Source organism: Stenotrophomonas rhizophila (assembly GCF_007667275.1).
Taxonomy (GTDB): domain Bacteria; phylum Pseudomonadota; class Gammaproteobacteria; order Xanthomonadales; family Xanthomonadaceae; genus Stenotrophomonas; species Stenotrophomonas maltophilia_AE.
The window spans coordinates 170,391-228,061 of record NZ_VDQT01000001.1; the positions used below are offsets into that span (position 1 = coordinate 170,391).

Sequence of the window (57,671 nt, forward strand, 5' to 3'; positions counted from 1 at the left end):
CGCCTTACATCACGTACCTGCGCGAGCAGGTGCTGCCGTTCGTGGCCGGCCGCTACCGTACCGACGAAAGCCAACGCCTGCTGCTGGGACACTCCTACGGCGCGCTGTTGGGCACCCAGATCCTGTTTACCGACCCGGGCCTGTTTGCCGGCTACATCCTCGGCAGCCCCTCGTACTGGTACGACAAGCATGTGATGGAGCGTTTCGAGCGGGACCATGCCAGCGCCCACGACGACCTGCCTGCGTCGGTGTACATGTATGTAGGCGAGCGGGAAACCCCGGCCTTCGGCAACGATGCCGACATGGTGGCCGACGCACGGCGGATGGACGCCGCCCTGCGTGCGCACCGCTATCCATCGCTGCGCCTGCAGCTTGACGTGCTGAATGATGAAGATCATCTCAGCGTCGCCCCGCGCGGGCTGACGAAGGGCTTGAAGTACCTGCTGGCCGCCGACGCGGCGAAGTGAGAAGGCCGGAGGCGGGATGGGAATGAACAGTTCAGCTTGAAGCGCGAAAGATTGGCACTCGGCCGCCACTCACGCAGGGATCACGCGGTGATAATGATCCCATCACCGCTGCAACGATGGATTGATGGATCGATACCGCCAGATCGTGGACCTGTCCGAGGACTGCATCAAAGAGCTGGACCTGGACGGGGTCGTAGTCGCCATCAATGACAATGGTCTGAAGCTGTTCCGGGCCACGCAGCCTGAAGACATGCTGGGCAGGGACTGGAAGGCAATGTGGCCGCCGCTCGCGCAGCCGCTGGTCGAGCAGGCGTTGGCCGCCGCGGTGCGGGGCGGCAAGGTGGAATTCGAAGCCTCCGCGCTGGATGGCAAGGGAATGCTGCGCGACTGGCGCGTGCGGGTGGCCGCGCTGCGGGATGGCGGCAGCATCGTGGGCGTACTGGCGGTCAGTTCCGATGTGACCGCGCGTAATGCCGCGCTCGCCGCCGCCGATGTGCTGGGCGCCGCGTTCGACGCCAAGGCCGATGAGGCGGGTGCGTTGCTCGCCAGTGCGGCGAGTCGCGAGGCAAACCTGATCGAGACACTGCGCAGGAGCCAGTCGCGCCTGTTGGCCACCAACCTGGCGTACCAGGAGCTGGAGGTGCGGCATTTCCAGGTCGCCCAAGGCCGTGACTTCGCGGTAGCGGCGCAGCGCGCTGCGGAGATGATCGCCGACCACGCCCAGAAGGGCGAAGCGGTGGGTCAGTTGCTGGCCGGCGTCGTCCACGATCTCAACAATTTCCTGCAGTCGGCCACCGCGGCGATCGACGTGGTCATGGCCAGTGGCGAACTGAGTCCGAAGAACGCTCGCCTTCTGGACATCGCCGAAGCCGCGCTGGAGCAGGGCGCGGAAATGTCGCAGCGGCTCATCGGGTTTGCCCGGCAACACCCGTACCGCCCCGAGCCGGTCGAGCTGGCTGCTCTGGTCAAGAAGATGCAGCCGCTGCTGGAGCAGGCGGTGGGCGCGGGCATCGCGTTGATCGTCGATCCCAGCGACCCGGCGTGCTGCGCCATGGTGGACCGCAATACGCTCGAGCGCGCCCTGTTGAACCTGGTGGTCAACGCGCGCGATGCCTGCGTGCCCGGCGACAGCATCCGGGTCACCACCGGTCGGCTCAGCGTTGCGGAGGGCGGCGGCACGAGCACCCGCGTGCCGGGCGAGTACGTCACCCTCACCGTATCCGACACCGGCTGCGGCATGAGCAACGATGTGCTGTCGCGCGTGTTCGAGGTGTACTTCACCACCAAGCCGCCGGGCGAGGGCTCGGGCCTGGGCTTGCCGCAGGTGCACAGCGCGGTGCGCCAGGCCGGTGGTTTCGTGACCGTGAGCTCCAGCCCTGGCGCGGGTGCCAGTTTCGAGCTGGCCTTGCCGCGCGTACAGGGCGACAACGACTGACCGAAGGTGCGCCTGCACACCGTGCAGATAATCGGGTCTCACCGCTTTCACCTCGCTTCGCGCAGCCTCGCTTTCACAGCTGCACCCGCAGCATGAGAACGGAGAAGCACGACCCGATGAACACCCGAATCGACTACCCGGAACGCGGCGCAGCAGGCCCCGGCGTTGCGGTCATCAATGAAACCACGGTCATTCCAGCGACACCGGAAAGCGCCGTGTCGTGGAGCGCGATCTTTGTCGGCGCGGTGGCGGCTGCAGCGCTGTCGATGATCCTGCTGATCCTGGGCGTCGGCCTGGGCCTTTCCTCGGTGTCGCCGTGGTCGTTTGAAGGCGTCACCAAGGAAACGTTCGGCTGGGCCAGCATTGCCTGGCTGACCTTCACTGCACTCGCGGCCTCTGGCCTGGGCGGCTACCTGGCCGGCCGCCTTCGCACGAAGTGGACCCGCCTGCACGGCGATGAAACCTACTTCCGCGACACCGCGCATGGCTTCGCCTCGTGGGCCGTGGCAACGCTGCTCACCGCCGGCCTGCTGACCTCCGCCATTGGCGGCGTGCTGGGTGCGGGGGCCAAGGTGGCCGGTGCCACCGCAGGCGCCGCCGCGTCGACCGCCGGCGTTGCAGCCGCAGGCGCCGGTTCGGCCGTCGCGATGGACCCGGAGCAGGGCGACTTGGGCTACTGGGTGGATTCGTTGTTCCGCCGTGCCCCCGGCACCGACGCTGCGCCGGGTACGCCGCCGCCGCCGGGCGCCGCCCCGACCGCTCCGGATGCCGCCGTCGGTCCGGCCATGGCTGGCCCCGCGACGCCGCGTGTGGCGCCGCCGCGCCCGATGCCGGGTCCGGGCATGGGTGATCGTCGTGAGGTGCGTGCGGAAGTCAACCGCATCATCGTCACCAGCCTGCAGGGCCAGGGCCTGAGCCCCGCCGACCAGCAGTACCTGGGCCAGCTGATCGCCCGGGAGACCGGAATGAGCCAGGCGGAAGCCGAAGCCCGTGTCACCGACATCCAGACCCGCATGCGTGCGGCGCTGGAGGAAGCGAAGAACACCGCCAAGCAGGCGGCTGATGATGCCCGCAAGGCGACTGCCTACGCCGCGCTGTGGCTGTTCATCACGCTGCTGATCGGCGCCTTCGTGGCCAGCCTCACCGCCACCTGGGGCGGCCGTCGCCGCGACCTGTAACTTCATCGAGCAAGGAGAACCGACATGAAAATGCTGCTGCTGTGGGCACTGGGCGTGCCGATCCCGCTGTTGATCCTGTGGGCCATCTTTACCTGAGCATGATCCGCACGTAAGAACGAAGAAGGCCGCCTCCGGGCGGCCTTCTGCATTGCTGCACGGCAGCGGGAAATGGGCCCGTGCTCCCGCTATCGTCGCGCTCCACACCCGCGTGAGAATGGAAGCAGCATGAAGCGCACCACCGGATCGTTACTGGCAGTCCTGGGCCTGATGACCATCGCAGGCACCACGTATGCTGCAGACGCCCCCAAGCGGCCCAGCGTCGAACAGCTGCAGAAGCTCGTTGTCGACCGAACCCCGCAGAAGACCGTGGATACCCCGGACCACGACCGCATCACCGCGCGCCGCATCGACATCGTCGACGAGAAGGGCACCATCCGCATGACCCTGTCCGGGCAGACCCCGGCGCCCATCATCGACGGCATCCAGTACAAGCGCGCCTTCAACGTCGCTGGCATGGTCCTGTACGACGACAAGGGCAGCGAACGCGGTGGCTTCGGCACCGCCGACCTCAATGGCGGCATGGCCGTGCTGGCGCTGGACCACCCGGCCATGGACGCGATCGGCTGGCGCGTGTCCCCAGACGGCGAAGTACGGTTCTCGATCAACCAGGCGCCGCCCCTTATCCGCGAGCCCAAGCTCGACAACCGGCTCATCCCCGGCGTAGCAACGCCCACCCGCATCCAGCTGGTGGTAGGCGCCGACGGCACGCCGGCCATCGCACTCAACGACAAGGCGGACCGCGCCCGTCTGCGCCTCACCGTCACCCCGGAAGGTTACGGCGCCATCGAGTTCCTGGACGCGCAGGGCAAGGTCATACACACCTTGGCCCCGGAAGCGAACCTGCCCTGAGCCTGGAGCTGCCCCTGGCAGCCACGCTTGACCCCAAGGCAGGCGGCGCCCGAAGATCGGCACTGACCAACGGGATCAGGGATCGAGCATGGCCGGCATCATCGGGGATCTGCTGGAGGGCATTGCTGGATTCGTGACCGACGTGTGGCTGCTTCGCCGGCAGCGCAGCGCCAGGGGCCGTCCCGGGAACAGCTGGGGAAACGATGCCGCCGACGTCTTCATGTTCAACGCATGGGCGATCGGCCTGTCGATCGTAGCGGTCGCGCTCGCATCGATCCTGTTCTTCGTGCTGAAGCTTCCGCCATGGATCAGCCTCGCCCCGGTAGTGGCAGGTGGGATCTATCTCGGCTATCGGTGGCTGGCCCTGGCGCGGGCGTGAGATTGAGGCTGGAGCTTCCCGACCCTTGAAGCGCTACCTGCGCCATTTCCTTGCGGACGGCTGTGCCGCCTCCTGGCCATTGAGCCGCAGCTGCAGATATGTGCGAATGTCCGCCCAGGCAATGCTTTCGCCGGATTCCAGAAAACCCTCGTACCGTTGCTGAGCCAATGCATGCAAGCCAGATTTCGCCTCCGCACGTTCGGTTTTCTCCGTGATCGCTTGCACAATGAAGTCGTGGGGCAGACTTCCAGTCTCAGCGGCAGCGCGGGCAATACGGGAGCTCATGCCTTCCGGCAAGTGGAGTGTGATCATCATCATTCTGGGTCGAGGCGGAGGGCGCACAAAGACTGTAGCGCAAGCATACTATTGACCCACCTCAAGGGTCAGGACCAGCCATGTATGGATTGATCGGCAAGATGCTCGTCGCACCCGGCCAACGCGACGCGGTGATCGATATCCTTCTGCAGGGGACGGGATCCATGCCTGGCTGCCAGAACTACATCGTGGCCCGCGACCCCACCGACCAGAACGCAATCTGGATCACAGAGGTGTGGGACAGCGCGGAGCAGCACCGCGCCTCACTGGCATTGCCGGCAGTGCAGCAGGCCATTGCCCAGGCGCGGCCGTACATCACCGGCTTCGGCGAGCGCTTCGAAACCGAGCCGGTGGGTGGTTTTGGGTTGCCGGGTGCATAGCGAGCGATAGACATGCGCTTCTCGAGAACCATCATGTACCGCGTGGTCATGATCCCGCTGATCCTCATCATGGGAGTCATCAATCATTATGCAGAGCTGAGCCGGAGCGAATTGATGTTTATCGGTGGTCTGTGCATGGCCATTGCCGCAAGACTGACCGACAAGTTCCTCATGGAATGGAAACCGCTGCTGATCACGCTGGCTTGCTCACTGGTCGGGCTGCTGGTGTTCCAGGAATGGCCTGCCGGCAGATACCTCAGCGAGGCAACGCTGTGGTGGAGCATCTTCACCATTCCTTTCCTGGCCTTTTCGCGACCGGAGAAGCAGGCAAAGCGACGCTAGGGCGCCGGTATGGATCGGGCAGGCTTCGCTGGCCGGTATCTTTTCTGAGCGCGGCACAGTAGTTGTACGGGCGCGCCGGGGCAGGGCAGCTGATGCAATGCCGGGGCATCGGCCGTCCGGCCGCCGTCCTGGAGCTTTCCATGCGCATTCGTACCCTTTCCCCCTCCGCCGTGCTCGTTGCGGCTCTCGTCGCCGCCGGCGCGAGCATTGCCGCACCGCCCGCCGCTACACCCGCCGCCCGTACCATGCCAGGGCCCGTCAACGCCGCATCCGCAGGGATAACCCTGCAGGGCACGATCACCGCGCTGGATACCCGCACCCGTGCGGTCACCGTGACCGGTGCCGATGGGGGTGCGCTGGAATTCGTCGCCGGCGCCGACGTGCGCAATTTCAACCAGCTGAAGGTAGGCGACAAGGTCACCCTCGATTACACCGCCGCGGTGGCCCTGGACCTGCAACCGGCCGGCAGCGCGCCGGTGGGACTGACAAAGTCGCAGTCGCAGACCATTCCGACCCGCGGCGCCAAGCCGGGCGGCGCACGCTCGAGCACGATAGAGCTGGTCACCGAGGTGGCAGCGGTGAATCCCACCGCCAACACCATCGCCCTGCGAGGCCCCAGCGGCAACACCCAGCTCATCGCGGTAGAACGCCCGGACCTGCGCGCCAAACTACCGAGCGTGAAGCGGGGCGATCTGGTCAAGATTTCCTACACCCAGGCGGTCGCGGTGGCGATTCGCCACGACGGTCAGTAATCGCTACGCCGGACGAACGCTGACGGCATGAACCACCGCATGGGCCCCGCCACGGAATGTGGCGGGGCCTTTCAGTGTGCTCGTGAATCCGGGCCGCGCAGGAGGCGGGTGGCGATTACAGCGCCCCTTCGCTGCCGGAATACGTGACGCTCCACGGCTTTCCCTTCTGGTCGGTCATGCACGACCAAGGCGCATCCGCGCCGGGCACGCGCACCTTGACCAGGATCCCGGCTTCCGCACCCAGCGCCTCGCTAACCGCGAGCTTCGCAGCGGGGACACGGGTCTTGGCGGCCACGGCAGCCAGGCAGGCCTTCTCTGCAGCGGGATGCGATTCTCGCGGTGCCGCGCCGGCCGGCGACGCGTCCTGAGCGGCGGATGCGGTCGAAACCACCCTGCACACGCCATTGGCGCGGTTCTTCCCGGTGTAGCTCACATCGCTGGAGCCATCCGGATTCCGACTCACCGAGACGGTGACGCCAAGTTTGGCATCCCTCGCTTCGTAGTAGTTCTCATTGGATACCTTCAACGCGGCCTCGCGACCATTGATGAAGGCCGGCCCGCCCTCGTCCACGTGCAGCTCGATGTTGCCCGGGCAGGTGGCGTTGAGCTGCGGGATCTGCGCCTGCGCCTCGAAGGCGGCCAGCGAAGCAAGTAGGGATACGGATACCAGCATTGCGTTCATCGGCGAACTCCGTCGGCAGGGGCATTGTTGTCTGAAGGGGAATCGCTTACCGGACTGCAGTGATTCCAGCTTATCGGCCGTGCCCGCATACGCAGTGTGTAGTCTCGGTCTCAGTCCGCAATGATCCGGTCGCCCTGCGCATCGTGCGCTGGTTGCGTCAAACAGCCACACGGGACGGGGCCTTCGGCGTGGCCAAGCGGACACGCGGTTTTGTGATCGCGTTCCAAGCTGGATGCGCGGCAGTGCTAGGAATTCCAGGGAAATGGCGCGAATGACTACGCAGACAAACGCACTTGATCGCATTAGATGGATCAATAGAAACAAACAACTTTGGGTAGGCTGGCGCCTGCGGCACGGTAGTACCTCGGGGCGTAAGAACTCCCAGCAAGACGCAACAGTTGGACTCCCCGTGTCGGGAGGGTGACGAAATACAACACCCCTGTGGAAATACGTCGCGCCGGTCTTGCTCCGGTTCTTACCCTCCCGACTCCCTCGCCATCCTGGCGGGGGACGTTTCCCAACGGAGGTCCACCATGTACGGAAAATCCCAAGACGGCACCCCGATTGAATCGGCCCGGCAGAAGCTCTGGTGGCGTAAGCCCAAGAGCGTGATGACCAACGCACTGCATCACGACAGCCTTGAGACCTTCTCCGGTTGCCCGCCGATTCCCCGCGTGAAGTTGCGTGGACTTTGGATCGACGCGCTGGGCATCAAGCCCGGTACCCGTCTCTACGTGGAGACACGGCCTGGCACGATCGTGCTTTCGACCGAGCAGGCCGGCATGGGTGAGTGCCGGTCCATCGCCTATCGAAGGGTCGTGCCGCCCCATGCGGGATAGCTCGCGCCAGAGGCGATAAGCATCAGGCCGAAACAGCCGGGGCGCGCGATCAGGTCGCCGCGGGCAAGCTCCTGCGTTCGCCATCCACGCTGGCAAGGAAGACCGGCTTCTCAACGCAAGAAATTCAGTAGCGTGAGAACGACACGCGTGAGCACCTCAAGAGGGATGGGGTGCTCCGCGTGCCGTGGCTCCCAGGACTGGGTTATGACGCGCTCGCAATCGGGACACAGCGGCCAGCTGTTTCCGACATTGTTTGGGCATGCGGTGGATCCATCGCGTATCTGCTCAATTCCAACTACCGCAGGCCTTGCGACGATGAAGCGTGGTGGCACGCGGCGAAAAATCGGCCCACACACCAAAAATGGGACGCGTTCGCATCTACGATTGCCGCCGAACTTGAGGTTGGTCACATGAAACGAAAATATCCACTAGCCGCCACGCTTGTTGCGATTGCCATATCAGCCACCTTGGCCGGCATAGCCTCGCTTGCGCTCAGCAATGCCGAAGTAGAGGAGCTGGCTGCGAAATCACACGCGGAAGCCGTCGTTGCACAGCTTCCTCAGGATCGGCGCGAGCCGGGTGGTGCGGCCACTCCCTCGCAACGGACATCCCAGCGACAGGTTCAGTCGCGGCTGGACCCGGAGGTCTTCAACGCACTGAGCGAACGGACTTACTACATCTCACGCATGCAGGTGCGACCCAAAGGGGATGCATTGGACTATGTCCAGCCCCTGCGTCGACGTTCTCGAGAAGGCGACGCCCTGGCAAGCTTCAAGATCTATCTCGCTGTTGCCGATTGCAGGACGAAACTCTCAGGAGCAGCCAACAAGGGCGCCGCCGCAGGCATGACTGAAGCGCAGCACTTGACTCAGTTACTGGCGGCGGACGAGTGCATCGCTCTCGCCAACGACCAGTACGTGATGACGAGCAACTGGCTTTCGTTGGCCGCGGAGCAAGGTTCAATCGAAGCAAGGCTTTTCTACAGCTTGGACGTGAACTCTGTACTTGGCAGTTCACGGCAGAGGCTCGCGGATCCTGAAGCAACCATCGCATGGAAGGAGAAGGCAGTGGCCTACCTTCATGAGGTGGCGGGAACAGGAAACGTAGATGCAATGGCCGCCCTCTCCAATGCATATGAGCAGGGGATTCTCGTACCGAAAGATTCCGAGGTGTCCTACGCCTACACATTGGCAACCAACAGAATGATGCCAGACGAAAACCGTGAATATCTGATGCGATCAATGGAACAAGGGCTTTCGATCAAGCAACGGGAATCGGCCGTCGCCCTATCTCATCAGATCTATGATTCCTGTTGCAAGCCTTGAATGTAGGGTCAATATGATCAAAAGGAAGAAGATCGCAATTGGTGTGGCGGTCGTGACGATTGGTGTCGGAATGGCTGCGGCGAACGAGTTCATTGAGCCTCGCATATTTGGTCCTTTCCACTGTGACGCCTGCATGGTTGAGCCCGTTATGCCCGGGCCGTCCACAGAGGCATTCCTGCAAAAATTGCGCGCCAATCTACTCGTGCAGCGTAATCGGACCTTCACTGGCGACAAGATTACGGTTTGTAGTCGCGGATTCTGCACTACGTACACGATCACTGAAATGAACGGTTTTCATGGGGGTGGGACGCTTGATAACCGTTCACCGATCAATAGCAGCAGGCCCTCCGGTTCGAGCGTTCTGGGGGGAGGCTCCAATGCCGGGGGAGGATGGGCAGGTTCCGTAACTACGGGAGCCCCGACTCCCGTTCCGATGGTGCCGTGCAATCTAGGAGGCGCCGTTCGCATGGTGCCGGCAGGGGGGTGCGACTTCTAGCACAGCCTGCCGCGACTCTCTTCACAGTTCATCTACGTAACCCAACGCAAGCTACATGCGGGGTCATGGCTCCGGTAAAAATCCGCTCCAAGCCTGCAATATTTCCGACGTCCCAGACGAAAGGAGAAGTGGAATGAACATCTCGAAGAAGCATGTGGCAACAGCGCGTACCCTGGTCGTCGCACTCGTCGCAGGCTTGAGCCTCGCCGGTTGCGCCACCTACAAAGACGAGTTTGCAACGATCAATTCCCGACTCGATTCGCTCGACACCAAGGTGAACAGCGCGGCCCAGAGTGCAGACCAGGCCAACCAGTCCGCACAGCAGGCCAATCAGCGTCTGGACCAGATCGAAGGCCGTATCCAGCGCCTCGAATCCCAGCCGACCACCAAGCGTCAGCCGCGCGGCTGATCGCTGTTGGGCAATACGTAAGACAATTTTGAAAACCGGGACCCGGTGGCCGTTCGTGGCCACCGGCTTCTTTGCTTGACCCGCAGTAGCTTCAAGGAATCCCCCATTACCATGTCCCTGCATTCTTCCTTCCGGCCTGTCTTTGGCGCCTTGGCGCTGGCCCTCTCACTGGCCTGTTCTGGTGCGGCTGTCGCCCAGGAAGAGCGATCCATCGAGGCGGATCACTCGTCAGAAGCGGTGGACATGCTGCCGACGGGGCAGGAAGTATCCCAAACGGTGATCGATCTGGCCGGTTGGATCAAAGCAAGCAACGACACCGTCGGTTATCCGTTTGCCGTCATCGACAAAGCGAATGCACAGATCCTGGTGTTCGACGGCAAAGGGAAGTTGCGCGGTGCAGCGCCCGCACTGTTTGGTTCGGACAAGGGCGATTATTCGGACCCCAGCGTCACCAAGTATGCATTGAAGGATATCCCGCAGGGCCAGCGCACCACGCCGGCGGGTCGTTTCATCGGGGGGTATGGCCCCTCGCTGGATACCGGGCGCGTACTTTGGATGGACTTCGATACCGCGGTGTCCATCCATCCCACCGCGACCGGCGTCAAGTCCGAGCGCCGCCCCGAGCGACTGGCATCGCCTGCGCCGGATGACAACCGCATCACCAACGGCTGCATCAACGTCGACCCCGGGTTCTATGCCAAGGTGATCAAGCCGACCTTCGAAAAGGGCGGGCTGTTCTTCGTGCTGCCGGAGGTCATGGCCATGGCCGATGTCTTCCCGGATTTCGTTGAGAGCCAGTCCACCGCGCAGCACAAGGAAGGCAAACGCCCCCGGCGTGAACGCGCGGAAGCGCGGGACGGCGTCTCGCCGTAAAGGCGGGTGACAGGCAGCCGACGAATGTCGACTACCGCAGCAACTTCAGAAACGCATCGACGGCAGGCGCCTGCCAGGCGCCTTCGCGCCGGATGATGCTGAGCGGTCGCTGCAGCGCCAGCGCCCTTACCGGCAGCTTTACCAGCCGACCATCCTGCAATTCGCTGCTGACACTGATGGTTGGCAGCCACGCAATGCCACCTCCGTGGATCGCCGCCTGTTTCAGTGCTTCGGTGTTGCCGAACTCGACGATGCTGCCGGTCTCCACGCCAAGCTGCTTCAGCAGGGTGGCAATCAACTCGCGCGTGCCCGAGCCGGGCTCCCGCATCAGCAGCGGTTCGCCGTCAATATCTGACTGCCTCATCCGTTTGCGCAGCGCCAGCGGGTGATCGGCGCCGACCACCGGGATCAGCTCATCGCGGCTGAAGGCGTCCACCGCCACGCCCTCCACCCGGATCGGACCTTCGACGAAGCCCAGGGTGAAGCGTAGATCGGCCACCCCCTGTGCCACCTGTTCGGTGTTGCCCACGAACAGGGAAATGCCGATTCCGGGGAAGGCCCGCCGGAACCGGGCGATGTAGCGGGGCAGTACGTAGGTGCCGATGGTGTTGCTGGCGCCGATCGACAGCTGCCCGGCGCGCGCGTCGGCGAAGTCGCGCATGGCGGCCTGGGCGCTGTCGGCCACCGCGAACAGGCGCGTCGAATAACCGTGCAATACCTTGCCCGGGTCGGTCAGGCGCATGCCGCGCGGCTGCCGCTCGAACAGCACCACGCCCAGCCGCGCTTCGAACGCCTTCAGCTCGCGCGACAACGCCGGTTGCGAGACATGCATGCGCAAAGCCGCCGCGGAAATACTGCCGGTTTCGGCAATGGCATGGAATATGGCCAGGTGATGGAGGTTCATCTGCAGGATTCGTCTCAGAGCTGCCCGCTAACGTACTGCACCAGGAGGCTGCTGGCAGCCACCGCCACCCAGACGCCAAGGCCGAGCGCGATAGGCCGGATACCCGCGGCCGCCATGCGGCGGAGGTTGGCCGACAGGCCGATGGCGGACAGCGCGAACACGATCAGCACCTCGGCCAGCCCCTGCAGCACCGGCAGAGCTGCGGTGGGCACCCAGCCGGCCGTACGCAGCCCCGAGGCGACCAGGAACCACAGGATGAACCACGGGAAAAGGGCGCCCAACCTGAAACCTCCGCTGCCTGCTTCCGTGACGCTGCGCCGCTTCGCCAGCGCGGCCATCACCAGCGCCAGGACGAGACAGATTGGAATGATCAGGGTGGAGCGGGTCAACTTGACGATGGTGGCGTAACCGCCGGCCAGGTCGCTGTAGGCATAGCCGGCGGCAACCACCGAGGACGTATCGTTGATGGCGGTGCCGGCCCACAGGCCAAAGCCCGTGTCGCTCATCTGCAGCAGGTGCCCCAGCAGCGGGAACAGCAGCACTGCCACCACGTTGAACAGGAAGATGGTGGAAATGGAGAGCGCGGTTTCGTGATCGTCCGGCTTCAGGATGGGCGTGACGGCTGCAATCGCGGAGCCGCCGCAGATCGCCGTGCCGACGCCGATCAACACGGTCAACTTGCCTTGCACGCGCAGCCAGCGGCCCAGCGCCCAGGCGCTGACGAAGGCCACGGTGATGGTGACCAGGGTGACCGACAGCGATTCCAGGCCGGTCCGGAGCACGTCGGCCAGGCTGAGGCCGAAGCCCAGGGCAATGATCGACCACTGCAATATCTGCCTGCTGCCGAAACGGATACCGGCGTCGAAGGCAGCCCCCGGCGCAAGCACGTGGCGGACGGCGATGCCCAGCACGATGCCGAACACCGGGGCGCCGATCCAGGGCAGCAGGTGGCCGAGCAGCAGCGCCACGATGGCGAGAATGGCGGTCAGCAGCACGCCATGGCCATGACGTCGGCCCCAGTCGGCGGAGAGGGCGAAGAATGCGGGCATTTCGATCGGCGCAGGAGAGACAGGTGCCCAGTCTGATCCCGCCCTCGATATGCATCCAATACAATTAATCTGGCTCAGCCATGCATGAAAGGCATGGCTCCCCCAGGCGTGGACACCGACGCACGCGCCACCAGCTGGTGCGCCAGCACATGGCTGCCTGCACACTGCCCGGTGGCGCCGTTGCGCCGGATCTCGCGCAGCAACAGGTCAATGGCGGTGTCGGCCATCTGTGCTACCGGCTGGTGGATGGTGGTCAGCTCCGGCCACACCATCGTCGATGCCGTGGTGTCATCGAAGCCCACCACGGACAGGTCGCTTGGCACCAGCAAGCCGCGCCGGTGTGCCACCGAGACGACGGCCGAGGCCATGTCGTCGTTGCTGGCGAAGATCGCGGTCGGGGGCCGGGGCAGGGCGAGCAGGTGTTCCGCCGCTTCCAGGCCGGAGCGGTAGGTGAAGTAGCCGGGCTGCACGAGGGTGTCGTCGTAGCCGATGCCAGCGGCGTCCAGCGCGTCGCGGTAGCCCTGCCAGCGATGTGCGCTGGCGGTCTGGTTGGGATCGCCGGTGATGTAGCCGATGCGCGTATGTCCGTGCGCGACCAGGTGCTGCACCATCTCGAACCCTGCCAGGCGGTCATCGATGCGGACGCAGGCAATGCGGTCGCTGAAATGGCCGGAGGCGATCGCCACCACCGGCACGCCGCTGTTGATGAACTCGGCCACGATGCGCTTGGACTCGCACAACGGCGGTGGCAGGATCACGCCCGCCACACGGGTGGCCAGTTGCCGCGCCGCGTCGCGACGCGCCTGCGGGCCGAGCCCGTCCCAGGTGGCGATCAACAGCTGCGCTGCGGCCCGGGTGGAGCCGCGCAGCGCACCGACCAGCAGTTCGCGCAGGTAGCTGGCGCTGGGATTGGTGTAAATCAACGCGATGCAGGTGTGCTGCGCCGCCGCCAGCGCACTGGCGGCCAGGTTGGGGCGGTAGTCCAGCGCGGCCACGCTGCGCTGCACCCGCTCGCGGTTGCTTTCACGCACGCCGGCATGGCCATTGATCACGCGCGACACGGTCATCGGGGACACGCCGGCATGCGCGGCGACTTCATCGATGGTGACCGCGCTGCCCTTGCGGCGCACCGCTCTGGACATGTTCCTCAAGGATGGGACTCCTTTGCTGCGCTGCATGATGACAAGCGTGTGACCGGGTGATTAGTCTGCGCCGTGACGCGATGGTAGCGCTACCACTGAGCCGATGTAAGGCGCAGCGGCACCCCCCCATTTACCGCGCGGCTGTTCCTGCAGGTCTGAAACGAGTTTGAGTCGCAGCGCTCCTGAAAAGCGCGTTGCGATATTCGGTGTGGAAGACGGGCCTCGCCCGTGCGTGCCCCCAGGAGGGGCGGTACATCCATTCGATCGTATGTCAGAGGGGAGAGTCATGAGCGCTTGTGCTTTCCGTCGTACCCCAGACCTGAGGGCTCATCCATGAGCCGCAGGCTGGCGAAACTTACTTCCCGGGCCATGTTCACCTTCGTCGGTGGCGTCCTGGTCATCAATCCCGCCTTCGCACAGGACGCCGCGCCGCCGGCACCTGCCGCGCAGCAGCAGTCCGCGTCCACACCGACCCAGCTGGACACGGTGCAGGTTACCGGCATCCGCAACAGCCTCAGCCAGGCGATGGACATCAAGCGCGACTCCGCCGGCGTGGTGGACGCGATCAGTGCCGAGGACATCGGCAAGTTCCCCGATACCAACCTGGCCGAATCGCTGCAGCGCATCACCGGTATCTCCATCGAGCGCCGTGATGGCGAAGGTGCGCAGGTTACCGCCCGTGGCTTCGGCCCGCAGTTCAACATGGTGACCCTCAACGGCCGCCAGATGCCCGGTGCGGACGCGTTCGGCGCGGCGGGGCAGGTCGCCATCGGCGGTGTTGACGGCGGCACCCGTGCGTTCAACTTCGCACAGCTGGCGGCCGAAGCGGTCAATGGCATCGAGGTCTTCAAGACCAGCCAGGCCAACGTGCCCAGCGGCGGTATCGGCGCCACCATCAACATCCTCACCGGACGTCCGTTCGACCATGAGGGCACCGTTGCCAGCGCCGGGGCCAAGATCGTCTCCGACCAGAGCCAGCCGTTCGACAACGACCTGACCCCTGAACTTTCCGGCATCTTCAGCTACACCAACCCGGACAAGACCTGGGGCGTCGGCGTTAGCGCGAGCTACCAGAAGCGCAAGGGTGGCTCGGTGCAGGCCACCAACAACTACTGGAACATCCAGCCGTGGACCGGGACCATGCCCGGCAATCCTACGGTGACCAATGCGCCGGCCATCGGCGCGCTGTACGGGCGCCCGAACGACCTGCGCTACGCCTTCGCCGATTTCGAGCGCGAGCGCATCAATGGCCAGGCGGTGCTGCAGTTCGCACCGACCGACGCGGTGACCCTGACCCTGGACTACACCTATTCGACCAACGAGATCGAAGAGAATCGTGGCGAGCAGGGCATGTGGCTGCAGAACAGCAACTACACCGATGTGGTCTTCGACACCAGCGGTGCGGTGGCTACGCCGATCTACATCCGTGAGATCGCCGGCACCAAGGACTTCGGGCTTGAACAGCAGCGCAGCATGCAGAAGTACAAGCTGGGTTCGCTCGGCTTCAATGCCACCTGGAACATCACCGACCGTTTCAAGCTGAGCTTCGACGGCCACGACTCGAAGAACGAGAGCCGGCCGAACGATCCGCTCACCGGCGGCGGCTCCATCTTCTCCAGTATCGCCGGCACCAACAACTGCACCACCGGGCCGCAGTGCGGTGGCACGTACGTGCAGGAAATGGTCTGGAACAACGGCCTGCCGGTGGGCACCCAGGTCTGGTACCCGACCGCTGCCGATGCCATCGCCAAGACCAACGGCGTGGTCAACGGCGGGTTCGTGCCGGGCGAGATCGGCTCGCAGGTGCTGCGCATCAATTCGCAGACCCAGATCAGCGAGATCAAGCAGGGTCGCATCGACGGTGAGTGGGCCTTCGACGCGGGCCGCTTCCAGTTCGGCGTGGACTCCAGCAAGCAGACCACCCACCGCATCCAGGCTGCGGAGAATTACAACACCCTGGGCGACTGGGGCGTGGCCAATGTGAACGGGGACGTTGCCAACGGCCTGATGGACCTGCTGCAGCCGGTGAACATCGTCGGCATGTTCGACGACTTCAACGTCAACAGCTTCAGCGCCTGGCGTGGCGACGCAGGCCGGCTGGCGCAGTGGGCGGGCCAGTACTATGGCGCCAACCTCGGCGTCAGCCCGCAGAATGCCGCCGACAACCGGGTCGAAGAGAAGACCAATTCGGCCTATATCCAGGTCGAGCTGGACGGCGACCTGGGCGGCCACCGCACCAATACGCGCCTGGGCGTCCGCTACGAGACCACCGACGTGGTGTCGACCTCGATCATCGCCATTCCGGAAGGCATCCAGTGGCAGGCGAACAATGACTTCCGCGTGCTGTTGTCCAACGAGCAGCAGCCCTTCACCGAGAAGACCAGTTACAGCTACATCCTGCCGAACCTGGACTTCAGCATCGACCTGCTGAATGACCTGAAGGGCCGCGTGTCGTTCGGCAAGAGCATCGCCCGCGCACCGATCGGCAACCTGTATGCCGGTCCGACCGCACAGCAGCCGTTCGGCTCGGTGCTGATCGATCCGTCCTCGCGAGCCAGCGGCACGGCGCAGAACCCGGCCCTGAAACCGCTGGAATCGGACAACCTGGACCTGGCGCTGGAATGGTACTTCGCCGATGCCAGCTACGTGTCGGTGACCTACTGGAACAAGCGGGTCAGCAACTTCATCGGCAACACCATCGTGCAGGAAAACCTGTACGGTCTGCGCGACCCGTCCTCGGGGCCGGACGCGCAGGCGGCGCTGGGGTTCCTGACCAGTGGGGCGTGTATCGCACAGGTGGGTCCGGCCAACGCGGCGGCCTGCTCGGCCAACGACACCTCGCTGTTCACCGCGCTGGCGCTGCTGCGCAACAACCCCGCCGGGCTGGGCGCCTACAACGGCACCGACGCGCAGGTACTGGCCACCGAAGCGGCCTACGACCTGGTAGGCGAGGCGGACGACCCGCTGTACCAGTTCAACGTCAACCGCCCGATCAACCAGAACGAATCCAAGCTGCACGGCTGGGAACTGGGCGGGCAGTACTTCTTCGGCGACACCGGCTTCGGCGTGCTGGCCAACTACACCATCGTCAATGGCGACGTGGGCTACAACGACGCCGGCGACCCGAACGTCGACCAGTTCTCGCTCACCGGCCTCAGCGATACCGCCAACGCCATGCTGATGTACGAAAAGTACGGCTGGTCGGTCCGCCTGGCCTGGAACTGGCGCGACCAGTACCTGATCCTGGCCAACCAGGGTTCCAGCCGAAACCCGTACTATGTGGAAGAGTACGACCAGTGGGATCTCAGCGTGGGCTACACGCTGAATGACAACTGGTCGTTCAGCCTTGAAGCGATCAACCTTACCGGTGAGGACGTGCGTTGGCGTTCGCGCACCTCGCAGATGATGGTGAAGCTGGCCGACCAGGATCCGCGTTACATGCTTGGCGTTCGTTACAGGTTCTGAACAGGTCACGGGTGCCGCTGTTCCGGCAGCGGCACCCGTGCAGGCTCCTGCAGGGATTGGACTACACATGCCGCGTTACGAAATGCTCAACAACATCGCCCACCGGGAGCTGCGGGTAGCGACCGGGTTCGGGCCCGAATATGGCGACGCGGTCGGCATGGTGCCGGCCTACCCGAGCGAGTACGCCGAACTGCAGCGCGAATACCCGATCTTCCTGCGCAGGGACGCCGCCAGCGGGGAATGGCAGTCGGTGGCCTTGCTGGGGTTCGAGCAGCACGAGAACCTGTACCTGCAGGAGGGCCGCTGGAACGCCTCCTACCTGCCCGGTGCAGCGGCCAAAGGGCCGTTCCTGATCGGATTCCAGGAAAACCGCATCGACGGCGAGCTCACCCGGGAGGCGGTCCTGCACGTGGATCTCGACCATCCGCGCGTGGGTACGTCACAGGGTGAGCCGGTGTTCCTGCCGCAGGGTGGCAATACGGCGTACCTGGACCACATTGCCAACGTGCTGCGCGGCATCCACGACGGCCATGCGTTTGGCGCCGACATGTTTGCCATGCTGGATGCGAAGGGACTGATTCAACCGGTCACGCTCGACGTGCAGATCGACCCGCAGAACAGGGTAGGGGTGAACGGCCTGCACGCGATCGACCGCGACCGCCTGGCCCAGCTGGACGGTGCCGCGCTGGCCGAACTCAACCGTGCCGGCTACCTGGAAGGCGCGTACCTGATGCTGGCGTCGCTGCACAACATGCGGCGGCTGATTGCCGAAAAGCAGCGTCGCCTGCGCTCGCAGGATGCCGCCGTGGCGGCGGGCAGGAACTGACCGATGCCGGATGGCGTTGCCATGCGCACCCTGGAGGGCCTTCAGCCCGACGCGCTGCCGCTGGAGGCACTGGTTGCCGCTGGCGAGCCGGTGGTGCTGCGTGGCATCGCGCGTGACTGGGCGCTGGTACAGGCCGGGTTGCGCTCCACCCACGAGGCGCTGGCGTACCTGCGTGGCTTCGATGCGGGCGTGCCGGTGCAGTACTCCTTCGGCGGCCCCGAGATCGAGGGGCGCCCGTTCTACAACGACGATTTCACCCGCTTGAATTTCGAGGTGCGGCGCGGACTCCTGACCAAGGTGCTGGACGAGATCGCCGACACCCTCGATGCGCCGAAGCCGCCCACCTACTACGTGGCCTCCCTGCTGATCGAACGTGCGCTGCCCGGGTTCGCACAGGCCAACGATGCCGGACTGGCCGGGCAGGGCATCGACGCCTCGGCCAGCATCTGGATCGGCAACCGCGTTACCGCGTCCTGCCATTACGACACCCCGGACAACCTGGCCTGCTGCGCGGTGGGCCGGCGCCGGTTCACCCTGTTTCCGCCGGAGCAGATCGAAAACCTCTATCCCGGCCCGCTGGAACCGACCCCGGGCGGGCAGGTGGTCAGCGTGGTGGACTTCGACCATCCGGACTTCGACCGCCATCCCCGGTTCCGTGACGCGCTGGCGAGCGCGCAGACCGCCGTGCTGGACCCGGGCGACGCGATCTTCATTCCCAGCATGTGGTGGCACCACGTGCGCAGCCTCGAACCGTTCAACGTGCTGGTGAACTACTGGTGGCGCAGCGTGCCGGGCTTCCTGTCTTCGCCGCTGCCGGCGCTGCAGCATGCGATGTGGGCGCTGCGCGATCTGCCGCCGCGCCAGAAGCAGGCGTGGGCAAAGATCTTCGAGTATTACGTATTCGGTCCCGGTGAGCGCGCAGGGCAGCACCTGCCCGACGCTGCCCGGGGTGAGCTTGCACCGTTCGATGAGACGCAGGCGCGGCGCACGCGCGCGCAGCTGCTCAGCCGACTCAACCGCTGATGGGGGCATCGCTTTGAACGCTGCGAACACGACCGAAGGACGGATCCGCAAGGTAGTCATTGCCGGCGGCGGCACCGCAGGCTGGCTGGCCGGCTGCGCGTTGTCGCACCAGTTCCGCGAGCAGCTGGACATCACCCTGGTGGAGTCCGAGCAGATCGGCACCGTCGGCGTCGGCGAATCCACCGTGCCGCCAATCCGCACCTTCCACCGCTTCCTGCAGATCGATGAGCAGGAGTTCCTGCAGGCCGTGGCCGGCACCTTCAAGCTCTCGATCTCGTTCGAGAACTGGCGCCGCCCCGGCGAGCGCTTCATCCATCCGTTCGGCACCATCGGGCAGGGCACCTGGGCCACCCCGTTCCATCACTTCTGGCTGGACAGCCTGCGCCGCGGCATGCCCTCGGACCTGGGCGACTTCTGCATGGAAAGCGTGGCCTCGCGCGGTGACCGGTTCTCGCTGCAGACCCAGCCGCAGGTCAACTACGCCTATCACTTCGACGCCGGGCTGTACGCCAAATTCCTGCGCCGCCGCGCCGAAGCGCAGGGCCTGCGCCGGGTGGAAGGCAAGATCCGCGAGGTGCGGCAGCACGCCCACGACGGTTCCGTTGCGGCGCTGGTGCTGGAAGACGGGCAGGTGATCGAGGGCGACCTGTTCATCGACTGCACCGGCTTCCGCGGCCTGTTGACCGAGCAGACCCTGCACAGCGGCTACGAGGACTGGAACCAGTGGCTGCCCAGCGACCGTGCCGTTGCGGTGCAGACCGAGTCGGTCAACCCGCCGGTGCCGTATACCCGTGCCATCGCGCACGAGGCCGGATGGCGCTGGCACATCGCGCTGCAGCACCGGGTGGGCTGTGGGCTGGTGTTCTCCAGCCGCCACCTGTCCGATGACGAAGCGCAGGCCAAGCTGCTTCGGGATGTCGAGGGCCCGCCGCTGCGCGATCCGTGGCTGGTGCCGTTCCGCAGTGGACGCCGCTTGAAGGCGTGGAACAGGAACGTGGTGGCGCTCGGCCTGGCCAGCGGCTTCATCGAGCCGCTGGAATCGACCAGCATCCACCTGACCATCAGCGCCGTGGTGCGGCTGATCCAGCTGTTCCCGTTCGATGGGATCACCCCGGCCCTGACCGCGCTGTACAACGATGTCAGCCGCCAGGAAATGGAGCACGTGCGTGACTTCATCATCCTGCATTATCACGCCACCCAGCGCGACGAGCCGATGTGGAAAGCCTGCCGCGAAATGGAGCTGCCCGAATCGCTGGCGCTTCGGCTGCGTGCCTGGCGCGAACGCGCACACGCCTGGCAGGACCCCGGCGAACTGTTCCGCGTCGATTCCTGGACCAGCGTGCTGATGGGGCAGGGCATCCAGCCGGGTCCGCCGCACCCGCTGGCGCGCGCGCTCGGCGATGCCGATCTGCGCACGCTGCTGGCGCGGATCCAGCAACCGGTGCAGCAGGCGGTTGCGACGATGCCATCGCAGGCGGAATTCATCGAGCGCTACTGCAAGGCACCGGCAGAGGTCTGGCCACGGAGCCTGGCCACCGCCTAGCGTGGCCGTGTTCTGCTGCAGGAAATTGGTAGCGCTACCTTTCTGGAATACATGGGGAATAGTGGATGGATCTGGTTGCTGGAATCGATGCAGGTACGCAGAGCCTGAAAGTGCTGGTCTACGACCCGGCCAAGCGCAGCGTGGTGGCCAGCGCCAGTGCCCCGCTTGAACTGGACAGCGCCGCCGACGGCAGCCGCGAGCAGCGCCCGGCCGACTGGGTGGCTGCACTGCACACCTGCTTCGCGGCCATCGCCCCTTCGGTGCGCGCGCGCATTTCCGCGCTGGCCGTGTCGGGCCAGCAGCACGGCTTCGTGCCCCTCGATGCTGCAGGGGAGGTGCTTGCACCGGCCAAACTGTGGTGCGACACCAGCACCTCGGCCGAGTGCATCCAGATCATGGACGCGGCGGGCGGCACCGGAAAGACGATCGCCCTGGCCGGCAACCCGATCCTGACCGGTTACACCGCTTCCAAGCTGCCGTGGACGAAGACCCACCGGCCGGACGCGTACGCACGCCTGGCCACCATCCTGCTGCCGCACGACTACCTCAACTTCGTGCTTACCGGTGAGCGCTTCTGCGAACATGGCGATGCCTCCGGGACCGGTTGGCTGGACGTGCGCACCCGCACCTGGTCGCCCGAACTGCTGCGCGCGACCGATCCGGACCGCAACCTGGCGGAGTGCCTGCCGCCCATCGCGCCGCCGGACGCCCTGTTCGACATCGCCCCCGCCGCCGCAAAAGCATTTGGACTGCCTGCCACCGCGAAGGTGGCCGTGGGCGGCGGTGACAACATGATGGCCGCCATCGGCACCGGCTGCGTTGCGCCCGGCCGCCTGGCGATGAGCCTGGGCACCTCGGGCACGCTGTTCGCGTACTCGGACACGCCGGTGGTCGACCCCGACGGCGCGTGGGCCGCGTTCTGCTCGTCCACCGGCGGCTGGCTGCCGTTGATCTGCACCATGAACTGCACCGTGGTCACCGAGCAGGTGGCCGACGCGTTCGGTTTCAGCACCCGCTTTGGCGACGGACACCTGCGCGCCACCGCACCCGGCGCCGACGGCCTGGTGATGCTGCCGTTCCTCAACGGCGAGCGCACCCCGGACCTGCCGCATGGCAAGGGCGTGCTGGCCGGGCTGGACACCACCAACATGACCCCGGCGCACTTCTACCGTGCGGCGATGGAAGGCGCTACCTACAGCCTGAAGTACGGCTACGACGCCTTCGTGCGTGCCGGCATGCGGTTCGAACGCATCGTGCTTACCGGCGGCGGCAGCAACAGCGCGCAGTGGCGGCAACTGGTGGCCGATGTGTTCGGCCTGCCGGTGGACGTACCGACCCAGCCCGAAGGCGCTGCGTTCGGCGCCGCGCTGCAGGCGCTGTGGGCGCTGGGCAAGGCGCGCGGGGACGCGGACTCGATCGCCGACATCACCGAGCGCCACGTTGCGCTCGACCCGCAGCTGTCCGCACGCCCGGATGCCTCGCGGGGCGCCGCCTACGCCGCCGCCTACGACCGTTTCCTGCGCCACCTTGACGCCATCACGCCGCTGCAGCGCGGCTGATCCCGCTTTTTTCGCGACACCTCGCACAACGAAAGGAACCGCAGCATGAGCACCCAGCCCTTCATCGGCGCCACCGAATACTTCCCCGGCATCGGCCGCATTCCCTTCGAAGGCCGCGGGTCGGACAACCCGCTTGCGTTCAAGGTGTACGACGCCAACAAGGTCATCGGTGGCAAGACCATGCAGGAGCACCTGCGCTTCGCGGTCTGCTACTGGCATACCTTCTGCAATGCCGGGCATGATCCGTTCGGCCCGGGTACCCGCCACTTCCCGTGGGAGGCCGGCACGCCGATGGCCAGCGCCGAAGCCAAGGTCGACGCCGCGTTCGAGTTCTTCACCAAGCTGGGCGTGCCGTACTGGTGCTTCCATGACATCGACCTCGCGCCGGACGCCGATGACGTCGGCGAGTATGAGAAGAACCTCAAGCACATGGTCGGCCTGGCCAAGGAGCGCCAGGACGCCACCGGGATGAAGCTGCTGTGGGGCACCGCGAACCTGTTCTCGCACCCGCGCTACATGAACGGTGCCTCGACCAACCCGGACTTCGCCGTAGTGGCACGTGCGGCGGTACAGGTGAAGGCGGCGCTGGAAGCCACGGTGGAGCTGGGCGGCGAACATTACGTGTTCTGGGGTGGCCGCGAAGGCTATGCCTCGCTGGTGAACACGCAGATGAAGCGCGAGGTCGACCACTTCGCTCGCTTCCTGACCATGGCGCGCGACTACGGTCGCAGCATCGGCCTGAAGGGCAACTTCCTGATCGAGCCCAAGCCGATGGAGCCGATGAAGCACCAGTATGATTTCGACAGCGCCACCGTGGCCGGTTTCCTGAAGGAACACGGGCTGCACAAGGACTTCAAGCTCAACATCGAAGCCAACCACGCCACGCTGTCCGGCCACACCTTCGAGCACGACCTGCAGGTCGCCTCGGACCACGGCCTGCTGGGCAGCATCGACGCCAACCGCGGCAATGCGCAGAACGGCTGGGACACCGACCAGTTCCCGACCGACCTGTACGACACCGTCGGCGCGATGCTGGTGGTGCTGCGCCAGGGCGGGCTGGAAGGCGGCCTGAACTTCGACGCCAAGGTGCGGCGCGAGTCGACCGACATGGAAGATCTGTTCGTTGCCCATATCGGCGGGATGGACGCCTTTGCCCGCGGCCTGGAAGTGGCCCATGGCCTGCTCAACGACTCGCCGTGGGAGCAGTGGCGCGCCGAGCGCTACGCGAGCTTCGACAGCGGCGCCGGCAAGGACTTCGAACATGGCAAGCTCAGCCTGGCGGACCTGGCCGCACTGGGGGCGAAGGGCGGTGAGCCCAAGCAGATCAGCGGCAAGCAGGAACGCTACGAAAACCTGATCAACACCTACCTGCTGCGCTGATCGCGGCAACAAGGAAGAGCGCCATGACCCACCACACCCTCCCGCGTCGTACCCCCGTCCTGATGGTCGCGGTCGTCCTGGCGCTGGTTGCCTGCAAAGGCGACGACAAGGTCGCCGCCACGGCGGCGCCCGCAGCGACTGCCGAGGCCACCCCGTGGCCGTCGGTGAGCTGGCCGCTGGCCGAAGACCCCGCCTTGGAAAAGCGCATCACCGAGCTGATGGCGGGCATGACGGTGGAGGAGAAGGTGGGCCAGCTGATCCAGGGCGACATCGCCAGCACCACCCCCGAGGACGTGCGGAAGTATCGGCTGGGGTCGATCCTGGCCGGCGGCAACTCCGACCCCGGCGGCCGCTACGACGCCTCGCCCGCGGAGTGGCTGGCGTTGGCCGATGCCTTCTACGCGGCCTCGATGGATACCGCGCAGGGCGGCAAGGCGATCCCGGTGTTGTTTGGCATCGATGCGGTGCACGGGCAGAGCAACATCGTCGGCGCCACCCTGTTCCCGCACAACATCGGGCTGGGCGCGGCGCGCAATCCGGAGCTGGTGCGCCGCATCGGCGAGATCACCGCGCTGGAAACCCGGGCCACCGGCATGGAATGGGCGTTCGCGCCCACCGTGGCGGTGCCGCAGGACGACCGCTGGGGACGTACCTATGAGGGCTACTCCGAATCGCCCGAGGTCGTAGCGAGCTACGCCGGCAAGGTGGTCGAAGGATTGCAGGGCAAGGTCGGTTCGCCGGAATTCCTCGACGGACGCCATGTCATCGCCTCGGTGAAGCACTTCCTCGGCGACGGCGGCACCACCGACGGCAAGGACCAGGGCGACACGAAAATCAGCGAAGCCGAACTGGTCCGCATCCATGCCGCCGGCTACCCGCCGGCGATCGCCGCCGGCGCGCAGACCGTGATGGCCTCATTCAACAGCGTCAACGGCGAGAAGATGCATGGCAACAAGCCGTACCTGACCGATGCACTGAAGGGCCGGATGAACTTCGGCGGCTTCGTGGTCGGCGACTGGAACGGCCACGGCCAGGTCAAGGGCTGCACCACCACCGACTGCCCGGCGACCATCAATGCCGGGCTGGACATGCCGATGGCCTCGGACAGCTGGAAGGGCATGTACGAAACCACGCTGGCTGCGGTGAAGGCCGGCACGATTTCGCAGGAACGCTTGGATGACGCCGTGCGCCGGATCCTCAAGGTGAAGATGCGGCTGGGCCTGTTCGAGGCCGGCAAGCCGTCCGCGCGTGCGGTGGGTGGCCAGTTCGCCCTGATCGGCGCGCCGGAACATCGCGACGTGGCCCGCCAGGCCGTGCGCGAATCACTGGTGCTGCTGAAGAACCAGGGTGGGGTACTGCCGCTGGCGCCGAAGCAGCGCATCCTGGTCGCCGGTGACGGCGCCAACGATGTCGGCAAGCAGGCCGGTGGCTGGACCCTGAACTGGCAGGGCACGGGCACCACCCGCAAGGACTTCCCGAACGCGGACACGATTTTCGAGGGCATCGCCCAGCAGGTCAGGGCGGCGGGGGGCCAGGCCGAGTTCGCAGTGGATGGCGCCTGGAAGGCCAAGCCTGACGTCGCCGTGGTGGTGTTTGGCGAGAACCCGTATGCCGAGTTCCAGGGCGACCTGGCAACACTGGCGTACAAGCCGGGCGACGAGACCGACCTTGCGCTGATCAGGAAACTCAAGGCAGAAGGCATTCCGGTGGTCGCGGTCTTCCTGAGCGGTCGCCCGCTGTGGGTCAACCGGGAGATCAACGCTGCCGATGCCTTCGTTGCCGCATGGCTGCCGGGCTCGGAAGGTGCAGGCGTGGCCGACGTGCTGCTGCGCAGGCCGGACGGTGCCGTGCAGAACGACTTCAAGGGCAAACTGAGCTTCAGCTGGCCGCGCACCGCGGTGCAGTACGCCAACAACGTGGGGCAGAAGGACTACGACCCGCAGTTCGCGTTCGGCCATGGCCTGACCTACGCCGACAAGGGCGACCTGGCCGCGCTCCCTGAAGTCTCGGGGGTGACCGGTAACGAGGGCGCGGCCGGCGTGTTCTTTGCACGCGGCGACGCCGGCGCCGGCATGGCGCTGCGGCTGGAAACCGCCACCGGGCAGGGCGTGACCGTCACCAAGGTGCCGGAGGGCCTGGAAGGCGACCTGCTCAAGGTCACCGGGGTGGACCACCTGGTGCAGGAAGACGGCCGTCGGTTTGCCTGGTCGGGCACGGGTGAGGCGGTTGCCGCCCTGCAATCGCACACCGCCCTGGACCTGCAGCGCGAGAGCAACGGCGATCTGATGCTGGTCACCACGCTGCGCGTGGACGCCGCACCCAAAGGCGATGCCTGGCTGGCGGTGGGCTGTGGCACCGGCTGCACGGCGCGGGTGGCGATCGGCCCGACCTTGGCGAAGCTGCCGGTGGGGCAGTGGACGCGCGTAGGCGTGCCCTTGAAGTGCCTGGCCGGTGCCGGCGCGCAGGTGGGCACGCTGGATCGCCCGTGGTCGCTGGTGACCGCGTCGGCCATGACCGTCTCGATGTCGCGCGTCGCGCTGGGCGCTTTGAACGAAGCGGACGTCACCGTCGCCTGCGCGGGCGCCGGCGCATGACGCTGCGGCGCGCCCTACCGACCCTTGGGCGGGCGCGCCACCGAGTCGCGCATCACCAGCCGGTGCGGCAGCACGTGGTCGGTCAACGGGCGCGCTTCGTCGTTGCGGTGGCGGATGGTACGCAGCAGGATATCGATGGCCGCATCGGCCATCGCCGCAATCGGCTGGTGGATGGTGCTCAGTTCCGGCCACACCGTGGTGGCGGCCGAGGTGTCATCGAAGCCGACTACCGAAAGGTCGCGCGGCACATCCAGTCCCCGCCGGTGCGCGACCGAAATGGCGGCAGCGCCCATGTCGTCGTTGCTGGCGAAGATGGCGGTCGGCGGCCGCGCGTGCGCGAGCAGCAGCTCCGCCGCGCCCAGGCCGGAGCGGTAGGTGTAGTTGCCACGCTGGACCAGTTCGGGGTCCACCTCCAGGCCCGCCTCCTGCAGCGCGACGACAAAGCCGTCGTAACGGCGTGCGCTGGCGCTGAGGTCATCGCGACCACAGATGAAGCCGATGCGCGTGTGCCCGTGCTGTATCAGGTGCTCGGCCATTTCTTTTCCGGCGTGGAAGTCGTCGATGCGCACGCAGGAAATACCGTCCCCCTGGCGACCGGACGCGATCGCCACCACCGGGATGCGCGCCTTCACCAGCTCGCCGACGGCGGCCGCGGATTCGCACAGGGGCGGTGGCAGGATCACGCCATCGACCCGGCTGGCCAGGCTGCGCGCGGCCTTGCGCTCGGCCTCGGCATCCATGTTTTCCCAGTAGTCGATGGTCAGCTGCACCGGTGCGTTGGACGCCACGCGCAGCAGGCCTACCAGCAGCTCACTCAGGTACGCACCGCTGGGGTTGGCATAGATCAGCGCGATGCGGGTGTGCTGCGCGGCGGCCAGCGCACTGGCCGCGACATTGGGCGTGTAGCCCAGCTTGCGCACCGCGCGCATCACGCGGTCGCGGGTCTCTTCGCGCACATTGCCCTGGTTGACTGCCCGCGACACGGTCATCGGTGAAACGCCTGCCAGCGCCGCCACCTCGTCGATCGTCACGCCACTGGTTTTGCGGCGGACCGATTTCTTCGGCTTGTCCAATACGCGTTTCCTTTCGTTTTCGCAACGCTACCGTGCGGCGGGCAGGGGAGATGATGCAGCGACCAGGGCACGTCTCCAGCTTACCCGGTTTACTGCCGAAAACGCCGCATCGTGCCGCTGTCGAACGGTGTCATTGGATGTCGAGCGCTGTCATCGCCTTGCTGCTTTTTGTAGGCAGCGCACGCGCCGAAGACGGTCATTCGCTGTGGATGCGCTATGTACCGGTCGAGCCCGTGCTGGCCGCCACGTACCGCGCGCAGTTGAGCGATATCGTCGCGCCCGACGCGACGCCGACGCAGCGCGCTGCGCGCGCGGAACTGGAGCGCGGGCTGGCCGGTCTGCTGGGCAAGTCGCCGCGGATGCATGCCGATGCAAGCCGGTATTCCGTGATCCTGGGTACACCGCGGTCGTCCAACGTAATCGCAGCGCTGCACGGCGAGATCGATGCGCTGGGGCAGGATGGCTATGTGCTGAAGCGCGTGCAGCACGACGGACGCAGCGTGCTGGTGGTGGCAGGGCAGCGCGACATCGGCGTCCTCTACGGCGTGTTCCACCTTCTGCGCCTGCTCCAGACCGGGGCCGCGCTGGACAGGCTGGACGTGCATGAATCACCGCCCGTGCCGCTGCGGGTACTCGACCATTGGGACAACCTGGACGGCCATGTCGAACGCGGCTACGCGGGTCGCTCGCTGTGGGACTGGCAGAGCCTGCCGGAATGGAAAGACCCGCGTTACACCGATTACGCGCGTGCCAACGCCTCGCTGGGCATCAATGGCACCGTGCTCAACAACGTCAACGCCAGCGCCTGGAGCCTTGCGCCTGCGTACATCGAGAAAACGGCGGCGCTGGCGGAGGTGTTTCGTCCCTATGGCATCCGCGTTTTCCTGAGCGCGCGCTTCAGTGCCCCGATCGAGCTGGGTGGCTTGAAGACCGCGGATCCGCTGGATCCGGCGGTGCAACGCTGGTGGCGCGACAGGGTTGCCGACATCTACGCCCGTATTCCCGATTTCGGCGGCTTCCTGGTCAAGGCAAACTCGGAAGGACAGCCGGGACCGCAGGATTACGGGCGCTCGCATGCCGACGGCGCCAACCTGCTGGCCGACGCGCTGGCGCCGCACGGCGGCGTGGTGATGTGGCGGGCCTTCGTATATGCCCACGACGTGCCTGCCGACCGCGCCACCCAGGCGTATACCGAGTTCGCCGGACTGGACGGCGCGTTTCATCCGAACGTGATCGTGCAGGTCAAGAACGGGCCGATCGATTTCCAGCCACGCGAACCCTTCCACCCACTGTTCGGGGCGATGCCGCGCACCCCGCTGATGCTGGAATTCCAGCTCACCAAGGAGTACCTCGGCTTCGCCACGCACCTGGTGTACCTGGGGCCGTTGTTCGAGGAAGTGCTGCGCGCCGACACCCGCCGGCACGGTGCGGGACCGACCGTCGCCGAGACCCTGGCCGGCATCGCCGGGGTGGCCAACATCGGCAGCGATCGCACCTGGACCGGCTCGCACTTCGACCAGGCCAACTGGTACGCCTTCGGGCGCCTGGCCTGGAATCCGCAGGCGTCGGCGCGCGATATCGCAGCGGACTGGGCGGCGATGACGTTCTCGCCGGACCCGGCCGTGGTGCAGCCCATCGTCGGCATGATGATGGGTTCGCGCGAGGCGGCGGTGAACTACATGACCCCGCTCGGCCTGCACCACCTGATGGCGCGCGGCCACCATTACGGCCCCGGCCCCTGGGTGGACGGTGGTCCGCGTGCGGACTGGACCTCGGTGTACTACCACCGCGCCGACCGTGATGGCATCGGCTTCGACCGCACCGCAAGCGGCAGCAACGCCGTCGCCCAATATTCCCCGGACGTGGCCGCCACCTATGCCGACGTCGCGAAGGTTCCAGAACCCCTGCTGCTGTGGTTCCACCATGTCCCCTGGGACCACCGCATGCCGTCCGGGCGCACCCTGTGGGATGAACTGGTCAGCCGCTATTCCCTGGGCGTCCGCCAGGTCAAGGCCATGCAGGCCACCTGGGCCACCCTCGCACCGCCGCCCGCCAACGCGGACGCACCGGCATCCGCAACGGAACCCGCACCCGTAACGGAACCCGCACTCGCAACGGAACGGTCACCCGTAGAGCGGGGCTCTGCCCCGCTGACCGGCAGCATCGACCCGCAACGACACGCGCAGGTAGCCGCCTACCTCCAGATCCAACTACGCGAAGCCCAATGGTGGCGCGACGCCAGCATCGCCTACTTCCAATCGATCAGCGGCCGGCCCTTGCCCCCGGGCGAACCCGCACCGCCGCACCCGCTGGCGTACTACGAGGCACTGCAGTTCCCTTCCGCACCAGGAGACGGGCGATGAAAAGCTCACGCTGGGCAGTGGCCGCCGTGTTTCTGGGAATGGTCACGCCATCACTGGCCCAGGAGTCGGCGAAGACACTCCTGCACCCGCTGTTCCAGGACCACGCCGTACTGCAGCGCGACCAGCCGCTACCGGTCTGGGGCGATGCCGATCCGGGCGCGGCGGTAGCCGTCACCTTCGCTGGCCACACCGTCACCGCTCGCGCAGCGGCCGACGGGCACTGGCGTGCCACGCTTCCCGCCACCGCTGCGGGAGGGCCTTATTCACTCACCGTGCGCGCAGGCCAGGTCACCCAGGTCGCGCGCGACCTGCTGATCGGCGACGTGTGGCTGTGTTCCGGCCAATCGAACATGGAGCTTCCGGTGCGGCGCGCGCTCGACGCGGACAGCGAGATCAGCTCGGCCACGCACCCGGACATCCGTTTGTTCACCGTGCCCAAGGCCGCGGCGGTCACGCCTCAACAAGGCTTCGCCGGCCCCGTTTCATGGCAAGCCGCATCACCGGACAGCGTGCGCGACTTCTCCGCCGCCTGTTTTTACTTCGCGCGCGAGCTTAGAAAGACCGTCAACGTGCCGATGGGCCTCATCCAGTCGGCGTGGGGCGGCTCGCGGATAGAGGCCTGGAGCAGCGCCGATGCCCTGCGCGCGCAGGGCGGCATGGACGAGGCGCTGGATGTCCTCGCCCTGCATGCCCATGATCCCGCCGCGGCGAACGCACGCTGGGGCCAGATCTGGCAGCAGTGGTGGACGCAGCGCGAGGGTGCCACGCCCGGCGATGTGCCCTGGCAGCCCGACGCCAGCCACACCGGGTGGCACGCGGCACCGGCCCCGCTGGGCGCATGGGAGCGCTGGGGCGTGCCGGCGCTGTCCAGCTACAACGGGATGGTCTGGTACCGCAGCCAGGTCACGCTGACCGCCGCGCAGGCAGCACAACCGGCCACGCTGGAACTCGGGCCGGTGGACGAGACCGACGTGACCTGGGTGAATGGCGTCGCGGTGGGCAGTCAGTACGCCCCCGGCGAAGCACGCCGGTACCGGCTTCCTGCCGGTGCATTGAAGGCGGGCACCAACCAGGTGGTGATCAACGTGCTCGACACGTACGGCGACGGCGGGCTGGCGGGTCCGGCGAGCGCCCACGCCGTGCGCCTGGACGATGGCACCCGCGTGGTCCTGGACGCCCCCTGGCAGTACCGGATGGCGCCCGGCGCGCAGGCACCGCCGCCCGCGCCGTGGCAGGCGGCCACCGGCCTGTCCACGCTGTACAACGGCATGATCTCGCCATTGGGCACGTTCGGCCTGCGCGGCATCCTGTGGTACCAGGGCGAGTCCAACACCGGCGACGGTGCTGCCTACGCCGACCGACTGCGCGGCCTGCGCGCGGATTGGCGCACGCGGTTCGGCACCGACCTGCCACTGCTGATCGTGCAGTTGGCCGGCTACGGACGGCCGCCCGCATCGCCTGTCGAGAGCGGCTGGGCACAGGTGCGCGAGGCGCAACGGCAGGTCGCGGCGGACGATCCGCACAGCGGCCTGGCGGTCACCATCGACATCGGCGACGCCTACGACATCCATCCGCCCAACAAGCAGGAACTCGGCCGACGACTGGCAACGTTGTCGCGCCATGTGGTTTACGCAGAGCGCGCAGGCGCCGCATCCGGCCCGGTGCCGCGCAACGTGTCGCGCACCCCGGACGGGCTGAGGATCCGCTTCGACGACGTCACCGGGCGCCTGGCCACCACCGGCGCGAAGGGACCGATCGGATTCGAGCTGTGCGATGCCGACGTGCGGCAATGCCGGTATGCGGACGCCGTGTTGGACGGGGACGATGTCGTGTTGCGATCCGACGGCGTGGCGCCGGACAGCAGTCCGCACCACGGCAGCGCACGCGTGCGCTACTGCTGGGCCGATGGCCCGGTCTGCACGCTTGGCGACAGCAGCGGCCTGCCGGCGGGGCCGTTCGAACTACCTCTGGAAGAAGCAGGGAGGCCCTGATGCGCGTTTTGCTTGCCATGCTGCTGTTGCTGACGGTCGCGATCCAGGCCAGGGCGGCCGAGGCGCCGCCGGTCTACTTCGACTGGTTCGAATACAGCGGCCGCGACCAGGCGTTTAAAGCGCCGTTGCCCGCCGGTCACTACCGCAATCCGATCCTTGCCGGTTTCCACGCCGACCCCAGCATCGTCCACGCGAACGGCCGCTACTACCTGGTCAATTCCAGCTTTACCTACTTCCCGGGCATCCCGGTGTTCGAAAGCATGGACCTGGTGCACTGGAAGCAGATCGGCAACGTCATCGACCGCCCCTCGCAGCTGGATTTCGACGGCCTGGGCGTGTCGCGCGGCATCTTCGCGCCCGCTATTTCGTTCCACGACGGGCTGTTCTACGTGGTCACCACGGCGGTAGACAGCGGCGGCAACTTCATCGCCACCGCGCGCGACCCGGCCGGTCCGTGGTCCGACCCGCACTGGCTGCCCGGGATCGAGGGCATCGACCCGTCACTCTTCTTCGATGACGACGGCCGCGTGTACCTGCTCAACAACGATGCACCGCCCGGCACACCCCGCTATGAGGGCCACCGTGCGATCTGGATGCAGCAGATCGACCTGGACCGCTTCACCCCCGTCGGTCCGCGCAGGGTGCTGATCGACGGTGGGGTGGAACCTGCGAAGAAGCCAATCTGGATCGAAGGCCCGCACCTGTACCGGCGCGATGGCTGGTATTACCTGTCCGACGCGGAAGGCGGCACCGGTCCGCAGCATTCGCAGGTGGTCCTGCGCAGCCGCGACGTCTGGGGACCGTACGTGCCGTATCCGGGCAATCCCATCCTGACCCAGCGCGACCTGCCGGACGACCGCCCGCTGCCGGTCACCAATGCCGGGCATGCCGACCTGGTGGAAGGCCCGGACGGTTCCTGGTGGGCGGTGTTCCTGGCCAGCCGCAACTACGCGACGCGTCACTACAACACCGGGCGCGAGACCTTCCTGCTGCCGGTCGAGTGGCGCGATGGCTGGCCAGTGATCCTGCCGGCGGGCCAGGTCATCCCGTATGCGGTCAAGGCACCGTCGTGGATGCAGGGCGAGGCGTCGCAGGCACCGTTTACCGGCAACTTCGTCGACCGCGACGACTTCTCCGCGCCAACGCTGGGCAACGGGTGGCTGCGCGTGCGCGTTCCCAAACAGCCGTGGGCAGACCTGCGTGCGCGGCCGGGCAGCCTGGCCGTGCATCCGCTGGCGGAGGACCTGGACACGCTGAAGAATCCCGCGTTCCTCGGCCGGCGCCAGCAACATCTGCGCTTTGACGCCAATACGGAGATGACGCGTCCGCAGGCCGGCGTGGCCGCAGGGCTGGCCGCGTTCCAGAGCGAGGCGTACTGGTATTTCCTGGGCGTCCGCAGTCTCGACGGCGACCGCATGGCGGTCTTCCTCGAAGGGCGCGACGGCAAGGGCGTAACCCGCACGTTGGCAACCCGGGAAATGGAGGCAGCGGCGTCGCTGCAGCTGAGGATACGCGGTGACGAAGGCCGCTATGCGTTCGCCTTCGACACCGGCGACGGGCGGGGCTGGCAGACGCTGGCCGACGACGTGGACGGAACGGTGTTGAGTACGGATCGCGCAGGCGGCTTCGTCGGCGCACTGCTGGGACCATTCGCGCGCGATGAGCGTGCACTGAGGAGCAAATGATGACGCGCAGGCCCATGTTCCACACGCTGGCGCTGTGCGCCGCCATCGCACTGTCGCCCGCAGGCCACGCTGCCGAACCAGCGCCCTGGCTCGACACTTCGGCCAGCTTTGAAACCCGCGCCGCTGCGCTGGTCGCGCAGATGACGCTGGAGGAGAAGGCCGCGCAGATGCAGAACGCCGCCCCGGCCATCGAGCGCTTGGGCGTGCCGCCCTACGACTGGTGGAACGAAGGCCTGCACGGCGTGGCGCGGGCAGGGCAGGCCACCGTGTTTCCGCAGGCGATCGGCCTGGCCGCCACCTTCGACGTGCCGCTGATGGGGCAGGTGGCGACCACCATCAGCGACGAGGCGCGCGCCAAGCACCACCAGTTCGTGCGCGAAGGCGCGCATGGCCGCTACCAGGGGCTGACCTTCTGGTCGCCGAACATCAACATCTTCCGCGATCCACGCTGGGGCAGGGGCCAGGAAACCTACGGCGAAGACCCGTACCTGACCGCGCGCATGGGCATTGCCTTCGTCCATGGCCTGCAGGGCGACGATCCGAAATATCGCAAGCTGGATGCCACCGCCAAACATCTGGCCGTGCACAGCGGGCCCGAGGCCGACCGCCACCACTTCGACGCCCAGCCCAGCAGGCGCGACCTGTACGACACCTACCTGCCGGCCTTCGAGGCGCTGGTGAAGGAAGGGCAGGTGGATGCGGTGATGGGCGCCTACAACCGGGTCTACGGCGAATCGGCCAGCGCCAGCCACTTCCTGCTGCGCGACGTGCTGCGCCGCGACTGGGGCTTCAAGGGTTACGTGGTCTCCGACTGCTGGGCCATCGTCGACATCTGGAAACATCACAAGATCGTGCCCACCCGCGAAGCCGCCGCCGCGCTGGCGGTCAAGAACGGCACCGAACTCGAATGCGGCCAGGAATACGCGACGCTGCCGGCGGCAGTGAAGCAGGGGCTGATCAGCGAAGCCGAGATCGACGATGCGGTGACCCGCCTGTTCACCGCGCGGATGCGGCTGGGCATGTTCGATCCGCCTGAGCAGGTGCGCTGGGCACGCATTCCGCCGGAGGTGAACCAGGCCCCGGCGCACGATGCGCTGGCCCTGCAGGCGGCGCGCGAATCGCTGGTGCTGCTGAAGAACGACGGCGTGCTGCCGCTGCCGCGCACGCTCAAGCGCATCGCCGTGGTCGGGCCGACCGCGGACGATACGATGGCCCTGCTCGGCAACTACTTCGGCACCCCGGCGGCGCCGGTGACGATCCTGCAGGGCATCCGGGACGCCGCCAGGGGCGTGGAGGTGCGCTACGCGCGCGGCGTGGACCTGGTCGAAGGCCGCGACGATCCCGACGCCACCCCGCTGATCGAAGCGGCCTACCTGCGCCCGTCGGCCGACTCGCCGGAGCGCGGCCTGCGCGGTGAATACTTCCGCAGCGCCGACTTGTCCGGCAAGCCGGCGCTGGTGCGCACCGACGCGCAGATCGGCTTCCGCTGGGACCGCGGCTCGCCCACGGACAACCTGATGGCGCGGGGCGAAGCAGGACCGGGGCAGGGGGTGCCCAACGATCACTTCAGCATCCGCTGGACCGGCCAGCTGCTGCCACCGGTGTCGGGCCGCTATCGGATCGAAGCCGCCGCCGACGACGGCTTCCGTCTGTACGTGGACGGCATGCGCGTGCTGGAGCACTGGGCCGACAGCGATCGCATGCAGAGCGGCGGCGTGGAGCTGGACCTGCAGGCCGGCCAGGCCTACGACCTGCGCCTGGAGTACTACGATGCCGAGCGCGATGCCGGCGTGCGCCTGGGCTGGCGCATGCCCGGGGCCAAGCCGCCCTTCGAGGAGGCGCTGGACACGGCGCGCAGCGCCGACGTGGTGGTGTTTGTCGGCGGCCTGACCGGCGACGTCGAAGGCGAGGAGATGAAGGTCAACTACCCCGGCTTTGCCGGCGGCGACCGTACCGACCTGCGCCTGCCGGCCACGCAGCGGGCGCTGCTGGAAGCGCTGCACGCCACCGGCAAGCCGGTGGTGATGGTGCTCACCGGCGGCTCGGCCATGGCCGTGGAATGGGCCCAGGCCAACCTGTCCGCGATCCTGATGGGCTGGTATCCGGGGCAGCGCGGCGGTACCGCCGTGGGCGAAGCGTTGTTCGGCGACATCAATCCGGGCGGACGCCTGCCGGTTACCTTCTACACCGCCGACCAGGCAATGCCGGCCTTCGACGACTACAGCATGGAGGGGCGCACCTACCGCTACTTCCGCGGCACTCCGTTGTACCCGTTCGGGCACGGGCTGTCCTACACCCGGTTCGACTACGGCAAGCTGCGTCTGGACGCCTCGCGCATCGCAGACGATGGCCGTTTGAAGGTGTCGGTGAAGGTTGCCAACGCCGGCAAGCGTGACGGCGATGAAGTGGTGCAGCTGTACGTGCGGCGGGTTGCGGCCGGGCCCGGCGACGCAGTGCAGGCGCTGCGCGGTTTCCAGCGCGTGCACCTGGTCGCCGGCGAGCAGCGCACGGTGGACTTCGAGCTGGACGCGCAGGCGCTGCGCCAGTACGACGAAACGCGCAGCGCGTATGTCGTGCCACCCGGCGAGTACGAAGTGCGGCTGGGCGGCTCCAGTGCCGACGCCCGTGTGCTCAAGCGCTTCACCGTGGAGGCGAAACGTGACTGATCACACCTTGTCGGTGCGGGAAAAGCTCGGCTACAGCCTGGGCGACCTTGCGGCGAACCTGATCTTCCAGACCCTTGTCACCTATCTGGCGTTCTTCTACACCGATGTGTACCGGCTCCCGCCGGCGACCGCGGCAACGCTTATTTTCGTGATCGGGCTGCTCGGCGCGTTCGTGTTCACCCCGTTGATCGGTATCCTTGCCGATCGCACCGCTACCCGCTGGGGCCGGTTCCGCCCGTGGATCCTGTGGACGGCGGTGCCGTTCGGCGTGCTCTCGCTGCTGGCCTTCAGCACGCCGGATTTCGGTGAGCGCGGCAAGGTGGTCTATGCCGTGGCCACCTATGGCCTGCTGATGCTGGTGTATGCGGCCAACAACCTGCCGTACTCCGCCCTGAGCGGCGTGCTCACCGGCAGCATGGCCCAGCGCAACAGCCTGTCCGCCTACCGGTTCGTGGCGGTGATGATCGCGCAGTTCATCATCCAGGTGCTGCTGTTGCCGCTGGTGCTGATCCTGGGCGACGGCGACCGCGTGGTGGGCTTCGAACGGGTGATGACCGTCTTCGCCGTGGTGGGAACGGTGTTCTTCCTGATCACCTTCGCCACCACGCGTGAGCGCGTGGTACCGGCCAAGGAACAGACCGGCGGCGTCCTGCAGGACCTCAAGGACCTGCTGCACAACCGCCCGTGGCAGGTGATGCTGGCGCTGACCGTACTGGTGTTCGTCAATCTGGCGCTGAAGGGCGGCACCTACATTTATTACTTCCAGTACTACATGAGCGAGCCGGCGCTGGCCGGCTTCCTCGAAAGCTCCGGCTTCAACCGCTTCATCGGCGGCCTCAACGCAACGCTCAGCAGCTGGGGCCTGGCCGGCTTCACCTGGCCAGAGGACCCGGCCACCTCGGCCTTCAGTCTGTTCAACGCCTGCGGCATCCTGTGCATGATCCTGGGCATCGGCGTTTCCCGCCGACTGGCCGACCGCTTCGGCAAGCGCGATGTGTTCGGCGCGGCGCTGCTGCTGTGCACCGTCTTCCTGCTGGTGTTCTACCTGTTCCCACCGACTGCCGTGGCCGTGGCATTCGCCTCGTTCATGCTGCACGGGTTCTTCTACGGCATCACCATTCCGCTGCTGTGGGCGATGATCGCCGACGTGGCCGACTATTCCGAATGGAAGAACCATCGGCGCGCCACCGCGATCATCTTCTCGGCCATGCTGTGCGGCCTGAAAATCGGGCTCAGTGTCGGCGGCGCGCTGGTGGCCGCCATCCTGGCTCACTACGGCTACCAGACCGGCGCCGCCGAGCAACCCGATGCCGTGGTCGACGGCATCCGCCTTACCGTCAGCGTGTACTGCTCGATCCCGTTCCTGGTCGCAGTCGCGCTGCTGTTCCTCTATCGGATCGACAAACGCATGGAAAACCGCATCGAGCACGACCTGCTGCAGCGTCGCAACGGCACCGACCTGCAACAGTTGGCTGCACGGGCCATCTCGCAGCCGCTGGTGAGCCACATCTACACCGCCGATCCTTCCGCGCACGTGTTCGAAGGTCGCCTGTACATCTATCCCTCGCACGACATCGACGCCGGAACCCCGTTCGACGATGACGGCGGGCACTTCGGGATGGAGGACTACCACGTGCTGCGGATGGACTCGCCGCAAGGGGAGGCCACCGACTGCGGCGTGGCCCTGCATGTACGCGACGTACCCTGGGCGGAGAAGCAGATGTGGGCGCCGGACGCCGCCTGCCGTGACGGACGGTACTACCTGTATTTCCCGGCAAAGGACGCCGAAGGCATCTTCCGCATCGGCGTGGCCGTGGCAGACCGTCCGGAAGGACCGTTCACCGCCGAGCCCAGGGCGATGCCCGGAACCTACTCGATCGACCCGGCCGTGTTCGAGGACACTGACGGCAGCCATTACCTGTACCTCGGTGGGATCTGGGGCGGCCAGCTGCAGAAGTACCGCGACAACCGCTACGACGCATCGCACGCAGAGCCGGTCGGCGACGCGCCTGCATTGGGGCCGCGCGTGGGTCGGCTGCAGGCCGGCATGACCCGGCTGGCCGAGCCCCTGCGCGAAGTAGTGATCCTGGACGAACGCGGGCAACCGCTGCGTGCCGATGACCACGAGCGCCGCTTCTTCGAGGGGGCGTGGCTGCACGCCTGGCAGGGCCGCTATTACCTGTCGTACTCCACCGGCAACACGCACCTGCTGTGCTACGCCATCGGGGACAACCCGTATGGGCCGTTCACCTATGCCGGCGTGATCCTCAAACCGGTGGTCGGCTGGACCACGCACCATTCCATCTGCCAGGTCGACGGGCAGTGGTACCTGTTCTATCACGACGCACTGCTGTCCGGCGGCGTCACCCACCTGCGCTCGGTGAAGTGCACGCCGCTGCAGATGGACGCGGACGGCAGGATCAAGACGATCGATCCCTATGGCGCCTGAAGCCACCTCGCCGAAGGACGACGCGCTCGCCCCGCTGCCTGCGGGTCGCCTGTATTGGCTGCGAGCCGGCGCGCTCGAGGTCGCCTTGGCGCCGGAGGCGGGTGGGCGCATCGCGCAGATCCGCTACGACGGCGTTGACTGGCTGGTCGGCGTGGACGACGGCGATTCCGCGGCGATTGCCTGGGGGTGTTACCCGATGGTGCCGTGGGCCGGACGCATCCGGCATGGGCGATTCGCATTCGACGGCACGCCGTACGCACTTCCGACCAACTTTGGTGGGCATGCGATTCACGGGCTGGGGTTTACCCGGCGGTGGGAAATCGATGCCCTCGCTGCGGACTCCGCCTCCTTGTCGCTGGCACTTCCCGAAGATGAAACCTGGCCGTTCGGCGGCGTCGCAACGCAGCGTGTCCAGCTGACGCCCGGTCAGCTGCAACTCCACCTTGCCGTGCAGGCCGGCCAGCAGGCCATGCCCACCGTGCTCGGCTGGCACCCCTGGTTCCGCAAGCCGGACCGGCTGCTGTTCACCCCCGACGCCATGTACCCACAGGACGGGGAGGGCATCGCGACGCTACCGTTGGTTGCCCCCACGCCGGGCCCATGGGACGACTGCTTCCTGCAGCACCACGAAGTGACACTGGAATCAGCAGGCCAACGCTTGCGCCTGCGGGCGGACACCGATCACTGGGTCATCTACGACGCCGCCCCTCACGCCACCTGTGTCGAACCGCAGACCGGCCCACCCGATGCCTTCACCCTGGCCCCGACCCGGCTGGAGCCAAACCAACCCCTGCAGCTGACCTTCACCTTGAGTTGGAACCCCACACCCCCCGGCGGTGACGTATTTGCGGATTCGGCACGAACGGCAAGTGCAGCTGCAGCGGTCTGCCACGTTGGCAGGGCAGCGCGTTAACGGCGGCAGGAGTTAACGACATCAGCGAATCGGGGGTTGTTCTCCGCGCCATCATTTCTGGCACCGTCGGCACGCCAGGCCAATGCACTCGCTGGGGCGTTCCCGATCCATTAATGGGTCGAGATTTCCGATCCCAATACTGTGAGCGCCGTCACGTGTATTGCGGTGAGGGATTATTGCAATCTGGCATGTAGACGCATAGCGTACGTGGTGCGATCCCGCTTCTAGACAAAGGAAAGTCGGAATGAAGATTAAGATGATTGGAAACTCGATCTTGATAGGAGTCACCGCTCTGGCCCTTGCTCCTCAAGCGGCCGTTGCGGTTGCACCCAACGGGCAGACGACGACGTCGGTAGTTCAGGTTTCAAAAGACGTTGACAGGGCCTCTTTTGTGAATCGACTTACGAAAACTTTCAAAGCAATGGCTGCGTCGGATTCAATAGAGACAAGCGCTGCCGGCATCCAGTATTTAGAGGAAATTCACCGCCCGGGAATACACGGGCTCATCGAGCAGATTTCGGTTCCTTCTTTTTCGGGGAATCCTAACACCGTTTCGATCATGTATGACGCACCCCCTCAGGAAGGGTCTATCAGGACCAGTCAATGGTGCGGTCAAAGAGATGGTTACACCTACGTGTTCCAAGTGACTGAGAAATACATGCGATTGACGCCGAATGGCGTCGTTTTTGGATGGGTGATGACGAAGAACAGCCAGTGGATGGTGACAACCTGCCCGGGTGAGTTGGCTTGATAGCGAGTGATCTCGAGTTGAGTAGCAGAAACGCTGCCCAACAGGAAGTTATTACGTGCGAGAAGCCGATCCTCTTCTTTGCCAACGCACTGGGTGACCATTTACTCACACGCCCTACTGTCTTGGCTTTGGCCAAGTTGTTCGAGGGGCGTCTTGGTTACATGGGCGTGTCGTTCGCTGCAGAGCGATTTTATCCGGACGCGAATTTCAGGTGCGTGTGTCCAATTGCATTTTCTTATGGCGAGAACGGGGCGCATGACTTTGAAATGTCGTCGTTGCTGTCTTACGGGGATAGCTTTGATGCGATCATTTCATTGAATCCTTGGCACTCTCCACTTCTGGAGAGCGTTCGCCATGCAGTTGCTCCCAAGCCATTCGTCACGCTCGGCAGCGAGAGCGGAGTGCTTGCTCGCAATCCTTCCCCGAAGAGGGATATGGCCGCGAAGATCTTTTCGATGGCGAAGTTCTTCAGGGCGGAATCTGAGCTTGCCTCGTTCTTATCACTGCATCCTGCGTCGCCTGGAGCGCGTGCATGCGCCGATTACATCCTTGGAAAACTTCCTGCCGGGAAAAAGTTGCTCAGCGTACACACGTGGACACACGATTCAAAAAGGTGGCCGATAGAGCGCTTTAGAGAGGTCATCGCGGCGTTCGTCTCGCGTCTCCCGGGCTACGTTGTCATTGTTGTTGATCCTGTCGACACCAATCTTGATGCCGGTTTTCCAGATGGTGCAGTGTTTACCTGTGATGGCGTTGATCTCGATACGGCGACAGATATAGTTGCCCGCAGCGATCTCTTCCTGGGCATAGATTCCTATTTTCTTCATGTTGCGGATTTCAGTGGAATTCCCAGCGTAGGGATATTTGGCCCGACGAATCCTGAAACATGGGGGGCGTCTTACTCCCCAGCTGTCAGCCTTCGCTCGGGAACATTTACAGCCGAGGTGTCCAGTGAAAGCGTGATGAACGCGTTGTTCAATATGGCGGGGCGAAGCGATTGGGAGCGACGGCCGAGGCAAACCCATGAGCTTTCGCTTTGGAATTTCCCATAAGGAACGTCCGCCTTCCAGTAGTCCCCGTCTGTCTTCATACTGCTGTTGGCCTTGGGTACTACATCCTGCGCCTTGATTCATGGTGACAGGGACGCGCTCTACGGCGAGATCGCCCGCTTCCGCGGTGCGGCGAAACTTTCCTGGACTGACCCGGCACATCGATGACCATCTTCCCGTTCTGCTAGACATGCAGAACGATGGGCTCTCCCACCAGGAACGGCCGCAGCGCCGCCATGAACCGCTCATGGTCTGCACTGCGCTCAAAAACCCCGATATGCGCATCCAGGTCGCGCCACTGCACCTCCAGCAGATACGCGTCTTGCGGGTGCAGCGACCGCACCAGCCGATGCGCGAGGTGACCGGGCGCAGCATCGAGCAGGCCGGCAACACCCGCGAAAGCCTGCTCGAAGGCTGCGCCGGCGGAAGGGGCGATGGCGAGGAACACCAGTTCGGTCACCATCACGCGGGCACCGACACGGTCTGACCCACGACGTCGATTACCACCTTCCCACGCAGCCCTCGTGCGCTCCCGCCCTCCAGGAGCGCATGCGCCTCGCCCATCCGGGCCAGCGGGAGCACTGCGCCGATCACCGGCTTGACCAGCCCCCGCTCCACCAGCCGCGTCAGCGCATCCAGCTTGCCGCGGTTCTGCCGGGTGAACACGAAATGGTAGGCCGCGTTCTTTCCCCACGCGTCCACCAGGTTCTGCGGGGTGGAGATATCGACCAGGCTGACCACACGCCCGAAGTCGGCAAGCACCTGCGGGCTGCGGGTCAGCGTGTCGCCACCGATCGTGTCGAAGACCACGTCCACGCCGCTGCCGCCGGTGAGCTCCATCACGGCGTCAACGTAGTCGGTGGTTGTGTAGTCGATCACATCGTCGGCACCGAGCGAGCGTAGGAACGTTGCATCGTCGCTGCGCGCCGTCGTTATCACCCGCGCCCCGATGGCCTTGGCGACCTGGATGGCCAGCGTACCGACACCGCCGGCACCGCCGTGGATGAGGATGGTTTCGCCGATACCCAGCTGGGCACGGGTCACGAATGCTTCCCAGACCGTTCCGCCGGCCAGGGTCAGGCTGGCGGCCTCGAGATGACTCAGGTTGCGGGGCTTGCGGCCGATCAACTCGACATCGGCCACGTGCTGTTCGGCATACGAGCCCATGCCCCCGAAGATGCGCGGCGTGTAGTAGACCTCGTCGCCCACCTCGAATCCGGTGACCTCCGACCCCAGTTCTTCGATGACGCCGGAAATGTCGTGGCCGATGACCGCGGGCAACGGCACATAGGCGGCGTAGTCGCCGCGGCGGATCTGGTAATCGAGTGGGTTGAGGGCGGTCGCATGCACGCGCACCCGCACCTGGCGTGCGCCGACCTCCGGCGCCGCCACGCGACGCAGCTCGAAGGCATCGCAGCCGCCAAAACGGGCCAGTACCACGGCATTCATTGTTGCATTCATCAGCAGGGTTCCTTCGGGTGTCGACGCAGACTGCGTCGGGGTACCCATATGCTGGCGTTGCGGGGCACGGCCCGGTAGCCAGCACTGCGCTGAATCTGTTTCAAGCATCGATTGAAACTGGTGGTGCGGGACCTTTCACGGTGACGTGGGTGCTCCATTGGGGGATCATGGGCCACCCGCCAACCACATTCCCGGCCCGATGCTGCGATGGACTTCAACGACCTGAACCTGTTCGTGCGCATCGCCCAGCTGGGCAGCATCAGCGCAGCCGCACGCGACCTCGCGTTGTCTCCCGCTGCAGCCAGCGCCAGGCTGGCCGCGTTCGAGAAGCACCTGGGCGCCCGCCTGGTGCATCGCACGACACGACAGGCAATGCTGACCGAAGACGGCCTCGCTCTGCTACCGCATGCAGAGCACCTGCTGGACGCAGCGGCGGCGGCGAGGGCGTCGCTGCGCCGGGAGCAGGCTGCGCCGGGCGGGGTACTGCGGATCGCGGCCCCGGCATCCTTCGCCCGCATGCACATCGTTCCAGGGCTGGCGGATTTCATGGCGCGCTACCCGAGTGTACGCCCGGACCTCCGCATCTCCGACAGCATGGTGGATCTGGTGGAGGGTGGATTCGATGTGGCCGTGCGTTACACCGAACTTGCGGATTCCTCGTTCGTGGCGCGGCGTATCGCCCCGGACCGACGCGTGCTGGTGGCCTCGCCCGACTACCTGGCGCGACATGGCCATCCCGGGTCGCCCGATGCCTTGGACCAGCACGCGTGCCTGGTGGTTGGCACGCTCGATCTCTGGACGTTCGGCACACCGGACGGCGCCAACATAAGCAAGCGCGTAGCCGCCGCATTGCGGATAAACGACGGCGGGGCAGTGCGCGACGCCGCATGCACCGGTCTTGGGATTGCCCTGATGGCCACCTGGTGCGCAGCGGATGAACTGCGCAGTGGGGCGCTGGTGCCCGTGCTGGCCGACTACCCGCTGACTTCCACGCAGGCGTTGTGGGCGGTGTACCCCAGCGCCCGGGAACTGGCGCCGAAAGTCAGGGTGTTCCTGGACTGGCTGGTGGAACGGATCGGCACTGAGCCCTATTGGGACAAGGATCTACCGGCCGTCACAGGTGAAGACGGGCGCCCTTCGCTGGCAGGGTAATTCCCGTGTCGGCGCTAGAGCATCCCAAGCTGCCGGCGCACCCCGTCGACATGGGAACGCCCCACGGGAAGCTTGTTCGCCAGCTCTGCGCTCTGGGACAGGAAGCCGGTTGACGCCCGGACGGGGGTGCCTGATTGGTGCGCAGAACCTGGGTCGGCCGCGTGAAGGGGCCGGCAAGGAGCTTTCACGGGAAAACCGCAAAAGAAGGAACTAATAAGCCACTGGGCTGCCGGATCTTCCGCTCGCCACCTGGGTTTGAACAAGGAGTCATCATGCGCCGCTCCATCGCGTCTGCCGCCCTCGCACTTTTCCTGTCTTCGTGTGGAGGCGGAAACACCCCATCCAACGTCGACGCCCTGGGCGCGGAAGAAACAGGCAAGACCAAGGCGCTGGAGGCGGGCGCGGCGGTGCTGCAGGATCGGCCGCCCGTGGACGCCATCAACGCCTACCTGGACGGTTTCCATTTCTACAGCGGCCAGATGAAGGTCCAGATGGAAGCCCACCACTACTGTTCAATCCTCAACGAGGATGTCATCCAGTGCACCATCTACGACGGGAACGTCAAAGATGCCAAATTGATGGGGGTGGAATACATCATCAGCCAGAAGTTGTTTGCCGGTCTTCCCGAGCATGAGAAAGCGCTGTGGCACAGCCACGTGCATGAGGTGAAATCCGGCCAGCTGGTGGCGCCGGGCATCCCGGAGGTGGCCGAACACGCGCTGATGGAGAAGCTCATCCACACCTACGGCAAGACCTGGCACACCTGGCACACCGACCTGGACAAGGACCTGCCGCGCGGCATGCCGCAGTTGATGATGGGCTTTACCGCCGATGGCCAGGCGGACCCGGCCATGGTCGCTGCCCGCGACAGCCGGCTGGGAGTGGACAGCGAAGACAAACGCGCGCGTCGTGCGGATATTCCGGCGCCGGCGATCGATGGCGGCGCAGACGCTTGGCAGAAGGGAAACATCATCCAGATCGACGACCCGAACGGGCACTGAAGAACTGCGGTTCACGATCCTGGCGGCACGTCGTCACCACGTTGGTGCCAGGCAGGAAGCTCCAGCGGGTGCCGCTTCAACATGGCCTCGATGAGCGCGCAGACCTGCTCCCGTTCGGTATCCGTGCAGTGGTCCAGGATCTCTGCAGCCAGGTTCTCAAACTGCGGCCAGAACTGCGCTGGATGACGCACATGCGCCAACCAGTGCGCCAGCATGGCGTCCAGCGCTTCAAGCCGCCCCTGTATGGCGGGGCGGATGCTCATCCAGGCGGCGCCATCAGGTCGAGCGCAACCTGGTAGTGATGGCCGTCGTCGCGGAGCAGCACACGGAGCCCGGGCTGCAGCACGCCATCCACATGCAGCGTCGGCTGATCCCGCGCATTTCGTGTCACCACGAATTCGTAGCGGCTGCGACCAAACCGGTAGCTCAGCTCGAAGGACGGCCACTCATCCGGCAGGCAGGGTTCAAGCGACAGCTGATCGCCCTGGCGACGGATGCCGAGCAGGGATTCGACCAGCAGGCGGTACATCCAACCTGCCGAGCCCGTGTACCAGGTCCAGCCGCCGCGACCCACGTGCGGGGACACCGCGTAGACATCGGCCGCCAGCACATAGGGTTCGACACGGTAGGTCTGGACGGCCTCCGGGTCCAGTGCGTGGTTGAGCGGATTGATCATCGCGGCCAGTTCCCAGGCGCGGGCCGCATCGCCCTGGTGTGCGAATGCCATGGCCGCCCATACGGCTGCATGAGTGTACTGCCCGCCATTTTCGCGCACGCCCGGCACGTAGCCCCGGATGTACCCGGGATCCTCTGTCGTCTTGTCGAACGGCGGATCGAGCAGCTGGATCAGCTTGGCGTCCTTCCGCACCAGGTGGGTGTAGAGGGAATCCAGAGCCTGGCCGGCACGCTCGGGCGCGGCAACGCCCGACAGCACCGACCAGCTCTGGGAGATCGAATCGATCCGGCATTCTTCGCTTTCAGTCGAGCCCAGCGGCGTACCGTTGTCGAACCAGGCGCGGCGGTACCACGCCCCATCCCAAGCATGCAGTTCCAGGTTATGGCGAAGGCGGTCGGCCTGCTCCTGGCACCAGTGCGCACGGTGCTCATCGCCACGCGCGTTGGCCAGCACGATGAAGCGATGAAGTGCGTCATGCAGGAAGAAACCGAGCCAGACGCTCTCACCGCGCTGCTGGTCGCCGACGCGGTTCATGCCGTCGTTCCAGTCACCGCTGCCCATCAATGGCAGGCCGCGCTCGCCCAGCAACCGGCACCCGCGCTCGAGCGCGAGCACACAATGCGCGTACAAGGTGCCGCGCAGTGCGGATGGGGTAGGCATGTCGTAATACCCTTCCTCGTCCGGGCTCACCGCGCGCCCCTCGATGAAGCCGACCATTTCGTCCAGCACGCTCGCGTCGCCGGTAACCTCCAGGTAGCGGCAGGCGCCCTGCGGCAACCAGAGATAATCGTCCGAACAGCGGGTGCGCACGCCGCGACCCTGCGGCGGGTGCCACCAGTGCATCACATCGCCTTCGGCGAACTGGTGGGCGGCACACAACAGCAGGTGTTCGCGTGCCAGGTCCGGGCGGGCGTGTACCAGCGCCAGCACATCCTGCAGCTGGTCACGGAAGCCGAACGCGCCGCCGGACTGATAGTAGCCACTGCGCGCCAGGTAGCGGCTGCCCAGGGTCTGGTAGACCAGCCAGCCATTGGCGAGCGCGTCCAGGGCCGGGTCCGGCGTGCGCACCTGCACGCTGGCCAGCACATGGCGCCAGTGGATGCGTACCGCGTCCAGCGCATCGTTTGCCTCATGCGCGCCCTGGCGGCCCCTTGCCAGCGTGAGCGTTTCCTCGCGATCACGACCCGCGCCCAGCCGGAACGTGGTTTCACTGCGCTCACCCGGCGCCAGCTCCAGCGGCACCTGCAACGCCGCGCAGGGATCCAGCCCTGCGCCCGCGCGTCCGCCCAGCCGCTCGCGACGCAGGGCAGCCGGTGCGTGCAGGCCACCGTTGCGACCGAGGAACTCCAGGCGGTCACAGGTCCAGCCGCAGCCTTCCGCATCGGTGTCGAAGAAGGCCATGCGGCCACCGAAATCGGTGCTGTAGGTATTGCGCGCCAGCAACGCGCCGGTCTGCGCGTCGCGTTCGGTGACCACGTGCATGCGCGACTTCGCGCGCAGGTCGCCCATCACCCACTCAACGTACCCGATGGCCGACAGCCGCCGTGGCCTGCCCGACAGGTTGTGCAGGCGCAGGACCGAATACTTCAGCGGCGCGGTGACGTCCACGAATACCCACAGCTCGCTGACGATGCCGTCCTCGATATGCTCGTAGACCGTGTAGCCGAATCCATGCCGCGTGCGGTAAGCGCCGGTGCCGCGGCGCGGCAGCGGCATCGGCGACCAGACCCGGCCGGTGTCCTCGTCGCGGACGTAGAACGCCTCGCCACCGGTGTCGGACACCGGGTCGTTGAGCCAGGGCGTCAGCCGGAACTCGTGCGCATTCTCGAACCAGGTGTAGCCCGGGGCGCTCTCGCTGACCACGGTGCCCAGGCGGGCATTGGCAATCACATTGGCCCATGGCGCCGGCGTCGGCGCGCCTTCGCGCAGCACCACCACGTACTCGCGGCCGTCCTCGCTGAAACTGCCGGTGCCGTTGTCGAACTGGCCGGCACCTCGGTACGGCAGGAACGGCCACGGATCGTCCACGTCTTCGTCCTGCGCGGGACTCGGCGGCAATCCCGGCTCGGGTCCGAGCTCGTCGACCACGGGCAGCCCGGCGGTGTCCTCCACCGACAGTGCCAGTTCCTCCTGCACCGCCAGTGGCACCAAGGCAGGCACACGCCGAGTGGGCGCAGCCTGGCGCCCCACCTGCGCGACCAGTGTGCCGTCTTCGTCGCTGATCACCGCCCTTGCCACCGCCTGCAGCAGGATGCGGTCTTCGTGGGTCATGTTCTGCACCGGCCGCACGAAAATGCCACCGGGGCGATCCAGCAGGCCGGTCTCCGAACTGGCGGCCACCATCCCCAGGATCTGGTCCTGCAGCTCCTGCCGGTAGCCGGCCTTGCTGTCGTTCCAGATCACCAGGTCGGTGTTGAGGCCCTTCTGGCGCCAGTACGCATGCGCCTGCACCAGCTGCCGGACCAGTTCCACGTTTTCCGCGTCGGTGACCTTGAGCAGCACGATGGGCAGGTCGCCGGAGATGGCGTGCCCCCACAGCCCGGACTGCCCGCGCTGGTTCTGCTGGAGGATGCTGGCGCCGGCGCGCAGCAGCGAATTGGCATACAGCACGTGGCTGGCCAGGCGCTCATACAGCTGCGCCTCGGCCTGGGTGGCATTGATCTGCCGGCGCACCACCTGGCTGTGCGTCCAGGCCAGGTCGAAGACACGGTCGGCCAGGCGGCGATCACGATATTTGTCCAGCAGCGCTTCGCAGCCGGGGCGGTCGGCGCCGATGCCATACACCATGTCCAGCTGCACGGTCTGCTCCGGCTCCAGCACCACGCGCACGCGGATGGCCACGATCGGATCGAGCACCGAACCGGCCGTGCCGGAGAGCTCGCTGTCCGTGGTCAACGCCTGCGGCGTGCGCGGCGTGTTGCCACGCCCCAGGAAGCGCGCCCGGTCGGTTTCGTAGGAGATCGCCGCCACGTCGGCATCGTGCACCGCCACCAGGTGGAACATCCACGGTGGCACTTCGTCGTGCGAACGCGGGCGGCGCGTGCACAGCACGGCCTGCTTGGCGGCCAGGATCTCGCTCTGCACGAACAGGTTGCTGAAAGCGGGATGCGCATCGTCCGCAGCGGCAGGCGCCAGCACCACCTCGGCATAGGTGGTGATCTCCACAGTACGCGGGCGACGGCTGCGGTTGGTCAGGCGCAGGCGCCGCAGTTCGATGTCGTCCTCGGCGGAGATGGCGACCTGAAGGTGGCTCTCGCAGCCGCGCTGCGTGCTGCGGAATTCCGCCTTGGCGTCGGAGAAGATCGCCTCGTAGGTGTCCGTCGCCACGCAGGTGGGCTGGTAAGCGGCAGACCAGAACTCGCCGCTGTCCACGTCGCGCAGGTAGCAGAACGTTCCCCAGGCATCGCTGGTGCCATCTTCGCGCCAACGGGTGAGCGAAAGGTCACCTAGGCGACTGTAGCCGCCGCCGGCATGGGTCAGCATGCCGTGGTAGCGACCATTGGACAGCAGCTGCACTTCCGGGCGCGGGCCGCCTGGCTTACGCAGCACGCGCAGGGCGGTCTCGTGCTGGGCCATGGTGGCATGCTCGCCCAGCGCCTCGACTTCGTGCGGATGGAACACGCCGATGCGCGGGATGCGCTCCTGCAGCAGCAACAAGGTGGCCTGGAACTCGACATCGGCCACGAAGCGGCGTTGCATCGGCTGGTCGCGCAACAGGTAGTCCAGCGACAGCAGCCCCATGCCCTGGTGGTGGGCCATGAACGAACGCAGCAGTACGTGATCCTGTCCCGGCGGTACCCGGGCCGGGGTGTAGTCGATCGCCTCGTACATGCCGAAGCGCCCGGAGAAGCCGAGGGCTTCCAGCGCCTGCAGGTTCTGGCACGCCGCTTCCGGCGCCACCATCAGCGCCATCATGCTCGCGTAGGGGGCGATGACGCGGTCCTGGCCCAAGCCGCGCTTCAGCCCCAGTCCCGGCACGCCGAACGCCCGGTACTGGTAGTTCAGGCGGGCGTCGACTGCGTTGTAGCCGGACTCGGACACGCCCCACGGCAGGTTCAGGCTGCGGCCGTAGACGATCTGCGCCTCCACCGCGTGCCGCGCGGTCTGGTCGAGCAGGGTGTCCGGGAAGCTCGGCATCACCAGCTGCGGCATGAGGTACTCGAACATCGAGCCGCTCCATGACAACAGCGTCGGCGTGCCGTTGACTTCGGTGAGCAGTCGGCCGAGCGCGAACCAGCTCTCCTGCGACAGCTCGCCCTGGGCAATGGCGACGAACGCGCACAGCCGTGCTTCGGAGGCCAGCAGGTCGTAGAAACTGTTGTCGAGGCGGTGGTCGTCGACGTTGTAGCCGATCGAAAGCAGGTTGCGGGAACGGTAGAACAGGAACCCGTATTCCATCAGCGAGAACTGCCCGGCACGGTGCGCCAGTGCCTGCAGGTGCTCGATGCGCGCGCGCGCCTCGGTACCGGCGGCGCCGGGCAGGGCGGACAGCTGGCGCAGGCTGGGGATCGGCGCATCCGCATCCGCGCGGACCTCGGCTGGAATCTCCTCAAGCGCAGCCTGGGCGGCATGGCATTCGGCAGCGAACAGGGACGGCCAGTGCAGCTCGCCTTCCCCCGGCGATGCCGGTGCCGGCCACTGCGCCAGCACGGCGTCGGCCAGCCCGGCCAGTTCCTGCAGTCGCGAAAGTGTTGGCGCGATGCCGACAGGAAGGTCGGCCCGCGTTGACGCCAGCCGCTGGCGAAGGCCAGTGATCGCCTCGGCCAGCGGTGTATCGCCGGCGCGGAGACGCAGGCGCTCCTCATCCAGCACGCCAAGGGTATCGGCCAGGCCATCGAAGGTGTGCGGTGCCAGCAAAGGCGCGTCCACCAGCGCGAGCAGGCCCTGGCGCAACGTAAGCAGGTGGCCGGCGAGGTTGCCGCTGTCCACCGTGGAAACGTAACGCGGCGGCAGCGGCGCGAGGGTTTCGGTGTCGTACCAGTTCAGGAAGTGGCCGCGATGGCGCGGCAGCTGGTCCAGCGTACCGAACGCCAGCGCGGTGCGTTCGGCGACCGCGCCCTGCTGCAGATAACCGAAATCCCACGCCGACAGGTTGGCCAACAGGGACAGGCCGATGTTGGTCGGCGAGGTACGCCGTGCCACCACCAGGGCCGGATGTTCCTGGATGTTGTCCGGCGGCAGCCAATGGTCCTGCTCGCGCACCCAGGCCTGGAAGAAAGACCAGGTGCGACGCGCCAGCCGGCCCAGGAACGCCCGCTGCGTGTCCGACAGTTCGGCCACGATCGCGGCGGGTGGCCGGCCCAGCCACCCCATCAACGCGGGCGCGAAGGTCCATGCCAGCAGGAAGGGCAGGGCGATCGGCAGCGCCTGCGGGCGCAGCACGGCCACCACCGCCACCAGGCCCAGCGCCATCAGCGACGCCGGTGCCATCACCCGCCATTCGGCGCCACGATCACCGCCGAGGCGGCGCTCGACTTCGCTGGAGGGATTCCATTGCAGCAGGTGACGGCGGGTGATGGCCATGCGCCAGAGCGTGCGCAGCACCGCGCCAGCGGACAGCAGCGCCTCGTAGGGCAGGCAGGCAATCTGCGTGGCCGCGCGCAGCAACGACTGCAGCGTCCCGCGTCCGACCTTGATGTAGTGGGCCTCCAGCGGCGTGTCGTCCGGAACGCTCAGCGCATCGCGGAGCATGCCGATCAGCGGCGGCGCGAACCACAGCGCCAGTACCCAGGCGGTCCATGCAACCGGGTTTTCGGCCCATAGCCAGCCCGCTACCAGCAAGGCAAACGCCGCGATGGGCACCAGGCTGCGGCGCAGGTTGTCCAGCAGCTTGCCACGGGATAACAGACTGAGCCGGTTGCGCTCCCACCCGGAGCCCGGGCGCGGCGTCCACGGCAACAACCACGGCAGCAGCTGCCAGTCACCGCGGATCCAGCGTGCACGGCGCTTGGCGTCGGCGGCGTAGCGCTCGGGGTAGTCTTCGTACAGCCGCACGTCGCTGACCAGACCGGCGCGGGCATAGCAGCCTTCCAGCAGGTCATGGCTGAGGATGCGGTTCTCGGGCAGGCGGCCCTCGAGCGCATGCTCGAAGGCGTCCACGTCATAGATGCCCTTGCCCACGAACGAGCCTTCGTCGAACAGATCCTGGTACACGTCCGAGACCATGCGCGTGTACGGATCGATGCCGGGTTCGCTGCCGAACATCCGCGCGAACCGCGAGGTGCGGCGCCGGCCCAGGCTGGTGCCCACGCTGGGCTGCAGGATGCCGTAGCCCTCGACCACGCGCTGCAGCGCCGGATCAAAGCGCGGGCGGTTGAGCGGGTGGGCCAGGGTGGCCACGAACGCACGCGCCGCATCCCGCGGCAGCTGCGTGTCCGAATCCAGGGTGATGACGTAGCGGACGCCGATCAGGGCGACCGTGTCACCGACGGTGCGCATGAACGCGGCCGCATCGCCATGCCGGAGCAGCGCATTCAGCGCTGCCAGCTTGCCGCGCTTGCGCTCGTGTCCCATCCACACGCCTTCGCCCGGGTTCCACTGCCTGGGGCGGTGCAGCAGGTAGAAGCGGTCGCCATGGTCGGACGCGTAGCGCTGGTTCAAACTTTCGATCCGCTGCACTGCGTGGGCAAGCAGGGCGTCGTCGGTCGGCGCCTGCGCTGCCGGAGCGTCCAGGAAGTCGGTCAGCAGGACGTAGCGCAACTGCGGATCGCGGTTGGCCAGGAAACGGACCTCCAGCGCTTCCACCAGCACGTCGATGCCATCCGGGCTGGACAGCATCGACGGCACCGCCACCACGGTGGCGCAGTCGGCCGGAATGCCTTCGCTGAAATCCAGCTTGGGCAGTGGCTTGGGTGCGACCAGCACCGTCGCGGTCCAGTTCACCAATACGATGCCCAGCTCACTGAACACCAGCAGCCCGAGCAGGGCGGCCAGCCAGACGGGTACCGCGCCAGTGCCGGTTGCCGCCAGCCCATAAGTAGCCAGCACCGCGAGCAGGGTGATCGGCAGCAGGTACAGTGCCAGCGGCACGCGATGCGCCAGCCGCCGTGCCCTGCGGTGGCGCGGCGCGGTGTCGGCCACTGCGTCAACGGTGGCGTGCAGGCCTTCGCCGACCAGCCAGTAGCCCACGTGCGTGCGCGGGCCGTCGGGTGGGGTGGCGGACCGTGCCAGCTCAAGTGCGATGGCCGCCACGCGCTCTTCCGATACGCGGCTGCCACGCGCGATCTTCTCCACCACGTGGCGGTAGGCGTCGCGGGTGCCGAAATCCATCTGTGCATAGACGGCCATCGGGTCTTCGCGCAGCCGCTGCTCGACTACGCTCATGTCTTCGACGAAGGTGCGCCAATCCATGGTGGAGAGGAAGCGCAGGCTGCCGATGCTGTTGCTGATCGACACCTGGTCGGACGCCTGCTGCTGGCCTTCGCCCGCAACCAGGTCCTCCACACGCTGCCCCGCTGCTGCTGCCCACTGTTCCAGCCAGGCAAGGGGCATGGCCCATGCGCCGCCGCGACCCTGCAGCGAGCGCGTCAGCTCGGCGATGAACGCGCCGGTCAGGGGCGGCTCGGAACGTGCCATGTCCGCCACCACCAGCACCACATCGGTGGGGGTGTCCGACGCCGCACGGTTGAGTTCGCCCGCCCACTCCGACGCCAGGCGCCGGTCGGTTCCGTCACGCATCACCCGTGCCGCCATCCGCCGCAGATTTTCCAGCAGGGCCAGGCGGAGCATGATCGGAACCGCCCACAGCTCGCCCAGGCTCAGCGGCGCCAGCGTCTGGTACGCGGCGATGAACCGTCCCAGCGTGTCGCCGTCGATGCGGCCATCGCCGTGCGCGATGGCCTGCATCGAGAGCTCGTAGACGCGCGGCAGCCCGGCCGAAGGGCCCGAGACCAGCGACGGCAGCTGACGGCTGTAGCCGCGCGGCAGGTGGCGCCGCGCGGTCTGGATCTGTTCTTCGATCAGGTAGTAGTTGTCCAGCAGCCATTCCCCAGCCGGGGTCACGGGCCGCTGTTCGCGCACCACGCTGCTCAGCAGCGTATTGGCGTCCTGCAGGACCCGTTCGTTGGCCTGCAGGCGTTCCAGCAGGCGCTCCGGGCTGCGGCGCATCCGCACGCGGTGCTGGCGTGCCAGCGCGCGGCCGTAAACCTCCATCTGTTCAACGCTGTACAGCGCCGAACGCAGCGGCCCCTCCGTGGCCTCGATGGCCGGGGCCGAGGCCTGGCGTTCACGCCAGCGCCAACGTACGAGACGACGCAGACGCAACCAGCGGCCAAATAGACGACGAAGGTGGGGCATAGGGTACCGGGGGGGAAGGGCAGGGTCGCCTCCGGCATCGTTGCATTTGGGGGGCAGTGGGCGTTGTGAAGGTGCGATTCAGCTCCCCGGCGCCGCAGTGAATCCGGGGTGATGCGCGTGGCGTTCCGCTTCACCGCATGGGAACCGGAAAGACGTGATCCTCCTTCATCCGTTTCTTCCCCCATGAAGTGAAGGTTTTCCATGTCCAAGAAGCAGCTCACCACAATCAACCCATTGACCGAAGAGGTGATCGCCACCTACGCCTACATGTCAGACGACGAAGCCGGCGCCGTCGTCAAGGCCAGCCACGAGGCCTACCTTGAGTGGCGCCTGCGCTCGCTGGATGAGCGGGCGAACGTGGTGGCCGCCATCGCAAAGGCGCTGCGCGAACGCAAGGAAGAGTTCGCCCAGCTGATGACCCGCGAGGTCGGCAAACTCATTGAAGACAGTCGCACGGAAGTGGAGCTGTGTGCCGCCATCTGCGACTACACCGCCCAGCAGGGGCCCGCAGCGTTGGCCGATGAGGAGCGCGATGTCGACGGCGCCACCGGCATCGTCACCCATTCGCCGATCGGCGTGGTGTACGGCATCCAGCCCTGGAACTTCCCGGCCTACCAGGCGATCCGCTACTCCATCGCCAGCCTGATGGCCGGCAACGGCGTGCTGCTCAAGCATGCGGAGAGCTGCACCGGCAGCGGGCTGCTGCTGCGTGACATCTACGAAAGTGCCGGACTGCCGAAGGGCCTGCTCGGCGTGCTGCTGATCAGCCATGACCAATCCAACGACATTGTGGAAAACGACCTGGTCCGCGCGGTGACGCTGACCGGCAGCGAGACCGCAGGGCGCACCGTGGCGGCGAAGGCCGGCGCAGCGCTCAAGAAGACCGTGCTGGAGTTGGGCTCCAACGACGCCTATCTGGTGCTTGACGATGCCGACCTCGACCTGGCCGTCGAGACCTGCGTCAAGGGCCGCCTGTTCAACAACGGGCAGACCTGCGTCAATGCCAAGCGCTTCATCGTGACCGAGAAGAACTACGACGCCTTCGTTGCTGCTTACGCCAGCAAGTTCGAAGCCATCAAGATGGGCGACCCGAACGCCGCCGACACGCAGCTGGGCCCACTGGTTTCCGAGGCGCAGCGCGACAAGTTGCATGAACAGGTGACCAAGAGTGTCTCGCAGGGCGCCCGCCTGCTGGTGGGTGGTGAAGTCCCGGATCGTACCGGCTGGTTCTATCCGGCCACCGTGCTGGCCGACGTGGCGCCGGGGCAGGTGGCGTATGACGATGAGCTGTTCGGCCCCGCAGCCGCCATCATCCGTGCCAAGGACGATGAGGATGCGCTGAGGATTGCCAACGACAGCCGCTACGGACTGGGCGGCGGTATTTTCAGCCGCGACGTGAAACGCGCCCGTGAGCTGGCCACGAAGTATTTCGATACCGGGATGGTTTTCATCAACACGTTCGACGTCGCCTCGCCGGCGCTTCCCTTTGGCGGGGTGAAGGCTTCGGGCTACGGCCGCGAGCACGGTCCGGAAGGTCTGAAGGAATTCGTGAACGTGAAGTCGATCAAGATCCCGGCGGCAACCTGACGCCAGGCGATGGGCCAGATGGGCGGGGGCCGCACGGCTCCCCGCCCTTGCTACGCCACCCGACCCCACGTCTCAGTGCAGGGACGCTGCGGGTCCGAAGAATTCGTAGTGCACCTGGTCGTCCGGAACCCCAGCGTCCATCAGCTGCCTGCGCATCATCCGCATGAAGGGTTTTGGACCCAGGAAATAAACGTCAACGTCGCGCCTGCCTTCCTGGGCGGCGGGAAGCCACTGTTGCAGCTGATCCAGTGTCAGATACCCGATGCCATGCGGCGCGTCCGTTTCCTGGCCCTCGTAGTGGTCATAGCAGTAGTAACGCTCCAGCTGCGGGTAATGGGCCGCGCTGCTGTCGATGTGCTGCTTGAACGCATGGACGTTGCTGTCTCGCGCGCATTGAATCAGGGTGAGCTGCCGACCGGTACCCAGGGCCTGCTGCAGCAGCGGCAGGATCGGGGTGATGCCTACGCCCGCACTGATGAACGTGATCGGGCGGCTACCGGGCACCAATGTAAACGCGCCGCCCGGGGCATTGAGCAGCAGCTCGCTGCCTACGTGCACGTGATCGTGCAGGTGGTTGGAGACCACACCGCCGGGTTCACGCTTAACGCTGATCCGGTACGTCTCGCCGTTGGGTGAGGCAGACAGGGAATAGTTGCGGCGAAGCTCTTCGCCTTCCACGAAGATGTGCAGGCCGATGTACTGCCCCGGCGCGAAGTCCATAACCGCCCCGCCATCGACAGGGGCAAGGTGGAACGAAGTGATTTCCGCGCTCTCCACCACCTTGGCGATGACCCGGAACGCACGGTCGCCACGCCACCCTCCCACTGCCTGGGCCTGTTCTTCATAGCGCGCGGTCTCCGCGCCGATAAGGATCGCGGCCAGCTGCCCATATGCCTCCGTCCAGGCGCTGAGCACCGCCGGCGTTGCAATGGCCGGGCCAAGCACCTCACCAATCGCCGCGATGAGGCACTTGCCGACGATGTCGTAGTGATCGGGCTGGATCTGGAGGGCAACATGCTTGTTGACGATCTGGCTCGCCAGGGGACCCAGGGCTTCAAGGCGGTCAATGTTCCTCGCATACATAAGCACACCGTTGGCCAGCGCTCGCGGTTGATCGCCGCTGGCCTGGTGGGTGGCGTTGAAGTACGGGCGGACTTCCGGATGCTCGGACAGCATCGACTGGTAGAAGTGCGTGATCAGTGCCTCGCCGCCTTGTTCAAGCAGCGGCACGGTGGAAGAAACAATGGCGCGAACGTCGTTGGAAAGCATCGTGGTCACTCGTGTTGGACGAGTAGGGGAGAGCAGCATTCGTGCCAACCGCAGGACCTTGAACCATCAACGACTTGGCGCCATGATGAGTCAGAATGACCCATGCCCGGCATGGGTCGATATGACTTCACGAAGGTCAATATGACTCAGGCGAACCAGCTTTCGGCGTTGCTTCCCCTCCTGACCGACCTGACCCAGGAGCTGCCCGATGTGGAGCGCTTCCGTCGGCTTCTGGAAGGGCTCCGGGCGGTGTTGCCCTGCGATGCCACGGCACTGCTCCGCCTGGAGGGCAATGATCTGGTCCCCGTTGCCATCAACGGACTCAGCCCCGACACACTAGGCAGGCGCTTCAAGGTCACCGAGCACCCCCGTTTGGCGGAACTCCTGGCAACGCAGGGGCCGGTGCGCTTTCCCGTAGACAGCCCGCTGCCAGATCCCTACGACGGCCTGGTCGAGGGACTGCAGGGCCACCTGCCGGTCCATGACTGCATGGGCTGCGCACTGCGCATAGAAGGCAGGGCCTGGGGACTGTTTACCGTTGATGCGCTGGACACTGCGCGTTTTTCGGAAGGGGATCTTGAGCTTATCGCCGCTTTCGCCGGCCTGGCGGCGGCATCGGTTGCCGCTGCTTCGCGCATCCACACGTTGGCACAGCAGGCAGAAGTGGCACGGGAACAGGTGACCCACGCCATGCAGGAGGGACCGCGTGCGGCCCGGCGCCTCAGCGGCCAGAGCGTCGCGCACAGACAACTGGCCAGGGAGATCGACCTCGCCGGACCTACCGACCTGTGCGTGCTCATCCAGGGCGAAACAGGGGTCGGCAAGGAGCTGGTCGCGCGGGCTTTGCATGCGGCGTCGAGCCGTGCAGGCAGGCCCATGATCAGCATCAACTGCGCGGCGCTGCCCGATGCCCTGGTGGAAAGCGAGCTGTTCGGTCATGTCAAAGGTGCCTTTACCGGCGCCACCTCGGACCGCCGCGGCAAGTTCGAGCTTGCCAGCGGTGGCACGCTGTTCCTGGACGAGG

The 57,671-nt window shown here is 66.2% G+C and carries 42 protein-coding genes and 1 pseudogene (2 of these 43 cut by a window edge); 32 read left to right on the forward strand and 11 right to left on the reverse strand.

The window, feature by feature from the left end; translation table 11 throughout:
• The 5 genes from FSZ13_RS00755 to FSZ13_RS00775 form a co-directional block, all read left to right on the forward strand.
• Window positions 1-467, forward strand: the 3' portion of a protein-coding gene (locus FSZ13_RS00755) for an alpha/beta hydrolase (RefSeq protein WP_145478495.1). Its footprint begins 454 nt before the window's first position; the window shows 467 of its 921 coding nt (coding positions 455-921); its start codon lies off the left edge, out of view; it ends in the stop codon at window positions 465-467.
• A 124-nt stretch (window positions 468-591) separates the two neighbouring features.
• A complete protein-coding gene (locus FSZ13_RS00760; RefSeq protein WP_260844056.1) occupies window positions 592-1,902 on the forward strand; it encodes a PAS domain-containing sensor histidine kinase in 1,311 nt (436 codons plus the stop codon).
• Window positions 1,903-2,018: 116 nt separating this feature from the next.
• The gene (locus tag FSZ13_RS00765; protein ID WP_145477538.1) at window positions 2,019-3,080 is read left to right on the forward strand and encodes a hypothetical protein; all 1,062 of its coding nucleotides are present in this window, start codon (window positions 2,019-2,021) and stop codon (window positions 3,078-3,080) included.
• Between the two features lie 225 nt (window positions 3,081-3,305).
• Window positions 3,306-3,989, forward strand: coding sequence for a hypothetical protein (locus FSZ13_RS00770; RefSeq protein WP_145477539.1), 684 nt, complete (start codon window positions 3,306-3,308; stop codon window positions 3,987-3,989).
• Between the two features lie 88 nt (window positions 3,990-4,077).
• Window positions 4,078-4,368 (forward strand): hypothetical protein, encoded by a 291-nt coding sequence (locus FSZ13_RS00775; RefSeq protein ID WP_145477540.1) that lies wholly within the window; start codon window positions 4,078-4,080, stop codon window positions 4,366-4,368.
• Between the two features lie 33 nt (window positions 4,369-4,401).
• Here FSZ13_RS00775 and FSZ13_RS00780 read toward each other — a convergent pair whose 3' ends face one another.
• Window positions 4,402-4,686 (reverse strand): CopG family transcriptional regulator, encoded by a 285-nt coding sequence (locus FSZ13_RS00780; protein WP_145477541.1) that lies wholly within the window; start codon window positions 4,684-4,686, stop codon window positions 4,402-4,404.
• Between the two features lie 77 nt (window positions 4,687-4,763).
• Here FSZ13_RS00780 and FSZ13_RS00785 point away from each other — a divergent pair, with 77 nt between their 5' ends.
• The 3 genes from FSZ13_RS00785 to FSZ13_RS00795 all read left to right on the forward strand — a co-directional run bounded on the left by FSZ13_RS00785 (window position 4,764) and on the right by FSZ13_RS00795 (window position 6,157).
• Window positions 4,764-5,063, forward strand: coding sequence for a putative quinol monooxygenase (locus FSZ13_RS00785; protein WP_145477542.1), 300 nt, complete (start codon window positions 4,764-4,766; stop codon window positions 5,061-5,063).
• A gap of 33 nt (window positions 5,064-5,096) precedes the next feature.
• Window positions 5,097-5,405 (forward strand): hypothetical protein, encoded by a 309-nt coding sequence (locus tag FSZ13_RS00790; RefSeq protein WP_145477543.1) that lies wholly within the window; start codon window positions 5,097-5,099, stop codon window positions 5,403-5,405.
• A 140-nt stretch (window positions 5,406-5,545) separates the two neighbouring features.
• Entirely contained in the window at window positions 5,546-6,157 is a 612-nt protein-coding gene (locus tag FSZ13_RS00795; protein WP_145477544.1) for a hypothetical protein, read from the forward strand.
• Between the two features lie 115 nt (window positions 6,158-6,272).
• On the opposite strand, the gene FSZ13_RS00800 is transcribed toward FSZ13_RS00795, so the two are convergent.
• Entirely contained in the window at window positions 6,273-6,839 is a 567-nt protein-coding gene (locus FSZ13_RS00800; protein ID WP_145477545.1) for a hypothetical protein, read from the reverse strand.
• A 533-nt stretch (window positions 6,840-7,372) separates the two neighbouring features.
• Between FSZ13_RS00800 and FSZ13_RS00805 the strand changes: the two genes are divergently transcribed.
• The 4 genes from FSZ13_RS00805 (at window position 7,373) to FSZ13_RS00820 (ending at window position 10,781) form a co-directional block, all read left to right on the forward strand.
• Window positions 7,373-7,678, forward strand: coding sequence for a type I addiction module toxin, SymE family (locus FSZ13_RS00805; RefSeq protein WP_145477546.1), 306 nt, complete (start codon window positions 7,373-7,375; stop codon window positions 7,676-7,678).
• A gap of 170 nt (window positions 7,679-7,848) precedes the next feature.
• Window positions 7,849-9,003 (forward strand): transposase family protein, encoded by a 1,155-nt coding sequence (locus FSZ13_RS00810; RefSeq protein ID WP_145477547.1) that lies wholly within the window; start codon window positions 7,849-7,851, stop codon window positions 9,001-9,003.
• Between the two features lie 629 nt (window positions 9,004-9,632).
• Window positions 9,633-9,908, forward strand: a complete 276-nt coding sequence (locus FSZ13_RS00815) for an alanine-zipper protein (protein WP_145477548.1) — start codon at window positions 9,633-9,635, stop codon at window positions 9,906-9,908.
• Window positions 9,909-10,064: 156 nt separating this feature from the next.
• The gene (locus FSZ13_RS00820; protein ID WP_145478496.1) at window positions 10,065-10,781 is read left to right on the forward strand and encodes a L,D-transpeptidase; all 717 of its coding nucleotides are present in this window, start codon (window positions 10,065-10,067) and stop codon (window positions 10,779-10,781) included.
• A 31-nt stretch (window positions 10,782-10,812) separates the two neighbouring features.
• Here FSZ13_RS00820 and FSZ13_RS00825 read toward each other — a convergent pair whose 3' ends face one another.
• The 3 genes from FSZ13_RS00825 to FSZ13_RS00835 form a co-directional block, all read right to left on the reverse strand.
• A complete protein-coding gene (locus tag FSZ13_RS00825; protein ID WP_145477549.1) occupies window positions 10,813-11,685 on the reverse strand; it encodes a LysR family transcriptional regulator in 873 nt (290 codons plus the stop codon).
• A gap of 14 nt (window positions 11,686-11,699) precedes the next feature.
• Window positions 11,700-12,734, reverse strand: a complete 1,035-nt coding sequence (locus FSZ13_RS00830) for a YeiH family protein (RefSeq protein WP_145477550.1) — start codon at window positions 12,732-12,734, stop codon at window positions 11,700-11,702.
• Between the two features lie 74 nt (window positions 12,735-12,808).
• Window positions 12,809-13,885, reverse strand: coding sequence for a LacI family DNA-binding transcriptional regulator (locus FSZ13_RS00835; RefSeq protein ID WP_428999953.1), 1,077 nt, complete (start codon window positions 13,883-13,885; stop codon window positions 12,809-12,811).
• 324 nt (window positions 13,886-14,209) lie between these two features.
• Here FSZ13_RS00835 and FSZ13_RS00840 point away from each other — a divergent pair, with 324 nt between their 5' ends.
• The 7 genes from FSZ13_RS00840 (at window position 14,210) to FSZ13_RS00870 (ending at window position 26,266) form a co-directional block, all read left to right on the forward strand.
• Window positions 14,210-17,341: a TonB-dependent receptor gene (locus tag FSZ13_RS00840; protein ID WP_145477552.1), complete on the forward strand. Its 3,132-nt coding sequence runs from the start codon at window positions 14,210-14,212 to the stop codon at window positions 17,339-17,341.
• A gap of 67 nt (window positions 17,342-17,408) precedes the next feature.
• A complete protein-coding gene (locus FSZ13_RS00845; RefSeq protein WP_186308812.1) occupies window positions 17,409-18,167 on the forward strand; it encodes a SapC family protein in 759 nt (252 codons plus the stop codon).
• A gap of 21 nt (window positions 18,168-18,188) precedes the next feature.
• Window positions 18,189-19,190, forward strand: a complete 1,002-nt coding sequence (locus FSZ13_RS00850) for a cupin-like domain-containing protein (RefSeq protein ID WP_428999954.1) — start codon at window positions 18,189-18,191, stop codon at window positions 19,188-19,190.
• Between the two features lie 13 nt (window positions 19,191-19,203).
• Window positions 19,204-20,733, forward strand: coding sequence for a tryptophan halogenase family protein (locus tag FSZ13_RS00855; protein WP_145477554.1), 1,530 nt, complete (start codon window positions 19,204-19,206; stop codon window positions 20,731-20,733).
• Between the two features lie 65 nt (window positions 20,734-20,798).
• Window positions 20,799-22,292, forward strand: coding sequence for a xylulokinase (gene xylB, locus FSZ13_RS00860; RefSeq protein WP_145477555.1), 1,494 nt, complete (start codon window positions 20,799-20,801; stop codon window positions 22,290-22,292).
• Window positions 22,293-22,337: 45 nt separating this feature from the next.
• Window positions 22,338-23,672: a xylose isomerase gene (gene xylA / locus FSZ13_RS00865; RefSeq protein ID WP_145477556.1), complete on the forward strand. Its 1,335-nt coding sequence runs from the start codon at window positions 22,338-22,340 to the stop codon at window positions 23,670-23,672.
• A gap of 23 nt (window positions 23,673-23,695) precedes the next feature.
• Window positions 23,696-26,266 carry a glycoside hydrolase family 3 protein gene (locus tag FSZ13_RS00870; protein ID WP_145477557.1) on the forward strand — a complete coding sequence of 857 codons (2,571 nt, stop codon included), beginning with the start codon at window positions 23,696-23,698 and terminating at the stop codon, window positions 26,264-26,266.
• 14 nt (window positions 26,267-26,280) lie between these two features.
• On the opposite strand, the gene FSZ13_RS00875 is transcribed toward FSZ13_RS00870, so the two are convergent.
• A complete protein-coding gene (locus FSZ13_RS00875; protein ID WP_145477558.1) occupies window positions 26,281-27,339 on the reverse strand; it encodes a LacI family DNA-binding transcriptional regulator in 1,059 nt (352 codons plus the stop codon).
• Between the two features lie 137 nt (window positions 27,340-27,476).
• Between FSZ13_RS00875 and FSZ13_RS00880 the strand changes: the two genes are divergently transcribed.
• The 9 genes and pseudogenes from FSZ13_RS00880 to FSZ13_RS00920 all read left to right on the forward strand — a co-directional run bounded on the left by FSZ13_RS00880 (window position 27,477) and on the right by FSZ13_RS00920 (window position 41,209).
• Complete coding sequence (locus FSZ13_RS00880; protein WP_260844058.1) at window positions 27,477-29,702, forward strand: alpha-glucuronidase family glycosyl hydrolase; 2,226 nt, start codon at window positions 27,477-27,479, stop codon at window positions 29,700-29,702.
• On the forward strand, window positions 29,699-31,693 hold the full coding sequence (locus FSZ13_RS00890; protein ID WP_145477559.1) for a sialate O-acetylesterase: 1,995 nt from the start codon (window positions 29,699-29,701) through the stop codon (window positions 31,691-31,693). Before FSZ13_RS00880 ends, FSZ13_RS00890 begins: the two co-directional genes overlap by 4 nt.
• On the forward strand, window positions 31,693-33,378 hold the full coding sequence (locus tag FSZ13_RS00895) for a glycoside hydrolase family 43 protein (RefSeq protein ID WP_145477560.1): 1,686 nt from the start codon (window positions 31,693-31,695) through the stop codon (window positions 33,376-33,378). The genes FSZ13_RS00890 and FSZ13_RS00895 overlap by 1 nt, the downstream gene beginning before the upstream one ends.
• A complete protein-coding gene (locus tag FSZ13_RS00900) occupies window positions 33,375-36,044 on the forward strand; it encodes a glycoside hydrolase family 3 protein (protein ID WP_145477561.1) in 2,670 nt (889 codons plus the stop codon). The genes FSZ13_RS00895 and FSZ13_RS00900 overlap by 4 nt, the downstream gene beginning before the upstream one ends.
• Window positions 35,947-37,437 (forward strand): annotated as a pseudogene (locus tag FSZ13_RS18840) (MFS transporter); the annotation flags it as partial. The gene FSZ13_RS00900 and the pseudogene FSZ13_RS18840, both read left to right, overlap by 98 nt.
• Before the next feature lie 15 nt (window positions 37,438-37,452).
• Window positions 37,453-38,493, forward strand: coding sequence for a glycoside hydrolase family 43 protein (locus FSZ13_RS18845; protein WP_428999970.1), 1,041 nt, complete (start codon window positions 37,453-37,455; stop codon window positions 38,491-38,493).
• A complete protein-coding gene (locus tag FSZ13_RS00910; protein WP_145477563.1) occupies window positions 38,483-39,406 on the forward strand; it encodes an aldose 1-epimerase in 924 nt (307 codons plus the stop codon). Before FSZ13_RS18845 ends, FSZ13_RS00910 begins: the two co-directional genes overlap by 11 nt.
• A gap of 244 nt (window positions 39,407-39,650) precedes the next feature.
• Complete coding sequence (locus tag FSZ13_RS00915; RefSeq protein ID WP_145477564.1) at window positions 39,651-40,157, forward strand: hypothetical protein; 507 nt, start codon at window positions 39,651-39,653, stop codon at window positions 40,155-40,157.
• 17 nt (window positions 40,158-40,174) lie between these two features.
• The gene (locus tag FSZ13_RS00920) at window positions 40,175-41,209 is read left to right on the forward strand and encodes a glycosyltransferase family 9 protein (RefSeq protein WP_145477565.1); all 1,035 of its coding nucleotides are present in this window, start codon (window positions 40,175-40,177) and stop codon (window positions 41,207-41,209) included.
• Window positions 41,210-41,390: 181 nt separating this feature from the next.
• Here the strand turns inward: FSZ13_RS00920 and FSZ13_RS00925 are convergent, their stop codons facing one another.
• Window positions 41,391-41,669 (reverse strand): antibiotic biosynthesis monooxygenase family protein, encoded by a 279-nt coding sequence (locus FSZ13_RS00925; protein ID WP_145477566.1) that lies wholly within the window; start codon window positions 41,667-41,669, stop codon window positions 41,391-41,393.
• Entirely contained in the window at window positions 41,669-42,667 is a 999-nt protein-coding gene (locus FSZ13_RS00930; protein ID WP_145477567.1) for a zinc-dependent alcohol dehydrogenase family protein, read from the reverse strand. Before FSZ13_RS00930 ends, FSZ13_RS00925 begins: the two co-directional genes overlap by 1 nt.
• A 207-nt stretch (window positions 42,668-42,874) precedes the next feature.
• On the opposite strand from FSZ13_RS00930, the gene FSZ13_RS00935 reads away from it, so the two are divergent.
• Window positions 42,875-43,819: a LysR family transcriptional regulator gene (locus tag FSZ13_RS00935; protein WP_145477568.1), complete on the forward strand. Its 945-nt coding sequence runs from the start codon at window positions 42,875-42,877 to the stop codon at window positions 43,817-43,819.
• A gap of 137 nt (window positions 43,820-43,956) precedes the next feature.
• Window positions 43,957-44,820, forward strand: a complete 864-nt coding sequence (locus FSZ13_RS00940) for an OBAP family protein (RefSeq protein ID WP_260844060.1) — start codon at window positions 43,957-43,959, stop codon at window positions 44,818-44,820.
• 11 nt (window positions 44,821-44,831) lie between these two features.
• On the opposite strand, the gene FSZ13_RS00945 is transcribed toward FSZ13_RS00940, so the two are convergent.
• Together FSZ13_RS00945 and FSZ13_RS00950 are read right to left on the reverse strand one after the other, a co-directional pair.
• Entirely contained in the window at window positions 44,832-45,083 is a 252-nt protein-coding gene (locus FSZ13_RS00945) for a hypothetical protein (protein WP_145477569.1), read from the reverse strand.
• Window positions 45,080-53,791 (reverse strand): glycoside hydrolase family 94 protein, encoded by an 8,712-nt coding sequence (locus FSZ13_RS00950; protein WP_145477570.1) that lies wholly within the window; start codon window positions 53,789-53,791, stop codon window positions 45,080-45,082. The genes FSZ13_RS00945 and FSZ13_RS00950 overlap by 4 nt, the downstream gene beginning before the upstream one ends.
• Before the next feature lie 201 nt (window positions 53,792-53,992).
• Between FSZ13_RS00950 and FSZ13_RS00955 the strand changes: the two genes are divergently transcribed.
• Window positions 53,993-55,378: an NAD-dependent succinate-semialdehyde dehydrogenase gene (locus FSZ13_RS00955; protein WP_145477571.1), complete on the forward strand. Its 1,386-nt coding sequence runs from the start codon at window positions 53,993-53,995 to the stop codon at window positions 55,376-55,378.
• A 72-nt stretch (window positions 55,379-55,450) separates the two neighbouring features.
• On the opposite strand, the gene hmpA is transcribed toward FSZ13_RS00955, so the two are convergent.
• Window positions 55,451-56,647: an NO-inducible flavohemoprotein gene (hmpA, locus tag FSZ13_RS00960; protein WP_145477572.1), complete on the reverse strand. Its 1,197-nt coding sequence runs from the start codon at window positions 56,645-56,647 to the stop codon at window positions 55,451-55,453.
• Between the two features lie 102 nt (window positions 56,648-56,749).
• On the opposite strand from hmpA, the gene norR reads away from it, so the two are divergent.
• Window positions 56,750-57,671 carry the 5' portion of a nitric oxide reductase transcriptional regulator NorR gene (gene norR, locus FSZ13_RS00965; protein WP_313955396.1) on the forward strand. 695 nt of this gene lie beyond the right edge of the window, so 922 of the gene's 1,617 nt are visible here — the first part of the coding sequence; the start codon lies at window positions 56,750-56,752; the stop codon falls past the right edge of the window.

What these genes read in the sequence shown, in the direction of transcription:
- FSZ13_RS00760 (WP_260844056.1), top strand. Translation starts at nt 592, where the DNA reads ATGGATCGATACCGCCAGATCGTGGACCTGTCCGAGGACTGCATCAAA.
- FSZ13_RS00765 (WP_145477538.1), top strand. Translation starts at nt 2,019, where the DNA reads ATGAACACCCGAATCGACTACCCGGAACGCGGCGCAGCAGGCCCCGGC.
- FSZ13_RS00770 (WP_145477539.1), top strand. Translation starts at nt 3,306, where the DNA reads ATGAAGCGCACCACCGGATCGTTACTGGCAGTCCTGGGCCTGATGACC.
- FSZ13_RS00775 (WP_145477540.1), top strand. Translation starts at nt 4,078, where the DNA reads ATGGCCGGCATCATCGGGGATCTGCTGGAGGGCATTGCTGGATTCGTG.
- FSZ13_RS00780 (WP_145477541.1), bottom strand. Translation starts at nt 4,686, where the DNA reads ATGATGATGATCACACTCCACTTGCCGGAAGGCATGAGCTCCCGTATT.
- FSZ13_RS00785 (WP_145477542.1), top strand. Translation starts at nt 4,764, where the DNA reads ATGTATGGATTGATCGGCAAGATGCTCGTCGCACCCGGCCAACGCGAC.
- FSZ13_RS00790 (WP_145477543.1), top strand. Translation starts at nt 5,097, where the DNA reads ATGTACCGCGTGGTCATGATCCCGCTGATCCTCATCATGGGAGTCATC.
- FSZ13_RS00795 (WP_145477544.1), top strand. Translation starts at nt 5,546, where the DNA reads ATGCGCATTCGTACCCTTTCCCCCTCCGCCGTGCTCGTTGCGGCTCTC.
- FSZ13_RS00800 (WP_145477545.1), bottom strand. Translation starts at nt 6,839, where the DNA reads ATGAACGCAATGCTGGTATCCGTATCCCTACTTGCTTCGCTGGCCGCC.
- FSZ13_RS00805 (WP_145477546.1), top strand. Translation starts at nt 7,373, where the DNA reads ATGTACGGAAAATCCCAAGACGGCACCCCGATTGAATCGGCCCGGCAG.
- FSZ13_RS00815 (WP_145477548.1), top strand. Translation starts at nt 9,633, where the DNA reads ATGAACATCTCGAAGAAGCATGTGGCAACAGCGCGTACCCTGGTCGTC.
- FSZ13_RS00825 (WP_145477549.1), bottom strand. Translation starts at nt 11,685, where the DNA reads ATGAACCTCCATCACCTGGCCATATTCCATGCCATTGCCGAAACCGGC.
- FSZ13_RS00830 (WP_145477550.1), bottom strand. Translation starts at nt 12,734, where the DNA reads ATGCCCGCATTCTTCGCCCTCTCCGCCGACTGGGGCCGACGTCATGGC.
- FSZ13_RS00840 (WP_145477552.1), top strand. Translation starts at nt 14,210, where the DNA reads ATGAGCCGCAGGCTGGCGAAACTTACTTCCCGGGCCATGTTCACCTTC.
- FSZ13_RS00845 (WP_186308812.1), top strand. Translation starts at nt 17,409, where the DNA reads ATGCCGCGTTACGAAATGCTCAACAACATCGCCCACCGGGAGCTGCGG.
- FSZ13_RS00850 (WP_428999954.1), top strand. Translation starts at nt 18,189, where the DNA reads ATGCGCACCCTGGAGGGCCTTCAGCCCGACGCGCTGCCGCTGGAGGCA.
- xylB (WP_145477555.1), top strand. Translation starts at nt 20,799, where the DNA reads ATGGATCTGGTTGCTGGAATCGATGCAGGTACGCAGAGCCTGAAAGTG.
- xylA (WP_145477556.1), top strand. Translation starts at nt 22,338, where the DNA reads ATGAGCACCCAGCCCTTCATCGGCGCCACCGAATACTTCCCCGGCATC.
- FSZ13_RS00870 (WP_145477557.1), top strand. Translation starts at nt 23,696, where the DNA reads ATGACCCACCACACCCTCCCGCGTCGTACCCCCGTCCTGATGGTCGCG.
- FSZ13_RS00880 (WP_260844058.1), top strand. Translation starts at nt 27,477, where the DNA reads ATGTCGAGCGCTGTCATCGCCTTGCTGCTTTTTGTAGGCAGCGCACGC.
- FSZ13_RS00890 (WP_145477559.1), top strand. Translation starts at nt 29,699, where the DNA reads ATGAAAAGCTCACGCTGGGCAGTGGCCGCCGTGTTTCTGGGAATGGTC.
- FSZ13_RS00895 (WP_145477560.1), top strand. Translation starts at nt 31,693, where the DNA reads ATGCGCGTTTTGCTTGCCATGCTGCTGTTGCTGACGGTCGCGATCCAG.
- FSZ13_RS00900 (WP_145477561.1), top strand. Translation starts at nt 33,375, where the DNA reads ATGATGACGCGCAGGCCCATGTTCCACACGCTGGCGCTGTGCGCCGCC.
- FSZ13_RS18845 (WP_428999970.1), top strand. Translation starts at nt 37,453, where the DNA reads ATGGAAAACCGCATCGAGCACGACCTGCTGCAGCGTCGCAACGGCACC.
- FSZ13_RS00910 (WP_145477563.1), top strand. Translation starts at nt 38,483, where the DNA reads ATGGCGCCTGAAGCCACCTCGCCGAAGGACGACGCGCTCGCCCCGCTG.
- FSZ13_RS00915 (WP_145477564.1), top strand. Translation starts at nt 39,651, where the DNA reads ATGAAGATTAAGATGATTGGAAACTCGATCTTGATAGGAGTCACCGCT.
- FSZ13_RS00925 (WP_145477566.1), bottom strand. Translation starts at nt 41,669, where the DNA reads ATGGTGACCGAACTGGTGTTCCTCGCCATCGCCCCTTCCGCCGGCGCA.
- FSZ13_RS00930 (WP_145477567.1), bottom strand. Translation starts at nt 42,667, where the DNA reads ATGAATGCAACAATGAATGCCGTGGTACTGGCCCGTTTTGGCGGCTGC.
- FSZ13_RS00935 (WP_145477568.1), top strand. Translation starts at nt 42,875, where the DNA reads ATGGACTTCAACGACCTGAACCTGTTCGTGCGCATCGCCCAGCTGGGC.
- FSZ13_RS00945 (WP_145477569.1), bottom strand. Translation starts at nt 45,083, where the DNA reads ATGAGCATCCGCCCCGCCATACAGGGGCGGCTTGAAGCGCTGGACGCC.
- FSZ13_RS00950 (WP_145477570.1), bottom strand. Translation starts at nt 53,791, where the DNA reads ATGCCCCACCTTCGTCGTCTATTTGGCCGCTGGTTGCGTCTGCGTCGT.
- FSZ13_RS00955 (WP_145477571.1), top strand. Translation starts at nt 53,993, where the DNA reads ATGTCCAAGAAGCAGCTCACCACAATCAACCCATTGACCGAAGAGGTG.
- hmpA (WP_145477572.1), bottom strand. Translation starts at nt 56,647, where the DNA reads ATGCTTTCCAACGACGTTCGCGCCATTGTTTCTTCCACCGTGCCGCTG.